Below are 57,215 nucleotides of genomic sequence, written 5' to 3'. Positions count from 1 at the left end.
TCGGAACGCCGTGCCAGCCGGTCACGCAACCGGGTGCGCCGCGAGAGCCGCCCCACCACCGAGCGCACCTCGCGCCGGCGGTAGGCGGCGATCAGCATGATCAGAGCCGCGGCGGCCAGGATCGGGATGACGATGGCGAGGACGATCACGGCACGTGCCTCAGAAGTCGAAGAAGAGCCCGTCTTGCCACGGGAAGATGAAGTTGAAGCCCGGACCCCTGAAGAACGAGCCGATCATGACCAGCACGGCCCAGAACATGAGGTGCACGGTCATCAGTGAGACGGCGAACTTGCGCTTCTCCGGGGCCTTCTCCTTGTTGCGGTCGATGTAGGGGGCCAGGATCAGCAGGAACAGAGCGATCCCGGGAATGGTCACGCCGGCCACCATGGGGTGGAACATCGTCAGCAGTTCCTGCAGACCCAAGAAGTACCACGGCGCCTTGGAGGGGTTGGGGGTCTCGTTGACGTTCGCCAACTCCAGCAGGGGGGCGTTCACGAAGACCGAGAAGATCAGCAGGAACGCCGTGATGAACAGCGAGGCCACGAACTCCCCCAGCAGGAGGTGCGGCCAGACGTGCACCCGGTCCTGCGGCATGGCCTTGACGTCCTGGATGGACCCCGACTTCACGACGGTCAGCAGGCGCTGGGTATGCCCGCCGGGGCCGGTGGGCAGGCTCGGCGGGGCCGGGGCGACGGGTCCGCCCGGCGCCGCCGGGGCCATGGCGGCCTGCTCGGAAGCCGAGCGTGAGCGATCCAGCAGGTGCGCGGGGATCTTCTCCTCGTCGCCGGCGGCCGCGGTGGACCCAGTCGGATCCGCGGGCGGCGGGCCGGCGTCCGGTGCCGCGGGAGCCTCGGCGGACTCGCCGGAGTCCTCCAAGCGCTCGCGGGCCTCCTTGGCGCGCCGCAGCAGGTGCTCGGGTACCTCGGTCATGGCTCGTCGATTCCTCGCACCGGCCTACAGCGGTCCGGAGATCCCGCCGTCCTTGCGGACCCGCCAGAAGTGGACCGCAAGGAAAATGATCAAAACAAATGGTAACATCAGAACGTGTAGCACATACCACCGCAGCAGTGTGTCCGTCCCGATCTCCACGCCGCTGAGCAGCACGAACCTCACCTGGTCGCCGAACACGGGGGTGAACCCCATCATGTTGGTCCCGACGGTGACGGCCCACAGCGCCAACTGGTCCCAGGGCAGCAGGTAGCCGGTGAACGACAGCAGCAGGGTGAGCGTCAGCAGGATCACGCCGATCACCCAGTTGAACTCGCGGGGCGGCTTGTAGGCGCCGTGGTAGAAGACGCGGGCCATGTGCAGGAACACCGTGAGCACCATGAGGTGAGCGCCCCAGCGGTGGATGTTCCGCACCAGCAGCCCGAAGGCCACCTCGGTCTGCAGGATGTAGATGTCGTCCCAGGCCTGCGCCGCGGTGGGTCGGTAGAAGAACATCAGGAAGATGCCCGTGACGGTCAGGAGGATGAACAGGAAGAAGCTGAGCCCACCCAGGCACAGGGTGTAGCTCACCCGCACGCCGTGGCGCTTCACCTTCACCGGGTGCAGGTGGTACAGGACGCTGTTCATGATGACGTAGGAGCGGTTCCGCGGGCTGTCGGTGTACCCCTTGCGGAAGATCGACCCGGGCCGGAAGATCGACGTCCAGGCCTGCGATCCCTGGACCTGGTCCATGAGGTCGGACGCCTTACCGCCGAGCTGGCTGCCCATGCGGCGAACGTCGTCTGCTGTGGGGAGTCTGGGAGCCAACTCGTTCCGCCCTTCTCGTCGCCGTTCGGTCGCTATGCCAGCCGCATGCCGTAGCCGTAGCCGTAGCTGACCACGCGCTGGTGGGGATCGCCGCCGGGAGGCGCTTCACCGATCTTGCCCATGATGATCACGCCGGTGGGGCAGCGGTCCACGCACAGGGCGCAGCGTGTGCACACGTCATCATCGATCGTGAAGATCACGTGGTCGCTGGGATCCGCGCCCGGTCGCTCGGTGCCGACGGCCATGTCGATGGCGTCGGGTGTGACCATGTGGATGCACTTCCACGGGCAGATGTCCACGCAGCCCTCGCACATGATGCACTCGGACTGGTCGATGTGGATGAACTGCTTGGGCTTGACCGCGGCCGAGAGCCACTCCGAGTCGACCTCGGCGAGGACGTAGTCGTCGCGGAACTCCGGCATCGGGGGATTGGCGTCGTTGGCAGCCATCAGGCCTCAACTCCTTCCCGTACCAGCGGGCGACCGTAGCGGGACGCCGGCTCGGGGACCTCCACGGGCGGGCGGTCCCGGTTCTGCCAGATGGCGTGCAGCGCCACCTGGCCCACCAGCGCGAAGCCGTAGATGACCGTGGCGACGACGTCCCGAGCGACCCGGTACGTGAGATCGAACGGCAGGGCCCAGGGCAGCAGGTTCTGGTCCGGCGCCCACCAGCCGGGCAGCGGGGGACCGACCAGCATGCGGTCGGCGCGCCAGTTCAATTCGCTGTCGGCGAACACCAGCCACCAGTGCGGCACCACGCCGTAGATCCAGAACATCAGGAAGAAGGCCAGGGTGGCGCCGACCATGGCGCCGCCCCAGGTCACGGGTGCTCCGACCGGCCGGCGGCGGGCGTAGGCGAGCAGGCCGGCGATCCCCAGGCAGCCCACGATCCACGAGGACGTGAAGGCCACATTGAAGTACGGCGGATCGGCATCGCCGGTAATGCCCAGCCAGAGGGCGAGCACACCAAACAGCAGCACCGAACTGCCAACCATGGCGCGGTTGAACCTCTTCGCCGCTAGGTCGATCGCCCGGATTTCAGCCACGCTGCTCCCTCTGGTTGACCAAGCGATGTTAGCCACGCCGGCCGCCCGAGCACACACACGAAACAAGTGCGCTCGTGAAAGTGCTCACAAGGAGTCTAGCCTGCTGTGGACATCCCGGCCGTAGCCGCGAGAGCGGCCGCACCGGCCCTCATTTGGCCGACGCTAGGATCACGCCGGCGGCTGCAGCCGCGCGCGGAGGACCATGACCGAAGTACCCGAGTATCTGCTCGAGCGATCGCGCCAGCGACGCTTGGAGTTGACCGGCGAGGCCGGACCCACCGCAGGCTCTCCCCCCGAAGGCGCGGCACCCGCAGCCCCGGCCACGGCCGGCGCGCCCGCGGTGCCCGCTCCGGCGACGTCTCCCCTGCCGGCGATTCCCCCGGCGGCGCCGGCGCCGCCGCCCCCGCCGCCCAAACCCTGGGTGCAGGCGGCCATGGGGCGCAACAAGATCCCCTACTGGGTGATGCCGGTCCTGCTGTTCCTGCCCATCTGGGTGTTCATGTACGTCGGCACCTTGGAGGAGCCCACCCGGGCCGCAACCGGCATCCTGGCCGACGGCGCCGAGGTGTACGCCGCGCAGTGCGCGGTCTGCCACCTCGCCTCGGGTGGCGGCAGCGGGACCGGCCCCCAGTTGAACGACGGTGAAGTGGTACTGACCTTCCCCGACGATCCCGAGAACCTGGGTCTGGCCCAGCACGTCACCTGGGTGGCCATCGCCACCGACGGCACCGGCGAGGGCAATCCGTACGGCTCGCCCGAGCGTGGCCGGGAGGCCGGGTGGTTCGCTGACATGCCCGGCCACTGGGACGAGTTGAGCGGCACGGAGATCCTGGCGGTCGTGCTCTACGAGCGGGTCACCCACGGCGAGAGCGACGTCGCCGCCACCCTGGCGCCGCTCGTGGACGAATTGCTGGCCGCCGGGACCCTGGAACTCCCCGAGCAGTTCGACGAGAACGTGACCGCCGGTGACGTGGCGGAGTTCCTGGCACCACTCCTGGCAGCCGACGACGGGGCCTGACCATCGCCCACCGCCACGATCTGGTCGTCGTCGGCGGCGGACCAGCCGGCGCGGCCACCGCCTACTGGGCGGCACTGCAGGGCCTCGACGTGGTGGTGCTGGAGCGCAAGCAGTTCCCACGTGACAAGACCTGCGGCGACGGCCTGACGCCCCGGGCAGTCAAGCAACTCGTCGACATGGGCCTCGGAGCCGAGATCGAGTCCTACCACCGCTTCGACGGCCTGCGGGCCGTCGCCGGTGGCCACACCCGGGAACTCCCCTGGCCCGAGCATCCGATCTACCCCTCCCACGGCTACGTGGTGCGGCGCAGCACCCTGGACGCCGCGGTGCTGGAGCACGCCCGCAAGGCGGGGGCGCTGGTACAGCACGGGGCCGAGGCCACCGAGCCGCTGCTGGCCGGCAGCCTCTGCCGGGGGGTGCGCGTGCTGGATCGCGCCTCCGGCGAGAGCAGCGACGTGGAGGCCTCCTATCTGGTGGTCGCCGACGGCGCGAACTCCCGGGTGGGGCGAGGGCTGGGCTGCCGGCGCGAGCGCTCCTGGCCCCAGGGAATGGCCATCCGCAGCTATTTCGAGAGTCCCAACGGTGACGATCCGTGGATCGAGAGCGCCCTGGACGTGCGCGACCGCAACGGCGCCACGCTGCCCGGCTACGGCTGGATCTTCCCCCTCGGTGACGGGACGGTGAACGTGGGCATCGGCCTGCTCACCTCCTATCGGGACTGGCGGAACGTGAACACCAGCCACCTGATGGAGGAGTGGGCCTACGCCGCGCCCGACCGCTGGGGGCTCGACCCTGCCGCGCCGCTGGCAGCCCCGGTGGGAGGCCGCCTGCCGATGGCCGGCTCGGTGAACCCCAAGGCGGGCCCGAACTTCCTGATCGTGGGCGACGCGGCCGGCTCGGTGAACCCGTTCAACGGCGAGGGGATCGACTACGCCTACGAGACGGGCCGCCTCGCCGCCGAGCTGGTGGCCGAGGCGGTGATCTGCGACGACGGCCTGGCGCTGTCGCGCTATCCCGAACTCCTCGAGGCCGAGTACGGCGCCTACTTCAAGGTGGCCCGGCTCTTCGCCTACGCCATCGGCCGGCCCCGCCTCATCAGCCGCCTCGTGCAGTTCGGGATGCAGTCGCAGACCCTCATGGAGTGGGCGCTGCGCATCATGGCCAACCTCATGGACTCCGACGACCCCGGCGCCCCGGAGTACATCTACAAGGCCGCAGCCCGCGCCGCCTGGCTCTGGCCCGACTGAGCCGCGTACGGCAGCGGGGGACGCCGGGGAATTGCAACGCTACGCCGGGTTGCTGAGCGCATCTAACGTGATATACTCTGAAATATGATCATAATCGTCATTTGAAGCTCCGCGACCGGACTCGATCCTCGCGTGGAGGTGCGGCGCCTCGCCCCACCTCTATGCAGGAGAGCGCTCGGTCGGGCAGACTGAGGCCGTGAGCACCGCCAGCGCCGTCGCCGTCGCCCTGCCAGCCACCGGGCTGGTCGTCGCCGTCGTCCTGGCGTCGTGGCGCCTCACGTGGCGCGGGCTCAGCGACCGCATGGACGAACAGGGGCGTCGCCTCAACGAGCACGGCAACCGGCTCGACAACCTGGATCGCCGCCTCGACGCCATCGGAAGCCAACAGGGACAGATTCTGCGCGCCCTCGGGCGAATCGAAGGTCGCCTCGGAATCGCCGACGATCCCGCCGAGGTCGCCTGAACAAACCCCCAAAGTATGTCAGGCGAGACCTCGTTCCAGCAGGCGGGCGACGAGTCGGTCGATGCGGCGGCCGAGGTCGGAACCGTGCAGCCAGGCCCGCAGTTCCGAGCGGACCGTGGTGACGGTTGTGGGTCTGCCGGCGGCGGCCCGTTCGGAGAGCAGGGAGAGGTGGAGTTCGGCGGCCTCGGCCTCCGCCCGCTCCCCCAGCTCCGCGAGTTCGACGTGACGGGCATTGGATGCGTCGAACTCCGGGATGGCAAGCCGCCACAGGTGCTTGTGGACGTGGCGGCTCCCGAACTGGCCCTTGGGCATCCATTCGCCGACTGCTTCTTCGACAGTGGGAGCGTTGATCACCGAAGCAAGGAACCGTGCTTCCGGCAATGACTCGCACGGCACACCGAAGAGCGTGCAATCAAGTACAGCGCCGGGAGCGTGCATGACGGCCGCGGTCGGCTTGCCGGATGTGGCATAGACGAGCCGGATCCCGGGTTCTGCCTCCAGATGATGGCGCAGCTTGCCCATGTAGTCGAGTTGCTCCAAGAGGTCAAGCTTGTTCCCGGGTGTCTTGTTCTCCTCCCAGAGCTCGCCGGCGGTCAGCCAGCGTTTCCTCGTGCGAGGGCCGAGGCGCACCGGGTCGATGGCACCGACCGCGTTCTCCGCTTCGCTGCGAGCGAGACGATCCCCCCGGCGCACCGGCAGCACCGCTGAGAGCGGGTCGAGCAGCACGTAAGGGGCCAGCGTCTCTCCCAGATGCACCGGCCACAGGTGATCGCTCTCGATGTGGCCCTCCAAGTCGTCGAGGCGGAGGTCGCTCCAGGGCGCTTTGTCCTTCGAGCCGCGGCGCGGGGAGACCTGCACGATGTCGGGGGCGATCGCGGTGTGAGACTCGGAGACGTTCACGAAGAACAACGCGCGCGGCACGATCGTTGCGCCCTGGCGGGCGCGCTCCGCGTACGGTGAGGCGAACTCGCCGCTTCCGGTGTCGGTGAGCGAGGCGATGCTGCGGTCGAACGGCCCGCCGACCGGGCCGCGCCAGATCGCCGACTCAGCGCGCATGGACCGCGCCTCCTCGGGCGCCACCTTGCGCGCGAACACCACGCACGACGGCACCGGGAAGAAGTCGTTGGGCTCGACCTGCTCGAGATCCCATGGGTGTCTCACCGACAGGTCCGCGCCGACGGCGTGGCTCATCGGCTCGCCTCTCCCCCGCCGTCCACCCGGAGACGACTTCTTCGGGCGGCGCCAACTACCTGTGCGCCAGCGCCGGAACTGGCCCGTCTGCAGGGCGCTGTGGGGCATCACCATCGCGGCGATTCCGCCGTCGCGCAGGTACAAGTCCAGGCAGCGCGTGTAGAACAGCCCGGAGATGTCCTGATGGGGTGCGTAGCGCCCGCCCTCCCAGATGCCGTAGGTCTGCTTGCTCAGGCTCTCCAACTCGGAGCGCACGGTGGCGTCGGTGCGGCTGTAGGTCAGCCAGGGCGGGTTGCCGACGATCACGTCCACCTTGCCGCCCTCGCTGGAGAGCCAGGCAGGGCGCACCAGGTTCCGCGTGTAGTAGGCCCAGATGTGATCCCGCCCCCGCTCGTGGAACTCCATCAGGCGGCCGATTGTGCGCTCCAGGACGCTGCGTTCAGGTCCCGCCGGGATGTCGGCCTCGTCCAAGGCGACTTGTGGATCGAGTCCGGACTCGATGTAGTCGCCGATTCGATACATGACCCCGTCGAACCAGTCGGACTGCTCCACGAGCGCCCGCGGGAACTCCAGCCGGCTCGGTCCGTCGCCGGTCGCCGGGTCGCCCTCGACCTCGATCGTGACGTTCTGGCCCGCGAGCAGGCTTCCCGTCTCGGTCCGCAACTGCAGGGAGTCACCGAGGTAGACGGGAATGGTCACATCCTCTGCGGTGCCGAGTTCGGTGATGGCGTCGCGGGCGGCGATGACCCAGGTGGCCCGGGCCAGATGGACGGCCACAGGATGCACATCCACGCCGGTGACGGCCTGTTGAAGTCCACCCACGATCTGACCGGGTGTCCGACCCGCCGACCGCGCGGCCGTGACATACCTGCGCACCGCTGCGAACAGGAACGTGCCCGAGCCGCAGGAGGGGTCCAGCACCCGCTGGTTGAGCGGATCGGTCACGGCGACCTCCACGATCTCCCGCGCCAACCAGTCCGGCGTGTAGTACTCGCCCAGCCGCTTGCGGTCCGCCGCGGGCACAATCGACTGATACAGGATGCGTGCCACGTCGGACTCCGTGGCCGCCCAGTCGAACTTCGAGACCCTTCCGGCCAGATCGGTCAGCCACCGATCGCCTCCTTCAACCTCGACGGGCCAGGCGAAGAAGTCCGACTCGACGACGCCCCTCAGGCCCGTCTCGGAGAAGAAGGTCTCGCCCGTGAGGAGTCGGGAGACGTCCTTGACCGCCTGTGACTTGACGTCGATCCCGAAGGCGGCCTGCAATGCCATTCCCACGACCGCCGAGAGGTAGGTGTGGCGGATGAACTGCCTGGCGAGGTCCTCCTCCTCGTCCACCACGGTCCCCAGCGCGGCGCTCAGCAGTCTCCGCCAGAGTTCCAACTTCACGACGACCGTCGGACTGTCTCGCGCGGCTTCGTAGAGCCGCTGCAGCTCTGCGAGTTCCATCTCGGCGCGGGGACCCTCGCCGAAGGCCCGTTGAACCTCTTCGTCTGTGGGCGCCAAGCCGCTCGCCTCGAACGCCTGGGACTCGTTGCGCAGCCATTCGTACAGGCGGTACGCCACATCGGCATCGGGGATCTCGAACCCGTACGGGGCCGCTGTCCGCACCTCCTCGATGCCCGACTGGCGGAGGATCCAGTAGCGCCCGTCGGTGAGGACCCCCAGCCGCTCCCGCTCCCCGGCCCGCGCCCGCTCACGAAGGTAGCCGTCCAGTTGGCTCACCCATTTTGGATTTGGGTTGATGCCAGTCCCGATTCGCTTCTTGACCTCGATCACGAAATCACCGGTCTGCAGGTCGATCCGGTCCTGCTCCATCCGAATCTCGTCGCGCGCCGCAAGCCCGGTGGTCACAAGGAAGTCGGCAATGGCCGACCGCACATCCGCCTCCGGCGCCACCTCTTCGTGCCGCCGAAGCATCAGCCGGGCGCTCTCGCGGAGATCCGGGCTATCGGGATCGACGAGCAGGAGGTCAGACATCCACGACTCCCGCGGAGGGCCAGTGGGCGACGAGTCTGCCCAAGCCGAGAATGTCGGCATCGAAGCAGAAGCGGACTATCGCCGGCTTCACGCGGCACGAGTGGCGCTGCGACGGGACAACTCGTACGAGCGCGCCCAGCCCACGTCGAACTCGCCCCACGTCAGGTGAGTGTCGCCTGTCGCGACTTGCCGAATCACGGGCGGATAGGTCCGACTGGCGTCAGGTCGCCCCTTTAGCCACCAGTGCAGTGTGGACCTCGGGACGCGCAGTATGTCGGCGGCGTCGGCCTCGGAATAGACCGGGCGGTCCAGAATCTCAACGCCCACGGCAATATCATGCCCGCTCGCCGGCACCGCCCGCGGCTTCGCCCCCTCGGGGACCGGACAGACGCCTCGGAGACTGCTGAGCGATGCTCCCGACGCCCGACGCTCATTCCGGCACGGCCGGAATCCAGAACCTGGCCGCCCGACCGGCGCTGGCCGTGGATTGCTCGGCACAGTCTTAGGCCGCCGGAACGCCGCCGGCAGCCCCGCCCGGGCTACCGCTGAGCATCGAGACGGAGGGCCGGGCAGCCGGGGGGCCGGGCAGCCCAGGCCGACGGCGGGTCGGGTCGCGATGACTGTGAACTGGCGGCGGTGGTGTGATCGTGGAATCGTGTTCTCCGGGTTGGATCCGCCAAGACATACCTTCGGATCGTGAGCGGGATTGGAGGACGCGAGAGTGACATCCCTGAGCGGGGAAGCGACGCTCATCTCGCCCTACGGCGGCGGGTTGGTCGACCTGATCGTCCCGCCGGAGCAGGCCGCCGAGTTGAAGGCGCGCGCCGGCGGGCTTCCCAGCATCCAACTCTCCGACCGGGCCAGCTGCGATCTCGAGCTGCTCGCCACCGGCGCGTTCTCGCCCCTCGACCGGTTCATGGGAGAGAACGACCACCGGGGCACGGTCGGCGGGATGCGGCTCGGCGACGGCACGCTCTTCCCGATCCCGGTGACGTTGCCAGTGGAGGATCCTTCGTCCATCCGACTCGACGGCGAGCTGGCGCTGCGCGATTCCCACAACGAGCTGCTGGCGGTCATGACGGTGCAGGAGGCCTACGAGTGGGACCTGGACGAGGTGGCCGGGGAGGTGTTCGGCACCCATGACCTGCGGCACCCTCTCGTGTCGGAGATGCACCGCTGGGGGAGGGTCAACATCTCCGGGCCGCTGCGGGTGCTGCAGACCCCGCCGCACCAGGACTTCTCGGCGTTGCGGAAGACCCCGACCGCGACGCGCGCCGCCCTGGCCGGTTACGGCCACGCGAATGTCGTGGCCTTCCAGACCCGGAACCCGCTGCACCGGGCCCACGAGGAGCTCACCAAGCGGGCCGCCGCCGGCGTGGACGGCGTGCTGCTGCTGCACCCGGTGGTGGGGCTCACCAAGCCCGGCGACGTGGACCACTACACGCGGGTCCGCACCTATGAGGCGCTGACCCGCCACTACTACGACCCCGACAGGGTGCTGCTGGCGCTGCTGCCGCTGGCGATGCGGCTCGCCGGTCCCCGCGAGGCGCTGTGGCACGCCATCATCCGGCGCAACTACGGGGCCAACCACCTCATCGTCGGCCGCGACCACGCCAGCCCCGGGCCCGACTCGGAGGGCAAGCCGTTCTACGGCCCCTACGACGCCGGGGAGATCGTCGACCGGCTCAGCGGCGAGACCGGCGTCGCGGCCGTCACCTTCGGTGAGATGGTGTACCTCCCCGACGATGACAGGTACGAAGAGGTCACGGCGGTTCCCGAAGGCACCCGGACGGCCTCGATCTCCGGGACGCAGGTGCGCGAGGAGTACCTGGGCCGGGGGCGGACCCTGCCCGGCTGGTTCAGTCGGCCCGAGGTAGCCGAGATCCTGGCCGAGAGCCATCCCCCCAAGCACCGCCAGGGCGTGTGCGTCTGGTTCACCGGCCTCAGCGGCTCGGGAAAGTCCACGACGGCCGAGGCGCTCACGGACCTGCTCATGGAGCATGGGCGGCAGGTCACCCTGCTGGACGGCGACGTGGTGCGGACGCACCTGTCCAAGGGGCTGGGCTTCTCCAAGGAGGACAGGGACACCAACATCCTGCGGATCGGGTTCGTCGCATCCGAGATCGTCCGTCACGGCGGGATGGCGATCTGCGCCGCCGTGAGCCCCTACAGCGCCACCCGGAACGCGGTGCGCGCCATGGTCGGCGCCGAGCGCTTCGTCGAGGTGTTCGTGGACACGCCCCTGGGCGTCTGCGAAGAGCGCGACTCCAAAGGCATGTACGCCAGGGCGCGCCGCGGCGAGATCACCGGCTTCACGGGCATCGACGACCCGTACGAAGCCCCCGAGAATCCGGAGATCACGCTGGACACCGTGCGGAACTCCGCGCTGGTCAATGCCCGCCTGATCCTGAACCACCTCGCCGGGGAACGGTTCGTGCGATCCCCCGCCGGCGAGGCAGCCCCGCCCGAAGACGCCTGAGCGGACCGGCCGTTCCGCGTACCATCGTGGCGCGGACCGACCGGAGGTACGCCATGGGAAAGCTCGCAATCGGTCTCCTCGCCCTGTTTAGGCGGATCTCGCTCCTGGTGGGGAGACTCCTTGGCAGGACGGAGGAGGAGGATGTGGCCGCCCGGCGCGTCCGGGTGCGGGCGACGGAGCGTCCCCGACCCCGGCTGGTCAAGCTCGCCGGCCTGCCGAAGGCGGCGCAGCGGACGATCGCTCCCGGAGCCAGGAGCGGCTTGTGACTTCGACGGACTATGCGAACCCCTACCGCCCCGTGCCGATCAGGGTCTTCAACCGGATCGGGAACGCGGGCCGGCGCGGCGGACCCTCCGGTCGCCTCGACGTCGATTCGCTCGTCGGCGCCGCACAGCGCAAGACCGAGCTGAGCGACTTCGGCGAGGACGGGCACCGCCGCGCCCTGGACGTGTTGGTCGAGGCGATCAACGACGAAGCCCGGCTGACCGCCACCGGACGGCAGATCCAGAGGACCCGGCTCGGCGCCGCACTGGTGAACCGGTTGCGGATCCAGGAGCTGCTCCGCAGGCATCCCGAGATCCATGAGATCAACCTCGGCAGGATCGTCCTGATCGCCGGACTGCAGCGCTCCGGCACCACCCTGCTGCAGCGCCTGCTGAACTCCCATCCCGACATCCGGGGAATCTCGGGGGCGGAGGTCCTGAACCCGGTGCCGGCCATGGGCGCCCGCGGCGAGAGGGCGCGCGCGCGGCGCGCCCGGCTCGCCGAGCGGGCCTTCGCCTATCTGGCACCCGACTTCAAGGCGATCCATCCCACTGACCACGGCGAACCGGAGGAGGAGGTCCTGCTGATCGATCTGACCTTCATGAGCCAGTCGGGCGAGGCCACCATGTCCGTGCCGAGCTATTCCCGCTGGCTGGAGGGGCAGGACCACACCTGGACCTACGAGTACTTCCGCCGGGTCCTGCAGGTGCTCTGCCGGCAGCGCCCCGGCCGTGCCTGGGTTCTCAAGACCCCCCAACACATGGAACACCTCGACGCGTTCCGAAGCGTGTTCCCCGACGCCACGATCGTCCAGACCCACCGCGATCCGCGCAAGACGGTCGCCTCGTTCTGCAGCCTGGTGGCCCACGCCCGCGGCATTCTCAGCGATCACGTCGATCCGCTCGAGATCGGGGAGCACTGGCTCCGGAAGACCCGACGGATGGTCGACCGGTCGCTGCAGGTCCGGACGGGGCCCGGCGACGGATGTTTCGTCGACGTCTCGTACTACGACCTGACCAGGGATCCGATTGCCCAACTCCGGCGGATCTGCCAGCACGCGGGGATCGGTTTCGACGACGAGGCCGAGCACGCAGCCGCACGCTGCCTGGAGGCGAACCCGCAGAACCGTTTCGGACGGCACATCTACCGGCTGGGGGATTTCGGGCTGAGCGAGCAGGTCGTGGACGAGGCCTTCGCCTCCTACCGGGAGAGGCACGCGATCCCGTTCGAGTAGGCCCCGTTCGAGTCGGGCCGTATCCGGGGCACGGAGAACAGGGGCACCGCATGGGCGAGTTCAACAGACAGTTGGGCGAGATCCTGCGCGCTCTCGGACGCCTCGAAGGCCGCCGCAAGCCGAAGCCCGAGCCTGACCGCCTGCGTCGACCGGATCGACACCGCGCCGGCGCGCACGCGTCTCAATCAGCGGCCAGGTCGGCGGGGAGTTCGGCAGCGGCCTCTGTGGCGGCGGTGATGGTCGCTTCGATGTCGGTGGCGGAGTGGGCCAGGCTGACGAAGACGGCCTCATAGGGGCCGGGTGCCAGCGCCACGCCGCGGCGCAGCATGCCCTGGAAGAACGGGGCGTACAGGCCTCTGGCCACCGAGGCGTTGGCCTCGTCGAAGTTCCGAGGCGTCTCGGCGCCGAAGAACAGGCCCAGCAGGGAACCGACTCGCGGCACCACCGCAGCGACGCCCGCAGCGGCGAAGGCATCCTCCAGCCCGGCGGCAAGTCGCACGGCGGTGGCTTCGAGACGGTCATAGGCCGCCACGTCAAGCGCCGCGAGCGTCGCCAGCCCGGCCGCGGTCGCCAAAGGATTCCCCGAGAGCGTGCCGGCCTGGTAGACGCCGCCGAGGGGGGCGAGATGGCGCATCAGGTCACGGCTGCCGCCGAATGCGCCCACCGGCAGTCCCCCGCCGATGACCTTGCCGAAGCACCACAGGTCGGGCCGCACCCCGTAGAACTCCGTGGCACCGCCGCACCCCAGCCGGAAGCCGGTGATCACCTCGTCGAAGACCAGCAGGGCGCCGGCTCGGTCGCAGGCCGCCCGCAGGCCCTCCAGGAAGCCGGGTGCCGGCGCCACCAAGCCCATGTTGGCCGCCACCGGCTCCACCAGCACCGCCGCGGTGTCCGCGTCGACGTCGGGCACCACGTTGTAGGGCGCCACGACCGTGTCGGCCACCGCCCCCGGTGTGACGCCGTCGCAGCCGCTGAGGCCCTGGTTGGCGACCCCGCTGCCGCCTGCGGCCAGCAGCGAGTCGGAGTGGCCGTGATAGCAGCCGGCGAACTTGATGATCTTGTTTCGGCCCGTGGCGCCGCGGGCAACGCGGACCGCCGACATGGCGGCCTCGGTGCCGCTGGAGGTCAGCCGCAGCATCTCCAGACCCGGCACGCGGGCGCACATCTCGTTCGCCAAGCGCACCTCCGCCTCGGTGGGCGCACCGAAGCTGGTGCCGCCGCCGGCGGCCACGGCGACGGCGGCAATGACGGTGGCCGGGGCGTGGCCCAGGATGCCCGGCCCGTAACTCTGGACGTAGTCGATGTAGCGGTTGCCCTCGACGTCCCAGACGTGGGCTCCCTGCCCGCGGGCGACGAAGTAGGGGGTTCCGCCGACCGAGCCGAACGCCCGCACGGGCGAGTTGACGCCGCCGGGGAGCACGGCGCAGGCGCGCTCGAACAGTTCGTCGTTGGTGGTGCCGGCCATCTCGGTGGTATGTCCGTGCGGCTCACGCACCGAGCGCCTCGGCCATCCCGGCCGCGAAGTAGGTGAGCACGAAGTCGGCGCCGGCGCGCTTGACGGCGGTCAGCTGCTCGAGCGCCACCGCCGGCCCGTCGATCCAACCCCGCTCGGCGGCGGCGGCGATCATGGCGTACTCGCCCGAGACGTGGTAGGCACCGAGCGGCACGTGCACGGCGGCGCGCGTCCGGGCGATCACGTCCAGGTAGGTGACCGCCGGCTTGACCATGACCATGTCGGCGCCCTCGGCCACGTCGGCCAGCACCTCGCTGAGCGCCTCCCGGGCGTTGCGCCAGTCCTGCTGGTAGCCCTTGCGGTCGCCGCTGCGAATCGTCACGTCCACGGCGTCCCGGAAGGGCCCGTACAGCGCCGAGGCGTACTTGGCGGCGTAGGCCAGGATGGCTGCGTCGGCGTGCCCGGCGCCGTCGAGGGCGCTGCGGATCGCCGCAACCTGGCCGTCCATCATGCCGCTGGGCGCGCACACATGGGCGCCGGCGGTGGCCTGGGCCACGGCGGCCTGCTGGTAGATCGCCAGCGTGGCGTCGTTGTCCACCGAGCCGTCGGCGCGGAGGATGCCGCAGTGCCCGTGGTCGGTGTACTCGTCCACGCACAGGTCGGCCATCAGCACCACGTCGTCGCCCACTTCCTCGCGCAGCTCTCGCAGGGCCACCTGCACGATGCCGTCGGGGTTCCAGGCCTCCGACCCCCGGGCGTCCTTGCGGGCCGGCACGCCGAAGAGGATCAGCCCCGGCACGCCCAGGTCGCGCAGCCGCTGCACCTCGGCGCGCAGCGAGGCCACCGTGTGCTGCACCACGCCCGGCAGCGACGGCACCGGCTGTGGCTCGTCGATGCCCTGGCGCACGAACAGCGGCGCAACCAGGTCGTCGACTCGCAGCGCCGTCTCGGCCACGAGCCGCCGCAGCGCGGCGGTGCGGCGCAACCGGCGGGGACGCTGGGCGGGGAACACCACGGAGCCCGAGTCTACGAACGGCGCCCGATGATCAGCCGAGGCCGCAGCGCTGCGGCCGGCGACGGCCGGCTCTAGCCCGTGGCGGCGGCGAGGGCGGCGAGGGCGGCGACCAGACCCTCGATGGTGTGCTCGCCCGCCTCGACGTGCACGGTCAGGTTCCGGCGGCGGGCGGCGGCGGCCGTGACAGGTCCGATGGCCGCCACCGTCCCGGGCACCGGCAGCGGTTCGGGCTGATCGCAGAACGCCTCGACGACCGAGGGCGACGTGAAGATCACGGTGTCGCAGCCAGCCGCGGCCGCGCGCTCGGATGCCGCCAGGACCCGAGGCTCGGCCCGGTAGGCGGCCACGACGTCGACCGACCAGCCCTTGGCCCGCAGCCCGACGGGCACCACGTCGCGTGCCACCTCGGCCCGCACGACGAGCACCCGGCCGGCGCCATCGTGCACGTCTCGGCGTGGGAAGACCTCCACCAGGGCCTCGGCAACGAACTGTTCGGGCAGCAGCGAGACCGTCGCACCCGCTTCGGCGAGTGCCGCGGCGGTTGCGGGGCCGATGGCGGCAACCCGCAGAGTGGGCGGCAGATCCGCACCGGCGAGCGACGCCGCCAAGCGGCCGGCACCGTTCGCCGAGGTGAGCACCAGCCAGTCGTAGGAGGCCAGGCGCCCCACGGCGCCGGCCAGGGCGGCGCCGCCGTCGGACGGGGGCAGCAACTCGATGAGCGGCACGGCGACCGGCTCGGCCCCTGCGGCGCGCAGGACCTCCGCGCTGGCGAGGCCCTGGGCGGCGGGCCGCACCACCAGGATCCGCCGCCCAGCGAGCGGGCGCCGCGGCGAGGTCGTCATCCCTGCCCCGTCAGCAGCTCTGCCAGCAGCAGACCGGCGCGGGCCGCGTCGCCGTCGCTGAGAGCGGCGCGCCGCAGCGGCTCGCCCACCGCCGGCGCCAGCACCCCGCGCATGTGAACCTCGCCGCCGGCGAGCCGGGCGTGCGCACCCGCGGGCACCGTGCAGTCTCCCCCCAGGGCGGCCAGGAAGGCCCGTTCGGCGTCCACGCAACGCCGGGAGGCGGGATCCTCGATCGCTGCCAGCAGGCGGCGCAGCTCGCGGTCCCCGGCGCGGCACTCCACCGCCAGGGCTCCCTGACCCACCTGCGGCACCATCAGGTCCACGTCCAGGGCCTCGAGCACCGGGGGCCGCCGCTCGAGACGCTCCAGCGCCGCCAGGGCCATCACCACGGCGTCGAAGTCCGCTGCTTTGGCCAGGCGGGTGTCGATGTTCCCCCGCAGGTCCGCGAATCGCAGGTCGGGCCGGCGGTCGGCCAGCTGGACACGCCGGCGCGCCGAACCCGTGGCCACCACGGCGCCCTCCCCGAGGTCCGCCAGCCGGGAGCCGACGAGGGCGTCGCGCACCTCGCCTCGCCGCGGGACCGCGGCGAGGCAGAGACCCTCGGGGGTCTGCGATGGCAGGTCTTTGGCCGAATGCACAGCCAAGTCCGCCGTACCGTCCAGGACCGCCGCCTGCAGCGCCCGGACGAAGACGCCCTTGCCGCCGATGTCCGCCAGCGGGGCCATGGCGAGACGGTCTCCCTCGGTCCGGATCGGCACGGCCTCGGTGCCGAGGCCGGGATGTTCCTGCGACAGCATCCGGCCCACGGCCGCGGCCTGCCGGAGGGCCAGCGGGCTCGAGCGGGTGGCAACACGCAGACGCCGCGGCGAGTCCTGCCCCTCCGACCCGGAGGGAAGAGATTCAGATGTCGAAGAGCTCGCGGAGAGCACCGGCCAGTTGCTCGCTCCCACCGTCGGGGGCGGCTTCCTTCAGGCGCACGGTGGGCTCGTGCAGGACCTTGTTGACGATCCCGTGCACCAACGCCTCCACTGCCCGGCGCTGCTCGACGTCGAGGGAGGCGAGGCGGGCGTCGAAGCGTTCGAACTCCGCCTGGGAGATGTCGCAGATGCGCCGCCGGAACTCGCTGATGAGCGGCGCCACGTCGCGCCCGGCCACCTGGTCCCCGTGGCGCTCGGCCTCGGCGTGGACAATCGCCCAGGCTCTGCGGGTCTCGGCCTCCGTGTGACCCCCGTTGGCCGCCGCGAACGACCGCACGTCGGACATGTCGCACAATCTCAGGCCGTCGAGAGCGGCCGCCGCGGGATCCACGTCGCGGGGCACGGCGATGTCCACGACGAGCAGTTCTCGCCCGCCGCGCTCGGCCATCACCTTCTCCAACTCGTCGACGTCCATGACCAGAGAGCTGGCGGCGGTCGAGGTGAACAGCACGTCGGCACCCACGAGTTCGGCCGCGAGCTCGTCGAGGTGGACGGCCCGCGCCCCCAGCATCAGCGCCAACTCCTGGGCCCGCTGCCAGGAACGGCTGGCCAGGACCAACTCGGCGCCGCGTACCGGGGCGATGGCCTTGGCCATGCCACCGCCCATCTCGCCCGCACCCAGCACGGCGATGCGCCGGCCGGCGAAGCCGCCGAGAACCTCCGAGGCCAGGGCCACCGCGGCCTCGGAGACCGACGTGAGCCGGCGCCCCACCTGCGTCTCGGTCCGGATCCGCCGGCCCACCCCGAGGGCCTGCCGGAACAGGGGGCTCAGGTTGCCGCCGGCGGTTCCCGCCGCCTCGGCGGTCTGCCAGGCCCGCTTGACCTGGCCCTGGATCTCGGCCTCACCCAGAACCACCGAGTCCAGCCCGCTCACCACGGCGTAGAGGTGGCGCACGGCGTCGGTGCCGTACAGCGAGTACACCGAGCTGCTCATCTCCGTGGCCGCCGCGGAGGCCTGATCGGCGAGGTGGTCGTAGATGTGCTCGTACGCCGAGTGGAACTTCTCCGCCCAGGCGTACACCTCCAACCGGTTGCACGTCGACAGCACGACCGTCTCGTCGACGTTCGGCAACTCGTCGAGCCGGCCGAGGGTCTTGGGGAGGTTCGCGTGCGGTGCGCTGATGCGCTCCAGCAACTCCAGCGGAGCGGTGCGATGATTCAGACCGATGGCGAGGACGGACACGCCGTCAATCTAGCGACAGGTTCAGGAGACCCTCCCCGGCTCCAGCAGGTCCTCGAGAACACCGGGCACGTGGCGGCGCTGGTAGAAGCTGAGCACCTGCAGTTCGACCGCCAGGTCCACGTTGCGCACGCTGACACCGTCGGCGGTGTTCACGACCACCGGCGCGAAGTTGAGGATCGAGCCGATGCCGGCGGTCACCATGCGGTCCACCACATCCTGCGCGGCCGCGGCCGGCGTGGCCACGATGCCGATGGCGATGCGGTTCTCCGAGGCGATCACCTCGAGTTCGTCGACGTGCCGCACCGGCACACCTGCGATCTTGCGGCCGACCTTCGCCGGATCGGCGTCCACCAGCGCCCGCACGGGGAAGCCCCTCTCCAGGAAGCCGCCGTAGTTGGCCAGCGCCGAACCCAGGTTGCCCAGGCCGGCGATCAACACGGGCCAGTCGTGCGTCAGCCCCAACTCCCTGCTCACCTCGTAGAGCAGATGCTCGACGTTGTACCCCACGCCGCGAATGCCGAAGGAGCCCAGGTAGGAGAGATCCTTGCGCACCTTGGCGGCGTTCACGCCGGCAAGAGTCGCCAGGCGGGTCGAGGACACGGTGGTGGTCCGGGTGGACAGCAACTCCAGCAGGACCCTGCGGTAGACCGGCAGCCGGGCCACGGCGGCCGCCGGGATCGAGTTGTAGCCGTCGGCTCCCGGACCACCCGCGCGCATTGGCGAGAGGCTAGTGAGATTTCTCTAATTCACAAAGTGTCGGCGGTTGCTCAGCGCGCCAGGAAGAAGATCTGCAGGACGCCGGCCACCAGCACGGCCACGAGCAGGACGGCGATCACGATGCTGGTTCCATGTCTCATGCGCGGCCTCCACCGCCGACGCCCAGGCGCACCGTCACGGTACCGGCTCCGCCGGCGCCAGCGGAGTCCTCGAGGTGGCGCAGCGTGACCGCCGAGCCCGGCTGGAGGGAGAGTTCGGCGGCGCAGTCGCGACGATCCTGCGCCAGGGAGACGAGCCCGTAGGAGTCCACCACCAAGCCGATCTCGCCGCTCCCGATGGTGGCATAGGTCTCGGCCTGCCGCACCGTGCGCCTGTCGTCTCCCGTCAGCAGCAGCAGCGAGTCGCCCAGGTGTGCCAGATCCTGCGGGTCCACGTTCAGCTGGGCGTTGCCGTAGTGGTCCACCCACAGGACCTCCGCCTCGACGCGGTCGGGATGCACGGCGGCGTTGGCGACGATGCCCGGCACCAGCCCCGCGGGATCGACCTCCGGGCCCAACTCGGTGAGCGGCACGCCGAGGGCCAGGTGCCCGGCGGCCGGTCCCAAGATGTCGCGGCCGTCGAAGGTGTTGGCCTCCCCGGTGAGCCTGTACCGCTCGTTGCGCAACTCCACGACGCGTGTGGCACCGCCCACGAGTCCGACGGCCGGCGCCAGCAACCCGTTGTCGGGTCCCACCAGGATCGACGAGCCCCCGCCCACCTCCACGGCGATGGGTCGGCGCCTGGTGCCGACGGTGGGATCGACCACTGCCAGCACGACGCCCGGATTCAGATACTGCGCCGCCCGCGCCAGGGTGAGGCCCCCACCGCGGATGTCGTACCGATCCACGCCGTGGGTGATGTCGACGATCCGGACCTCGGGCGCGATCGAGAAGATGACCGACTTGACGACGCCGACGAACTCGTCGGTCAGCCCATAGTCGGACAGGAACGAGACCGTGCGGTAGCGCAGGGTGTCAGACGGCTCGGGTGTACCGGTCCGCCAGGTAGGCGTCCACGTCCGCCTCGTCGATCCGGTAGGACTTGCCGAACCGGACGGCCGGAAGATCGCCGGCCTTGATGAGCCGATACACCGTCATCGTCGAGACGCGCATCAACTCCGCCACCTCTGCCACGGTCATGAACCGGGGCCTCTCTTGTACCTTGTCCATGTCTCCCCCTACTCCGCGGCATACACAGTACGCAGGCGCAACACGACGAACAAGTCGAACTCGCTCCGCTCGTGCCACAGTCGTCCCACCGCAGGCAGGTCCGCGGGACGGGGTCGCTCAGGAGCCGCCCAACTCCAACGAGCGCCGGGTGGCGGCCGCCACCGCGGCGGCCAGCGCCTCCCGGACTCCCTCGTGCTCGAGAACCCGGATTCCCTCCGCGGTCGTGCCCCCGGGTGAGGTGACGTCCGCCCGCAACGCCGCCGGGGGACGATCGGCTCGCACGAGCAACTCCCCGGCGCCACGGATGGTCGCCCGCACCAGGCTGTCGGCCACCTCGGGAGCCAGTCCCTCGGCCACGCCGGCGGCGATCAGCGCCTCGGCCACCAGGAACACGTACGCCGGCCCCGAGCCTGACAGCCCGGTGACCGCGTCGAGCTGCTGCTCGGAGGTGACCTCCACCGCGCCCACGCTGCTGAGCACGTCGACCGCCCAGCCGACGTCGTCGGCGGTGGCGGAGCTGCCGGGGGCCACCGCCGAGACGCCCGCGCCCACGAGTGCGGGCGTGTTGGGCATGGCGCGGACCACCCGTGTCCCGGCGCCCAGCCGGCGCTCCAGGGAGGCCGTCCGCACCCCGGCGGCGATCGACAGCACGCGGGGAGGGCCCAGCGCGGCGAGGGCGCCAGCGGCCGCTTCGATGTCGTTGGGCTTGACGGCCAGAACGGCGTCGACACCCGCCTGGGGGGCGTCGCTCACCAGCGTCTGCGGGAAGCGGCCCGACAGTTCGCGGCGGCGCTCCGCCAGCGTCTCGGTGACCGCCAACTCCTCGGGCGGCGCCCAGCCCTGCGCGATGAGGCCGCCGAGGAGCGCCTCGCCCATCTTGCCCCCGCCGATGAATTGCAGCCGGAAGCCCACGCCCGCACCCTAGCCCGACCGCCGGGCCGCTCCGGCCGCCGAGGGGCGCCGGACCGGCCGCTTCCCCGATTGAGCCGGCCCGGACGCCCCTGGTGTGGTGGCAGAACTGAAATATACTGAAATAGTCACTTATTGTCAATAGCTTTTGTGTCGTAACATGCTAATCCGTGCTACCCCTCAAGGGCACCGGGCGGTCGCTCTCAGCCGCGGAACCGGCTGGCGCAGCCGATGCGCATCGCCGGACGGAAGTGTCGCTCGGTGGCCTCGTAGAGGGTGCCCAGGATGCGGTCGAGTTCGTCGTCGTCGACGGAGCCGGCGCTGATCTCGCCGAGCAGGAACACGGCGTCCTCCGCACCGATGGCGAAACGGGCGCCGCGCAGCTTGAGGTTGTGCCGCAGGCAGTACTCGTAGAGCCGGGCCGGGTTCTCCTCCGGCGCCGGGACGAAGTAGGTCTCGAAGTGCAACGAACGCTGCTGCAACGTCAGCCAGATGGAGAAGACGGACTTCTCCTCGCCCAGCAGCCGGATGTACCAGCGCCGCAGCGGCGGCTCGGCGCGCTCCACCGAGGCGACGGAGTCGTCGGCGGCCACCTGGCGGGCGGCCCAGGCGTCTATCCGTCGTTCGATCTCGTCGAGTTCGGCAGGCGTCGCCGGCCGGCGGATCATCAGGCCAGGCACTCCACGAGCCGGCGCTGCCGCAGCCGGTCGTAGCAACCTGCCAGCAGCCCCGCAGTGGCATCCCATGAGTAGCCCCTGGCCACGGCGGCGGCCTCGAGCGCCATCGTGGCGGCCGTGAGACGGTCCTCCAGGATCTCCTCGGTCCGCTGCGCCCACGACAGCGGGTCGCGGTCGGCCACGAGGTAGCCCGTGCTGCCGTGGCGGACGAGCGTCTTCAGGCCCCCGACCTCCGCCGCCACCACGGGAGCGCCGCAGGCCGCCGCCTCCAGGGCCACCAGCCCGAACGTCTCGCTCCGGCTCGGCACCAGGACCACGTCGGCGGCCCGGTAGTAGGTGGCGAGGCGGTGGTGCGGCTGAGGGGAAACGAAGCGCACCCGGTCGGCGAGACCGGCCGCGGCGACCAGGCGGCGGACCCGTGCCAGCTCGGCGCGCCCCTGGCGGCCGCTCGGGCCCCCGACGACGAGCAGCCGGGCACGCCCCAGCCGACCGTGGAGACGGCTCAGCGTCGCCACCGCCAGATCGAGTCCCTTCAGAGGCTGCACCCGACCCACGAACAGCAGCACGGGCTCGCTGCCGAGACCCAGGGCCGCCCGGGCGCCCTCGGGGTCGCCGGGCGAGAAGAGTGCGTGCTCCACACCCGGCGCCACGATCTGCACCCGGTCAGCGGGCGCCCCGTAGAGGCGCACGAGATGATCCATCTCCACCGGCCCGGCGGCGCAGACGACGTCCGAACAGGCCACCACGACCTCCTCGGCGCGGGCGCGGCCCGGGGACTCCGCCTCGCCGAGGCCCTGCTTCACCCTGTCGAGCGTGTGGAACGTCGTCACGAGCGGTCGGTCGAGGGCATGCTTGACGCGGTGGCCGGCCACCCCGGAGAGCCAGTAGTGCGCGTGGATGGCGTCGACGCCGCCGGTCCGCCGCAGATCGGCGAGGACACCCGCGGTGAAGGCGTCGAGCGTGCCCTCCAGTGACTCCTTCGGCAGGTCGGCGGGCCCGGCCGGGACGTGCACCACCCGCACGCCGGGCTCCACACCGATCTCCGGTGGCAGGTCGTCGCGGTAGCGGCGCACGTACACCGAGCACTCCAGCCCGCGATGTGCCAACGCCGCCGAGAGCTCGCGCACGTAGACGTTCATGCCACCGCTGTCGCCGGAACCCGGCTGCACCAGCGGTGAGGTGTGCAGCGAGATGACCGCCACGCGGCCGGTGCGACCGTCGCCGCCGGACACAGGCGGCAGCGCGGCGATCTCGTCGCCGGCGGCGACGGCTTCAGCAAGGTCGGCGGGCTCTCCGTTGCGCCAGATCCGGCAGGCCCGCAATTGCTCCTCGAACGCCGGACCGAAGCGCGCCGCGGCGGCGTCGAGCACCTCGGCGACCGTGTCACCGCCGATTTCGGCGGCGCTGACACCGGCGGCCTGGCGCACGGCGGCGAAGAGGCGCAAGGTGGCCACACCATGAGCGTAGAACTGGGCGCTGCCGGTGGCACCGTCGGCAGCCGGCCGGCGGCGGTCCGGCGGCGGTATCGTCGCCGGCTGTGGTCCGACTCCTGCTGCTGCGACACGCCGAGAGCGAATGGAACGCCCAGGGGCGTTGGCAGGGTCAGGCGGACACGCCCCTGACCGAGCGCGGCAGGCGCCACGCCGCCCAAGCCGGGCCGGTGCTGGCGAGCTTCGAGGTGCTGGTGTGCTCCGACCTCTGCCGCGCCCGCCAGTCGGCCGAGATCATCGCCGCGGGCGCCGGGATCGACGTGATCGACATCGAGCCGCGCCTGCGCGAGCGCAATGCGGGACCGTGGCAGGGACTCACCCGGCGCGAGATCGAACGGGGCTGGCCGGGATATCTCGGCAGCGGCCGCCGGCCGACCCGCTACGAATCCGACGAGCAACTCGTGGCGCGGGCGGATGCCGCCCTCGGTGACATCGCCCGGCAGGCGGAACGCAGAGACACGCCCGAGGTGCTGGTCATCACCCACGGCGGAGTCATCAGCAGCCTGACCGTGCGGGCGGGCCTCACCATGGTCCCGATGCCCAACCTCTCCGGGCGCTGGGTGACCGTCGAGAACGGCACGGTGAGCGTCGGCGAGCCGGTCACCGTCGGCGACGCCGAGCAGCACAGCTCCCAAGCCGTCGAGGCCGGCAACGAGGCGCGGAGCGCCTGAGCGGACCGGAGCGGCCGGCCGGTCCGGGGGGGATCGGGGACGACGGCGCCGGGACACGCCGCGTCGCCGCGCTCAACTGCGATAATCGGAACGCCCCCGTAGCCAAGCCCGGCAAGGCATCGGACTTTTAATCCGCAGATCGTGGGTTCGAATCCCACCGGGGGCACCGCACCGGCAGAGCCCCTCCGGGGTGCGCCGAGTCCCGAGTGGGCCGCCGTAATCTGGCATTGTGGCACTCTTGCGAGCACGGCGCAGCGCGGCGATGGTCGTCGTCGCCCTGATCGTTCCGGTCGTTCTGGCCGCCGCCTGCACGATCAGCTCGGAGTCTCCCGACGCCGCCGCCCTGGGAGGCCGTTCCGGTCCGGCGAGCGGGACGACCACGACCGCGACCAGCGTCGACGGCGCGGCGCCCCCGAGCGCGACCGAGCCGCAGCAGGATCTCCCCTCCGACAATGGCGCCGAGGCTGCCGAGACACCCTCGGGCGAAGGCCCCGCCCTGGACGTCGGCGAGGACGAGACCCCGGGTGAGATCGCCACCGAGCCGCCGACGGTGACGACCGCCGCCGCCGAAGTGGCCGCGGCGGAGCAGCCGGCGGGCACCGAACAGGGCGGCGAGGGGGCCGGGAGCGCCGCCACAACGGGCGAGGGCGGATCCGCTGACTCCGGGGACGGCGACTCGGGCGCGGACGTCGAGACCCCGGCGACGACCACCGGAACGCCCACCGCCGGAACGCCCACCGCCGGAACGCCCACCGCCGCCGAAGGAGCCTTCGATGAGCGCTCCAAGGTCTCGACGGTCGGCATCGGCGCGGTCTACTTCGGGATGTCGCCCGAGGAAGCCGCCGAGCGGGTCGGCACCGTCTGGGCGGGCATACCGGCGGGTGGGTCCGACTGCTACGTGATGACGCCGGCCAACGGGCCGCCCGGCGTGGCGTTGTGGGTGTATCACGGCACCGTCGAACGCGTCGATGTGGACACGCCCCTGCTGCGGACGCAGTCCGGCCTCGGCGTGGGCACGCATCTGGGCGAATTGCGCTCGCTCCTCGGTGAGAAGCTCGTCGTCGAGGAGCACCCGTACCTGGCCGGTTGGATCCTGGCCACGTTCGTCCCGACCGATCCCAACGACGCCGCCTTCCGCATCGCCTTCGACATCTCCGGCGGGGAGGTCATCCGCTTCCGGGCGGGGCGCACGGAGATCGTGGCGCTGGAAGCCTGTGCGTAGAGCGCCGCGTCAGGCGACCGCAGGCGGCCGCATCAGCCTCAGCCTGCCGGCCGAGCCGGCCTCACTGGCCCTCGCCTCGACCGCGGCGACCGGACTCCTGCACCACCGCGCCGGCGGTGCCGCCCTCGGAGCTCACCTGTCGTCGGTCGTGACCGACCTCGCCGCCGCCGGCCTGGCTCGGGCGCGGACCCGGGACCGGCTCCGGATCCATTTCGACGTCGGGACGATGACGGTGATCGTCACTGTGGAGATCCGGCGTCCCGGACGCTGGCAAGCCGCCGGGCACTTCCTGGAGACTCGAACGGTGAGCCTGGATACCGACGGAGCCCGAAGCCGCCGCGGGGCCGACCGGCGCTGAGCCCCCTCAGCGTCCGGTCGAACCGAATCCCCCGCTGCCCCGCGCCGACGGGGGCAACTCGTCCACCTTGACCAGCGCGGCGGTCGCCACCGGCTGGATCACGAGTTGGGCGATGCGCTCGCCCCGGCGCACCGTGAACGTCTCAGTTGAATCGGTGTTCACGAGCAGCACCTTCAACTCGCCCCGGTAGCCGCTGTCGATGAGGCCCGGCGTGTTGAGGCAGGTCACGCCGTGATCCCGCGCCAAGCCGCTGCGCGGCTGGACGAATCCCGCGAAACCTTCGGGGATCGCCACGGCCAGGCCCGTCGGGACCAGTGCCCGCCCGCCGCCGGCGGGCAACTCGGCATCCGCAGCGGCCCGCAGATCCAGTCCGGCGTCTCCGGGCCGTGCATAGGCGGGCAGGGGCAGGTCGGCGTCGAGGCGCTGCACGGAGATTGTGACCGTCATGTCATCGGGGCGCTGCAGAGGGACCGTCACAGCCATGGCGGGACGATACGACCGCCGGACAGCGCTGTCTCTCGCCTGCCCGGTTTCCGAGGGGGATCCAGAGGTTCTTCAGAGTCGTCCCCCAGCGCCGATGGCGCTGTCCCCAGCTTGATCCCAGTCCGTCCGCCGAGCCGGGCCCGGCCGCGATCCCGAGCGGCGCGTCCCGATTCGGGGCCCACTCACCTCGCTAGCATCCGGCCCGTGCTCGTGTGGATCGATCTGGAGATGACCGGCCTGGACGCCGACCGCGACCACGTCCTGGAAATCGCCACGGTCATCACCGACGATGACCTCAACCCCGCCGGTGACGGGCTGCAGCTGGTGATCCATCAACCCCCCGAGGTGCTGGGACTGATGGGCGACGTCGTCAGCAAGATGCACCACGAAAGCGGCCTGACCGACGAGGTGCGCCTCTCGACCCTGAGCCTCGCCGAGGCCCAGAAGCAGACCGTGGAATTCATCCGCGAGCACATCCCCGAGCCCGGGAAGATCCCGCTCTGCGGGAACTCCATCGGCATGGACCGGCGATTCCTGAACCGCTGGCTGCCGGACATCGAGAATCTGCTGCACTACCACGTCGTCGATGTCTCGTCCCTCCAGGAGCTGGCGCAACGCTGGTATCCCGAAGCCGCCGAGAAGCGGCCCCGGAAGCGCAAGGGGCACCGGGCGCTCGACGACATCCTCGAGAGCATCGAGGAGTTGCGCTACTGGCGGAGCACCGTCTTCGCGCCGGCCCAAGCATCGGAATAACCGCGGTTCGAGTACCTCCCAGCGGCGATAGGTTGACCCGGTGAGCGACGCGGCGCCGGACGAGCAGCCACCGCCACGACCGCCTCGCCAGGAGCGGGAACCCGCCCGAGCCGAGATCACCGAGATCGCACCCGGGGTGCTGCGCTCCCAGTTGCCGGTGAACCTGCCCGGCATCGGTCACGTCAACTGCTACCTGCTCGAGGACGAGCGGGGCGTGGCCGTCGTGGACCCCGGCCTGCCCAGCCCGGCCTCCTTCGCGGCGCTCGAGCAGCGTCTCGGGGCCGCCGGCTACTCCATGGAGAACGTGCACACCGCCGTCATCACTCACTCGCACTTCGATCACTTCGGCGGGGCCGAGCGCCTACGGGCCCTCGCCGGCGCGGAGATCCTGACCCACGAGTCGTTCCGGCCCGTCTGGGAGTCGACCGAGGTCGCCGAGCCTCCCGAACTGACCACCGCCGAGGGCGACGGCGACGAACCGCAACGGCCGCCCTGGCTGGCGCTGCAGCGAAACCCGTGGGGCACCCGGCGCGAGGCGCTTCCGGAGAAGGAGTTGCGCACCTGGCTGGAGATCGCCGAGAACGACCCCCGCTGGTTCGCCACCCCGCGCCCCACACGCACCGTGGTCGACGCCCAGGTGATCCGTCTCGCCCGCCGCGAGTGGCTCTGTCTCCACACTCCCGGTCACACCGAGGACCACCTCTGCCTCTTCGACCCCGAACATGGCGTCCTGCTGTCGGGCGATCACGTCCTGCCGACAATCACCCCCCACATCAGCGGACTCAGCCCCTTTCCCGATCCCCTCAATCGCTTCTTCGAGTCGCTGCGGCGCATGGGCACCATCGAGGGCGTGCGGGTGGTTCTGCCGGCGCACGGGCACCCGTTCGACGACCTCGGCGGCAGGGCGAAGGCGATCCGGCACCACCACGAGCACCGACTGAACGTGATCCGCAACGCCGCCGGTGAACTCGGCACGGGCACCGTACCGGAGTACATGAAACGGCTCTTCTCCGAACGCTCGTGGGGCAACATGGCCGAGAGCGAGACGTTCGCCCACCTCGAACACCTCCGCGTCCTCGGCGATCTGACCGCCACCCAGCGCGACGGTCAGACGGTCTTCTCCCCGGCCTAGGCGTGAAACCCGACTCCAGGGTCCGCCGGACGTGCCGCACGCGGGGTGCGTTGGCGATGCTCGCCCTGCTGCTGGCGGTGTCGTGCGGGAGCGGCGCGGCCGAGACGGTGAGCCCACCGCCGGCCGGCGAGGTCGCCACGACGGCCGCCGCCCCGGAAACCGGCGAGCCGACCCCGGCGGGGGATCACCGGCCGGTTCCCGAGGTGCGCTTCGACTATTTCGACGGGTCCGAGGGCACACTCGCCGATCTCGCCGGCAAGCCGGCGGTGATCAACTTCTGGGCCTCGTGGTGCCCGCCCTGCATCACCGAGATGCCGGCCTTCGAGGCTGTGCACGTCGAGCTGGCGCCCCAGGTGGCGCTCCTGGGCTTCAACGTGGGTGACGAGCCGGGCGCGGCGCGGGAACTGGCGGAAAGAACCGGCGTGACCTACGCGCTGGCGGAGGACCCGGATTCGGGGATCTTCCAGGCCTTCGGGGGGTTCGGCATGCCGACCACGGTGCTGGTGGATGCAGAGGGCATGATTGTGCACATGATCAGTTCACGCCTGCGGGCACAGGACCTGCGGGCGCTCATCGCCGAGCACCTGGGCGTATGAGCGGCGGCGCCCGGAGAGCAGCGCCCGTGAGAGCAGGGCCGTGAACACCGTCAGCCTCACGACCTTGGCGAGCCTGGCCCTCTCGGCGGGGTTCATCTCCGCCTTCAACCCGTGCGGCTTCGCGATGATGCCCGCCTACCTCTCGTATTTCCTGGGCATCGAGGGCGACAAGCGGCTGAGTCCTGCCCAGAGCATCTTCCGGGGGCTCGGCGTGGGGCTGACTCTCTGTGCCGGCTTCATGGCGGTGTTCGCCGCCATCGGCGCCCTGGCCTCGACGGTGCTGAGCCGCAGCGCCATCGAGAGCCGGGTGGCGTGGGTGACCTTCGTGCTGGGGATCGTCATGGGCATCCTCGGGCTGGCGATGCTGCGGGGGTTCGAACCCAAGTTCCGGCTGCCGCGGCTGCAGCGCGGGGGCGAGAGCCGCCGCCTCAGCTCGATCTTCCTGTTCGGGGTGTCCTACGCCATCGTGTCGCTGGGGTGCACCATGCCGGTGTTCTTCGGGACCGTCGTCAGTGCCTTCTCCAGCAGGGACTTCTTCGACGGGCTGCTGGTGTTCCTCGCCTACGGCGGCGGGCTGTGCGCCGTGATCATGGTGTTGACGCTGGCGATGGCGGTCGCCCGGACCGAGGTGATCGCCAAGATGCGGCGCATCCTCCCCCACGTGAACCGCATCTCGGGAGGCTTTCTCGTCGTGGTCGGAGGCTTCCTGACTCTCTACGGGTGGTGGGAGGTGCAGGTGCTCAGCGGCAATCTGATGACCAACGTCCTCGTCGACCTCTCGCTGGACGCTCAGACCGCACTGAGTTCCTGGGCGGCGGCGGCCGCACCGGCCCGCCTCGCTGTGGCGGCGGGCTACATCGTGGTCGGGATCGTGCTGGTGGCGCTGCGGCCGAGCATGCAGCCGCTGGGTGCGCGCATCGCCCTGGCGGCCTTCGGGGTGCTCTGGCTGGCCGTCGAGGGTGCGTACTACCGCTTCGACCTGTTCGTGCTGCCGATCGTGCGGACCATCGCCGACATCCCCGAGCGCATGGCCAACTGGTCCGACCCGTTGCGCTGGGCCGTGCTGTTCGAGATCCTGGCGGCCGTCGTCGTCGCCGCCATCGTCTGGCTCCGGCTTCGGCGGCGGCTGCGCGCCGTGCCGGACATGGGTGCCTGAGGGGCGTTCAGCCGTCAGGCGCCGCCCGGCGCAGCACACACCACGTCGCCCAGAGCGCCTCGCTGGCGATCCCCTGCCAGCGACCGGGCAGGGCCGCCGCCACCTCCTCGGCAGGGAGATGGATGGGTGTGCGCACCCCGAGCGTGTTGAACCAGAGAACGGCCCCGTCGGGCCGCAGCACGCGGTCCACCTCGGAGGGGAACAGCAGCATGTTGATCAACGCCACGACGTCGACGGAGTCGTCGGGCAGCGGCAGCGAGGCCCCGTCCGCCCGCACGCGAGGGGCCAGATCGGGAGGTGCCAGCGCCAGCATGCCCGCCGAGATGTCCACGGCGACGGTGGCCCGGAAGTGCGCCGCGAGGTGCACCGTCCCGAACCCGGTGCCCGAGCCCACCTCCAGGCACAGCGCCGACGGCTCGAGGAGGCCGCGCTCGCAGGCGTCGGGGAGGCCCACGAACTCCTCGGGCCGCAGGCGGTTGGACCAGTCGGGCGCCAACTCGTCGAACCGCTCGATTATCTCGGCCGCCGCGGCGGGCGTCCAGGAGGCCTCGTCGCCAGCCACCGATCGGGTCATGGCCCGCACAGGATGATCCGAACCGTCGAGATCGGGCAGATTCTCCGGGGCCGCGATCAGCGGCGGCAGGCGTCGGATCGTGTCCCGCTCGCCGTCCCGTTGCATCTGGCTGCGGCGGGCCGCTAGCCGGCGACGATCCGGGCGACCGTCGCCCGCGTCACCGGATCACCTCCAGCCCGCGCATGTACGGGCGCAGCGGCGGGGGCACCTCGATGGATCCGTCGGGCCGGCGCCACGTCTCGGTGAGCGCGGCCCAAACCCGCGGCACCGCCAGGGCTGAGCCGTTCAGGGTGTGCACGAGCCGGGTCCCGCGGGTGCCGTCGGGGCGATAGCGGACATTGGCGCGCCGGGCCTGGTAGTCGCTGAACCAGGAGACCGACGAGCACTCCAACCAGCGGTCGCTGCCCGGCGAGTAGACCTCGATGTCGAAGGTCCGGGCGGCCGCGCCCCCCAGATCACCGGTGCAGATGTCCACGATCCTGTAGGCCAGGGAGAGATCCGCGACCGCGCCCTCGGCCCGATCGAGCAGCTCGTTGTGCATCTCCGGGGCCTGCTCCGGGGTGGCGTAGGCCAGGATCTCGACCTTGTCGAACTCGTGCACGCGCAACAGGCCCCGGGTGTCGCGGCCCGCCGCCCCGGCCTCGCGCCGGAAGCAGGAGGTGTGGGCCATGAGGCGCATCGGGAGGTCGGACTCGGCGAGCACCTCGTCACGGCACAGCGACGTGAGCGGCACTTCGGCGGTCGGGATCGCCCACAGGTCATCGCGTTCCAGGTGGTAGGCATCGTCGGCGAAGCGCGGCAGGTGGCCGGTGCTGGTCATTGTCTCGGTGTGGACGAGCGTGGGCGGCCGCACCTCCTCGTACAGATCGGCGTTGCGGTCCAGGGCGAACTGCACCAGGGCGCGGGCGAGCATCGCGCCCTCCCGCCGGAACATGGAGAACATCGCCCCGGACAGCTTGGTGGCACGCTCCACATCCAGGAGACCCATCTCGGCTGTGAAGTTCCAGTGGGGGACGCGCTGGTGGGGGCCGTAGCGGTCGGGGGTGAAGTTCTCGACCCGCAGCACCGGGTTGTCCTCGGCCCCGGCGCCGACGGGACAGTCCTCGGCGGGGAGGTTCGCCATCCGCATCAGCAGGTCCTCGAGGCGCCCGCCCAGCTCGTCGGCCTGCGCCGCCAACGCCTTGGTCTCGTCGCCGAGCATGCGGCTGCGCTCGATGGACTCGACGGCCTCGTCGCGGCGGCCTTCCCGGTGCAGCTTCCCGATCTCGGCGGAGAGTTCCTTCACCTCGTGGCGCAACTCGTCGCGACGCGCCAGCAGGTGACGCCGCCGCACGTCGAGGTCGAGCGCCTCAACCAGCGGCGCGGTTTCGTCGCCCCGGGAGATGACGGCGGCGCGCACCCGCTCCATCTCATGTCGCAGCAAGCGGACGTCGAGCACCACAAAACCGTACCGGCGCGTCGCCCGGAGCCGTCAGCAAGTGCGGCGACGACGTGCTGCCGCCGCGGCGGCGCTGCGGCTTGATTCTCCTACAGGCCGGCCGCCCGCACCGGGGCGGGGTCGCGCCGGTAGTGCTCGCGGTAGCGCTTGACGAGCCAGCGATTGATCTGCTGCAGGGTCGCCTCCTGCCACGAGTACGGGCCCCGCGGCGCGAAGCGTGAACGAAGCCCCACCTGGACCATGGTGTCGGCGTGGATGTCGGCACCGTTGAAGTTGTCCACGTCGGCCTTGGCCTGGGCGAAACGGACGTCGAACATCGGCATCTCGACGACCTTGTGGTGGAAGAGGTAGCCGATCTGGATGGAGATGCCGTTGGCGCCCCTGGGGAAGACGGTGAAGTACGCCACCTGATCGGGCACGATCGCCAGCGCCAGCGTCGGGGGCACCAGCGCGAAGTTCCAGTGCCAACGATCCTCCTCGGACAGGTGCGGGAACACCGGGAACAGCGGCTCCCGCGTCAGATTGAACGAGGCGTCCTGCTTGAGGGTGCGGTTCGAACGCGAGATGTGGTTGTCACGTTCGGGGTCGAAGGGCACGAACGTGGCGTCGCTGCAGGGCATCACGTCGCCGATGCCGCTGTGCAGGCGGTTGTTGTGGTAGCCGTCCACGAAGTTCTCCAGCATGACCTTCCAGTTCCACGGCAGGTCGTCGAAGTGGCCGCCGTCCACCCAGATGGTCTCGGTGAGGCGGTAGTTGCGGAGGATGCCGTCGAGGCCGCCGAGCGTGGGGACCAGCGGCAGGGCCTCGCCGTTGAAGGTGACGAAGATGAACCCGTTCCAGAACTCGGTCTTGAGCTGCGGGAGCCCCAGGCATGACTTGTCGAAGTCGGCGCGCTGCTCCATCGCCGGCGCGCCGAGCAGCCGGCCGTCGAGGCCGTAGACCCAGAAGTGGTACGGGCAGCGGAAGTTGGATCCGTTGCCCGAGCCCTCGGCGACGACCATGCCCCGGTGGCGGCAGACGGCCGACAGGACGCGCACCTCGTTGTCGGCGCCGCGCACCGCCACGAGCGGATCGTCGAACAACTGCACACAGAAGTAGTCGCCGGCGTTGGGGATCTGACCCTCGTGGCCGACGCACACCCAGTCCTGATCGAAGATCGCCCGGCGCTCGAAGGCCAGGAACTCCTCCGACGTGTAACAGGCGGGCGGCAGAGTGATCGCCTCGTTGACATCGGTCGTCGATGCCTCGAGCGCCGCCAGGAAGCCGTCCTCAGAACTCACGGCCAACCTCCTCTCCGTCAGTTGCGGGCCTCGCTGGGCGGCTCACCGGCCCGCTCGAAGGCCTCGACAACCTGCGAGTAGGTGAGCATGTCGGCGGCGGCCCGGGCGGGCACGGGTGCCTCGCCGTCCTCGCTGGAGATCGGCGTGCCGTCGGCGGTGGCGCGGTCGGCTGCGCGCTGGCGGGCCGACCAGCGGAAGAACACGCCGGCGATGATCGCCCACAGGTACAGGCCGCCCGCGATCTTCATGATGAGCCCCGCCATCTGCTGGTCGTTGGCCACCGACACCCCCCACAACCGCAGCGGTGTGTCGTAGGCCTCGTAGATGGGGGTCTGGGCGAAGGTCAGGAACCCAGCCGGGACCGTGGGCAGCACCGACATGGCGAACAGGTAGAACATCTTCGGCAGCGGCTGCAGGCGCAATTCGGGAAATGGCCCGCACACCGGCAACCACATGGCGATCGCCGTCACGAACAACGCCAGGTGTGCCGTGTAGTGGAAGACGCCGTTGGTTGCGCTGGTGTTCACCACCCAGGGAATGTGCGTGATCGCCACGACCACGTTGAACGTGATGCCGACGGTGATCGGGCGCAGCAGGCGCCGTGCCAGCGGTCGGGAGGGTTCGACGACGCGCCGTGCGATCCACTCGGGGGTGGCGAGCAGCAGCAGCGGCGGCACCACCAGGGTGATCAGCAGGTGTTGCACCATGTGCACCGAGTACAGGTACTGCTCGGAGATGTCGTGCATGGGCCAGCCGCTGGCGAACCAGAGCACACCCACCGCCGCCAGGTAGCAGCCCTTGCGGCGACGCTCGATGACCTCGCCGGCCGCCGGCGCCAGCACCCGTGCCACGTAGCCCCCGACGGCGAGCGCCACCAGGACGATCACCCACACCTCGGGGTGCGGTGTCCAGCCCCACAGGTCGTAGTCGATGAACTCCCGCATCGCCCACCCCCGGACGCCGGGCTCAGGCTCCCCAGATCCGGAACGCGGTCAACATGACCAGATAGACCCCCAGGGCCAGCACGATGCCCGCTACGAAGATCCTCTTGAACAGCACCGAATCGAATTTCAGGTGCATGAACCAGGCCACCACGTAGATGAACTTGAGGACCATCAGCACGATCAGGATCACGTAGATCGCCGCGTCGCCGAGGTTGTGCACCGACTCGAAGTAGGTGAAGACCTCGAGCGCGGTGAGGCCGCCGAGAATCAGGGCGATCTTGACGTACTGCCGGTCCGAGGGGTGCTCGTGGCCCTCGCCGTGGTCGTCGTGGGCGGCCTCGGCCACGTCGTGCGGCACGGCCTCCTCGGCGGGCGGCGCCGGCTGTGTCTGGCTCATGGAGCGGCGCCTCCCCTACTGCGGGAAAAGGTAGATGATCGTGAAGATGAGGATCCACACGATGTCGACGAAGTGCCAGTACAGGCCGATGAGCTCGACGGTCTCGGCGTTCCGGGGGCTCAGGCGGCCGCGCAGGCTGGCCACCAGCGCCGACATCAGCATCACGATGCCGATGGTGACGTGGGCGCCGTGGAACCCGGTCAGGGTGTAGAAGGCCGACCCGAAGATGTTCGTGGTGTAGCCCAGTCCGAGGTTGTAGAAGACGGTGAACTCGTAGACCTGCCCGGCGATGAACGTGCCGCCGAGCAGCGCCGTGGCCACGATCCACACCCGGAAGCCCCGCTCCTCGCCCCGCGTCAGGGCCGACAGCGCCAGCACCATGGTCAGCGAGCTCATCAGCAGCACGAACGAGCTGACCGACGTGAACGGGATGTCGAAGACGTCGTTCGGGCCGATCTCGCCGGCCGGCAGCCGGGACTTGGCGAACATGTAGACGGAGATGAGGGCGCCGAACAGCAGGCACTCCGACCCCAGGAACAGCCACATCGCCACCTTGTTGTGGGACATGCCCGTGGTCGTGGGCGGGTGCGCGGGTGCCTCGTGGCCGCCCGCGGCCGGGGCGGTCACGGCCGCTTCGGGATCGGCGACATCGGTCACGATTGCTCCTCCGTCGCCTGCGCGGACGGACCGCCGGCGACTCCCGCTCCGGCCAGCTGGCGCGTGCCGTCACCGCCGTCGGGTCCACCCTCACCGTTCGTGGACGTCCCGCCGCCGGAGGCACCGTTGTCGGGGTCGTCGGAGGGGTCGGCGTCGTGGTGGTCGTCGTGCGCGTGGGCCTCGGGATCGTCGGGCGGCTCGAACACCCAGGCGTACAGGCCGCCCAGGATCAACAGCGCGCCCACGCCGGTGATCCAGAGGTTGTAGATGAGCCCGTAGGCCACCAGGGGCAGCCCGAGGGCGACCACCACCGGCCAGTACGAGGGCGAGGGCAGGTGCACGTCGGTGGCGCTGCCGTCGTGCGCCACGTCCTCGGCCCGGGCGATGCGCGTCACCTGGCCGTCGTCGCCGATGCGCCACTTGCGGTGCCAGAACTCGTCCTGGCGCGTGACGGTGATGTCGCGGTCGAAGTTGTGGACGGGCGTCGGCGAGGCGGTCATCCACTCCAGGCCGCGCGCGTCCCACGGATCGGGACCCACCGGCGGCGCGCCGCGGGCGCGGCGGCGGCTGACGCCGATGTTCCAGAAGAACAGCAGAAGGCCCACGGCGACGACGAACGAACCCACGGTGGCGAACATGTTCCACAGGTTGAATCCGGAGTCGGCGGCATAGCTGTGGATGCGGCGCGACATGCCCTGCAGACCCAGTATGTGCATCGGCCCGAACGTGAGGTTGAAGCCGATGAGCAGAACCCAGAAGCCGATCTTGCCGAGCTTCTCGTCGAGTTTGTGTCCGAACATCTTCGGCCACCAGAAGTAGATGCCCGAGAGCATGCCCATGAGGGATCCCCCGAATATCACGTAGTGGAAGTGGGCGACGATGTAGTAGGTGTCGGTCTGCTGGGTGTCCGCGGGCGCGATGGCGTGGGTCACCCCCGACAGGCCGCCGATGGTGAACATCGCAACCGCGCCGACGGAGTACAGCATCGCCGTGGTCAACCGCACCCGGCCGCCCCACATGGTCGCCAACCAGTTGAGGATCTTCACCCCTGTGGGCACGGCGATGAACATGGTGGAGAGCGAGAAGGCCGCCACCGAGACCGGCCCCATGCCGGAGGTGAACATGTGGTGGGCCCACACCCCCCAGCCCATGAAGCCGATGGCGATCCCCGAGAAGACCATGAACGGGTAGCCGAAGATGGGCTTGCGGCTGAAGACGGGGATGACCTCGGACATGATGCCGAAGGCGGGCAGGATGAGGATGTACACCTCGGGATGCCCGAAGATCCAGAAGAGGTGCTGCCACAGCAGCGGGTCGGCACCGGCCGCCACGTTGAAGAAGTTGGCGTCGAACAGCCGGTCGAAGCTCAGCAGGAACAGAGCGACGGTGATCACCGGGATGGCGAACAGCAGCAGGAACTGCACGACGAGCAGCATCCAGGAGAGCACCGGCATCCGGAACAGGGTCATGCCGGGGGCGCGCATGTTGAGCACCGTCGTGATGAGGTTGATGGCGCTGACCAGCGAGGCGATGCCGGCGATCTGCAGACCCAGGGCGTAGAAGTCCATGCCGTTGCTCGGCGAGTAGACGAGGCCGCTGTTGGGCGCGTAGCCGAACCAGCCGCCGTCGGGGGCGCCGCCGAGGAACCACGAGGTGTTCAGGAAGATGCCGCCGGCCAGGAAGGCCCACAGGCTGAAGGCGTTGAGCCGGGGGAAGGCCACGTCCCGGGCGCCGATCTGCAGCGGCAGCAGGTAGTTGGCGAAGGCGGCGGCCATCGGCATGATCACCAGGAACACCATCGTGACGCCGTGCATGGTGAAGACCTGGTTGTAGGCGTCCTCGCTGAGCACGTTGCCCCCGGGAACGGCCAGCTGCAGCCGGATAAGCAGCGCCTCGATGCCGCCGATCACCAGGAACAGCAGCGCCGCGGCGCCGTACATGATGCCGATGCGCTTGTGATCGACGGTGAAGAGCCAGCTCTGCCAGCCTGTGTCACCCCTCGGCCGCGAGAACACCCCGAGCGACGTCGAGGGCCGCACCATCTGCTCGCCTGCGGTGAGTTGCAGCGGGGGTTCGGAGGTGGTGGTCATGGGGTTGCCGGGGTCTCTCCGGGTTTCTGGGTCTCGGTACCGTCTCGGGTGTTCTCTGGTTCCGCTCTCTGCTGTCTAGCGCAGGGTCATCAGATATTCGACCAACGCGTCGATGTCGCCCTCGGTGAGGCCCGGGAAAGCGGTCATGCCGCGGGCGCCGTCGGCGTCGTTGGCCTTCCGCTCGGGGGCGTTGCGGATCCAGGCTTCGAGGTCGCCTCGGTTCAGGTCGCCCCGCTCAGCCACCTCGAGGTAGGGGATGTACTTGGCTCGGTTCTCGTAGAGGTCGAAGATGGAGCCCGCGAACGTGGTGCGGCTCGCCAGGTGGGTCAGATTGGGGGCCGCGCCCGCCACGAGTGCCGAGGTGATGGGCTCGGAGTCGAAGTCGCCGGTGCCGGCGTAGTCGGCCGTACCGTCGAGGCGACCGTCGAGGTTCACGTCGGTCACACCGTTGACGACGTGACAGTTGGCACAGTTCGCCAGGAAGACCTCCTGGCCCTCGTAACCGGGATCGGTGGGTTCCAGGGGCGCGGCGTCCACCAGTTGGCCCTGCACCCACTCCTCCCACTCGGCGGGCTCCAGCACGACGGCGTACATGCGCATGTAGGCGTGCGAGAGCCCGCAGAACTCGGTGCACTGGCCCATGTAGCGGCCCGGCTCGTCGGCCTCGATCACCCACGGATGGGTACGGCCCGGGACGGCGTCGCGCTTGCCGTTCAGCCGCGGGATCCAGAACGAGTGGATCACGTCCCGCGAGGTGATCTCCAGGGGCACCTGCTGGCGCACCGGCATCACCAACTCGTTCGCGGTCACGATGTCCGGCGCCGTGGAGGTGTCGCCGTCCAGGTGGTACTGGAACTCCCACCACCACTGCTGGCCCACGACGGTGACCCGGAGATCGTCCTCAGCGGCGGACACCTCGTTCAACTCGACGAGGGAGATGAGCGCGAACACCGAGATGACCGCCAGCAGGATCGTGGGGATGATGGTCCAGGCCAGCTCCAGCCGGAGATTGCCGTGAACCTGCTCGGGATACTCGTCGTCCCCGTAGAGGTCGTCGCCGTCACCCTCGCCGCCCGTGGCCGCCGCAGACGAGTCCCGGCGTCGCGCCCGGTACTTGAGGACCAGGTAGATGACGGCACCCTGCACCAGGAAGAAGACGACGACGGCGACCCCGAGGACGGGGAAGAACAGGTCGTTGATCTCCCGCGCGTCCGGGCCGGCCTCCGTGAGGGTGTCCAGCGGGTGCTCGTCGGCGCATGCGGTCAGCGCCAGCGCCACCGCCGGCGCGATCAGCGCCAGCCGGAGGCGCCGCCAGAGAGGCCTCCCGAAACGGCCGGCGGCGTGCTCGTCCATTACTCGTCGCCCTCGTGGATCTCGCCGGCCTCGTCGGTGCCGTGCTCGCCCGCGTGGCCGTGATCGTAGGGGCCGACCGCGGTCGCCACGATGCCGGCGGCCACGATCGCCACGGCGGCGAAGGCCAGCACGGTGGTGATGACCGAGCGGGCGATGTGGGGCCGGGCGGCGAACAGCATTGCCGCCAGCAGGATCACCGCGGAGACCCCGGCAGCGATCCAGACGGCGCTGAACTCGCTCACGGCCAGCAGGACGCGCGAGCCGCCGACCACCAGGATGGCCACACCGGCGGCGCCCAGCACCGGGATCTCGATGGGATGCATGAGCCCGTTGCGCAGTGCCCGATTCGCCGCCGCGTCGCCAGTGGCCCGATCCGCCCAGGCGGTGACCATCCACTCGAACGCCACGACGCCGGCCAGGATGAGCCCGATCACGAAGATGGCTGCGTGGGTGACGAGTCCGATCACGACCACGGCCGCCGCGAAGGCCAGCAGCGGCGGCCAGTAGGAGGGATGGGCCGGCGCCTCGCTCGGCGGCGTCTCGCCGGTCGGGGCAAGCTCGCCCACGGACTCGGCGTCGGCGTCGCGGAACGCCACGAGCATGCAGCCCAGGCCGGCGCCGACCAGGGCGGCGAAGACCAGCACGATGAAACCTGTGTGTTCCCCGACGCCGCCTTGCCATCCCAGGCTGATGACACCCTTCCAGGCGTCACGATCCACCACGCCCAGGTAGTCCGCGCCGGCGGGATCACCGGTTGCGATCCCGTAGATGATGGCGCCCACGGCGGCGAGGGCGCCGAACCCGAAGAAGAGCTTGAAACCCGGAGTCAGCACGTCAGCAACCTCGCTGCGGGCGCAGCCGGTGGACCGAGGGTGCGGGGATGGGGCTCATCACTTCGTCACGAAGAGTCCGACCCAGATGACCAGGTACACGAACACCATGACGTGCCAGAGCATGGCCGCCGCCGACATGCCGTCGAGGTGGACGCTGGGCGCCGGCGCGGTGAGGGCCCGCACCGCCATGACGAACAGGTAGCCGAGGGCCACGACGACCAGGGCGAGATGACTGCCCGAGATCGTGTAGATGAGCGGTGCCGCCAGGCTGCCCCCGTCGATCGCCAGCCCCATCTGGCGGTACTGGAAGGCGGTCTGGTTGATCACCGCCACGCCGAAGACGGCCGTGACGACCAGGGCGATGAGGGTGTGGCGCCGGTCGTCCCGCTTGGTGGCGTGCACCACCCACTGCATGGTGACGACGCTCAGCAGCAGCGTCCAGGCCATCACCGTCGGCGCGGTCAGCTCGACCCGGGCCCCGGAGGGGATCCACGACTCGCCGGGGTTCGCCCGCAGGAAATCGGCCCGCTCGGAGAAGTAGACGCCCAGCAGGCCACCGAAGTACATCAACACGGCCGCCGCGGCGAAACCCGTGCCCACCTGCAGGGTCCGGCGGCGCGGGGCGATCGCCGGTGCCACCATCTCGGTCGCCGGAGCGGCCTGCTCGCTCACGGGGCACCTCTCTCGCCTGTCGACGGCGCCGGCGCGTCCCAGAGAGGATGCGCCGAACGCACCGGAGCCGCCGGCTCGTCACCGAAGTTGTCCGGCGGGGGCGGCGAGGCGGCGAACCATTCCATCGTGTGCCCGCCCCAGGGGTCGGGAACCGTGGAGGCGCCCCGGGCGAGCGAGGCGGCGCCGCGCAGGGTGACGATCAGCACGATCGCCATAGCCAACAGGACCCCGATCACGCCGATGACGGCGAGGATGGCCGCAGCCTCCGCACCCCCCGAGGTGAAGCTCGCGCTGGGGCGTTCGGGTTGGCCCAGGAAGCCGGCGACGAGGCCCATCAGGCCCGTCAACAGGCCGGCCGCGCCCAGGATCGCCGCCGCGCCGAAGCCGGCGGCGTGCGAGGCCCGGCGCCCGAAGATCTTGGGGCTCCAGTAGAAGAGCCCGGCCACGGCACCGAGCACGGCCGCCATCGCCACGAGGTCCAGCAGCCCCGCGCCGGCCATGGTCCCCCGCAGATCGTCCAGGGGCGCCAGGGCACGGTCCAGATCACCCTGCCAGGACTCGTTGTGCCGAGCGAAGCTCCGCAGGAACCCGACCGCCCCGCCGAGCACCCGGATGAATCCCACGATCGCCGCGAAGACCAGCACGCCCAGCGCCGACATCGCCACGGCGAGGTGCCCGCTGGGCCGGGGCAGGCGGCGGGCGCCGCGCCCCAGGTCGGCCCAGCCTCCCAGCAGCGCCACGACCACCAGCGCCACGACGATGCCGCTGACCACGTAGAGCGGCGTCGTCTGGGCCGTCGGGCTGAAGAATCGTTGCAGGTCGGCACCGAAACTGAACACTCCGGCCAGACCGACGAGCGAGAGCATGACGCCCCAGCGCCGCTGCGGCATGCCGAAGGCCACCGGCAGGATCTCCCCCACGACACCGACCACGGGGATTGCGAACACGAACACCTGGGGCTGGTCGAACACCCAGGAGACCTGCTCGTACAGGTTCTGCCCGGCCCCGAAGCGCACCGCGCTCGGACCCCGCAGGTCGATCCACATGATGACCAGGTTGGCCAGCAGCACGGGCAGGCTCAGGAGCCACACGGCACCCGCCACGAACACCGACCAGGAGAACAACGGCATGCGTTCCAGGCTCATGCCGGCCGGCCGCTGGGTGCACATGGTGGTGAGCAGCACTCCCGTGGCGCCCAGCAGCGACAGCACCACCAGGGCGAAGGAGAGCAGGGAGAGCTCCACGGCCCGCTGCTCGCCACCGGCGGCAAGGCCCCCGTCGATCGCCCAGGAGGCGATGAGGATGCCGGCCCCGGTGAGCCAGCCCCAGAAGGCGGCCGCGGCCGCCCGCGGGAAGGCCACACCCCGGGCGCCGATCTGCAGTGGGACCACGTGCGTGGCGAGACCGATCCACAACGGCATGACGAACAGGAAGACCAGACCGACCCGGTAGAGCGTGAAGAACTGCCGGAACGATTCGATGCCCGCGAAGACCTCGAGACCCGGCAGGTTGGCGCGCTCGATGTGCAACAGCAGCCCGCACACCAGCACGAAGGTGCCGAGCAGCAGCGACGCCAGGATCCACATCCGCCCCAGCGTCTTGTGGTCGCTGCTGGACAGGATCCCCGCAAGTCCCCGCGGGGTCGGCGAGCCTGCCGGCGTGGCCGAGGCGTGCTCGTCCGTGGCGGCAGCGTGAGTCTCGGTCGCGGTCATACGAATTCGGTAACGAGGTGCGAGTTGTCCGTTCGGTATGACCGCTCGGCGAAGTCCGCTCGACCGGCGGCCAGGGGGGCTGATCCAGCCTGGAACTGTAACGCGAGTCCGCGGGCCGCCCGCACCGCAGCAGATCGGTCCCGGATCATGCCGCCCGGTGACACCATTGGCGCCATCAGACGAACCGATCCAGAGCCATGGCCCCGAACAGCAACACGATGTAGGTGATGGACCAGTTGAACAGGCGCATCGCCACCTGCGGTGTGCCATGGCGAAGCAACCGGACACCCAGGGCGATGAAGATCACGCCGGTCACCAGGGCGGTCGCAAGGTAGAGGGTCCCCAACTCGGCCACGAACCCGAAAGCGACGCTCGTGGCCCAGAGGACCACGGTGTAGGCGATGATGCGCAGGGCCACGGTCCGGATGGAGCGGACCGCCGGCAGCATCGGCACCCCGACCTGCGCGTAGTCATCGCGGTAGCGCACCGCCAGCGCCCAGAAGTGGGGTGGCGTCCAGTAGAAGATCACCGCGAACAGCAGCAGCGGCGCCCAGTCCAGCCGGCCCGTCACGGCCGTCCAGCCCACGAGCACGGGGACCGCGCCGGCGGCTCCGCCGATGACGATGTTGCGCTCGGACCGCCGCTTCAGCCAGAGGCTGTACACGAAGACGTAGAACAGCGTGGCACTCACCGCCAGGACCGCGCTGAGCAGGTTCACCATCAGCCAGAGCCAGACGAACGCCGCCACCTCCAGGGTGACCGCGAACGCCAGGGCGCTGCGCGGGCTTATCTCGCCGGTGACGAGGGGCCGGTCCCGGGTGCGCTGCATGATGCTGTCGATGTCGCGGTCGATGACCATGTTGAGCGCGTTGGCGCCGCCGGCGGCGAGGGCCCCGCCGGCGATGACCGCCCCGATCAACCACACCGGGGGCAGGCCTCGCTGCGCAACGATCATGGTGGGAACCGTCGTCACGAGCAGCAGCTCGATGATGCGCGGTTTGGTCAGCGCCACGTAGGACGCGATCGTGGCCCGGGCTTTCGTCGCAGGCATCGGCGCAAGCGTACGAGACCCGCGTGTCCAATACTCCACTCGCGACGCTGATGGAGCGGCGAGGGGCACTGCGGCCGGCTCCTAGGCTGAGCGCCGATGGCGCTGCGGAGGAACGGAATCAGCCCGGCCGGCTACCGCCGTATCACTCTGCTGGCCCTGCTGGCCCTGATCTTCATCATCATCACCGGTGGCGCGGTGCGCCTCACCGGCTCCGGACTGGGCTGCTCGGACTGGCCCACCTGCGAGGAGAACCAGTTCGTCCCCGACCTGGAGTACCACGCCCTGGTGGAGTTCGTGAACAGGGCCATTACCGGCGTGGTGTCGCTGGCCGTGGCGCTCGCCGTGCTCGGTGCGCTGCTGCGGCGACCCAGGCGGCAGGACCTCGTCGGACTGGCGTTCGGGCTCGTGGCGGGGGTTGCCGGCCAGGTGGTCCTCGGGGGCCTGGTCGTGTGGTACCACCTCTCCCCGTGGTTGGTCATCGCCCACTTCCTGCTGTCGATGGTGCTGGTGGCCAACGCCGTCGTGTTGCACCACCGCGCCGGTCTGCCCGACGGGGCTCCGAGGGGGGCGGGCGCGCCGGCGCGGGCGGCGGGCCACCTGACGCGCCTGCTGGTGGTCCTGGCGGTCCTGGCCATCGTGAGCGGCACGTTGCTGACCGGAGCCGGCCCGCATGGTGGTGACGCCGATGTCGAGCGGCTGCAGTACGACATCCCGTCCCTGGCCCGCCTGCACGGCGGGGCCATGGTGCTGTGCGCCGCGGTGGCGCTGTTGCTCTGGGCCGGTGCCGAGCGCGGCTCGTTCCGGCTCCGGCGCCGGGGCCACCGGGCGACGCCGCACGCCCCCGCCGCCCGCTTGGTGGTACTGGTGATCGGCGCGCAGGCCGCGGTCGGCTACCTGCAGTACTTCACCGGTGTGCCCGTGCTCCTCGTCGGCGTCCATATCGCCGGCGCGGCCGCCCTTTGGACCGCCGTCCTGCGGCTTCACCTGGCCGTGCACGAGGCGCCCGCCCGGTAGGCTGCCCCGGTTGCCCCCATCGTCCAGCGGCCTAGGACGCCGCCCTTTCAAGGCGGTAACACGGGTTCGAATCCCGTTGGGGGTGCCGCTGTCCGGCTCCGCCGCATCAGCGCTCCGCGCCGCGTCGGAGCCGCTGCGGATAGGATTCGGTCCTGCTGGTCCTGTAGTGCAGCTTGGAGTGCACGCCGCCCTGTCAAGGCGGAGGTCGCGGGTTCAAATCCCGTCAGGACCGCCCCGGTCGGGTAGCTCAGTCGGCAGAGCGTCCGCCTGAAAAGCGGAAGGTCCCCGGATCGATGCCGGGCCCGACCACGCGGTCGATCCCCGTCACCCGGGCCCGGTCGGCGACGGTCTGCTCCGGGTACACCTGGGCGCCTCCGGGGGACCTGGGCGCCTCCGGGGGACCTGGGCGCCTCCGGGGGACCTGGGCGCCTCCGGGGGACCTAGGCGCCTCCGGGGGACTCGTAGGCGAAGCCGAGTTCCGGCGCGGTCACCAGCGCCCGGAAGACCAGCCCTTCGGCGGCCGCAGCCGCCGCGCACGTGCCGCCCCTGTCGACGATCGCCAGGATCATCTGCGGCTCGGCGCCCAGAGCGCGGACCACCCGCGCCGCCTCCAGCGGCGAGCGGCCCCTGGTGACGGTGTCCTCAACGATGAGAACCCGGTCCTCCGCCTCCAGCGCGCCCGCCAGACGGCCTTCCACACCATGGTCCTTGGCCTCCTTGCGGATGCTGAAAGCACGGAGCGGCCGTCCCCGGACGGCGGCGACGCCCGCCACGCCGAACGCGATCGGATCCGCGCCGGCGGCCAAGCCGCCGATGGCGTCGATGCCGGGCGGCATCACATCCAGCACCGCGTCGGCGACCAGCAGGATCCCCTCCGCCCGGCAGGCGGTCTGCTTGGCGTCGCAGAACCAGTTGCTGCGGCGCCCGGATTTCAAGACAAAGTCACCCGTACGGATCGAGTGTTTCAACAGGTGCTGCTTCAACAGGTCTACGGATGATCGTTTCACAGTGCCAATTTACCGTAGAGCCAATCTACCGTAGACAAGTCCACAAGACCAGCAGTTCAATAGTTGCGCACCGCCGGTGGGAACAACTCGCGATGCAAGGCACCCCGACGGAAAACTTGTCAATCTCCTGGAGTCGCTTGACTCGCTCGGACAGAATCTGGTTAGACTTCGGTGATCTGAATTAGTCTGTCTATTCGTGGTGAGCCATCACCGAAAGGAGCAGTCGACATGAGCGAGAGCGACGCAAGCAGCGAGCGGAAAGCCCGCGAGGTCACCCCTGAGCACAAGGCGGCGATGATCCAAGGGCGAACCGAGACCCGTGTTGTACGCCAGTACCTCGAGGCACTCGAAGTGAGACAATCCGGCGGCAGGCGCCGCTCCAAAGAATCGCTCCAGAAGAAGCTGGCGGCTGTGGAACAGGACTTGGAATCAGCAGGCGCCGTGGGGCGCCTGCACCTCGTTCAGGAGAGAATCAATCTGCAGAAGGCAATCGACGCCGCTGAACAGAGCGTTGACATCGACGAACTCGAGAACGGTTTCATCGATGTAGCGGCTTCATACAGCGAGCGCAAGGGCATCTCGTATCAGGCTTGGCGAGAGGTCGGTGTCTCCGCAAAGGTCCTTCAGGCTGCGGGCATTCGCTGACGGTTCACCACTGACAGCCGGTGCCCGCCGTTACAGGAGCGGCTCCGGAGCAACTTCTCCAGCCAGGGGATAGCGGTCCAACAAGTCGGCTGCCGCCTTGACGAAGTCAGCCACTTGCGCTTCGGCCCGGCCGGGTTCACTGGCCTCGTTCAGGACTGCTTCCACGCCTTCTATTGTCAAGGGGAAGTCGTCGTCCTGGCCCAAAGCGGCCGCGAGATCGTACGCCTGACCGGTTCGCTGTGCAGCCACAGCAGCTGCACTGTGGCGCTGCAGTACCGAATGGACATGGGAGCGCTCAGCTCCTGCATCGGCCGCGGCAACGAGAAGAGCTGCACTCGCCAAGAGCGGTGCTCGGCCGCGCAACTCCTCGACGGCCACGGCCGGGAAGGGCTCCAGTTCTTGCATCACCGTGAGGAACGTCTCCAGGAGCCCGTCGATCGCGAAGAACGCGTCGGGCAACACGATCCTGCGTACGACCGAGCAACTGACGTCACCTTCGTTCCACTGAACCCCCGCCAGGTCGGCAACCATGGTGACGTGCCCGCGCAACACCGTCGCGAGGCCATTGATGCGTTCGCAGGAACGAGCATTGGTCTTGTGGGGCATGGCGGACGATCCGACTTGTCCGGCACCGAACCCTTCGGTGATGAGTTCCTGCCCGGCCATGAGGCGGATCGTCGTCGCCAGGTTGGCCGGCCCGTTGCCGAGCCTGAACAGGCTCGAGACGACGTCGAAGTCCAGCGACCGGGGATACACCTGCCCCACCGCACCAAGTGTGCGGTCGAACCCGAGCCGGGCGGCGACGGCCGCTTCCAGCGCCTCCACCTTCGAGGGGTCGCCGGCGAACAGCCCCAGTAGGCCCGCCTGCGTGCCGACGGCACCCTTCAACCCGCGCAACGGGTAGTCCTCGACCAGCGTCTCGAGGCGGCGGATCGCCTCGATCAACTCCTCGCCCGCGGCGGCGAAGCGGCGGCCGAAGGTTGTGACCTGCGCTGGAACGTTGTGCGTACGCGCCACCACGGGCGTTGCGGCCAACTCGCCGGCCCGCCGCGCCACGGCATCGGCGGCGGCGACCGCCTTGGTCAGCACGAGACGCATCGCATCGCGGATCTGCGTCTGCTCGACGTTCTCGGTGACGTCGCGGGAGGTGAGACCCCAGTGGAGGTACTCGCAACCTGCCAGCGCGCAGAACTCCTCCAGCCGGGCCATCACGTCGTGCCGCAACCGGCGCTCCCGGCGGGCGATGGAATCCAGGTCGATGTCCTCGACGACGGCCCGGTACGCGGCTGGCGCGTCCCCGGGAACCTCCAGCCCCAACTCGATCTGCCCTTCGAGGACGGCCACCCAGAACTCCCGTTCCCGGCGGACCTTCTCGCGCGGCGACCAGATGGCGCGCATCGCCGCGCCGGCGTAACGCTCGGCCAGCAGGTTCGGGATGGTCACGACGACGGCGACTTCAGGCGGACGAGCTGCCGCCGACGCGGGCCGACACCGACGAGCGTGATCGGCACACCTGCCCGCTCCTCCACGAAGCGAAGGTAGCCGCCGGCGGCGGCGGGAAGATCCCCCGGCGCCGTGACCTCGGCCAGGGAGGTGCGCCAGCCCGGCAACTCCTCGAGCACCGGAGAGGCCCGGTGCACGTCGGACTGGTGGTACGGCATGTCCTCGGTGCGCCGGCCGCCGATGTCGTAGCCCACGCACACCTTCACGACCGCCAGCGAGTCGAGGACGTCCAGCTTGGTGATCGCGATCTCCGAGAGCGAGTTCAGCCGCACCGCATGGCGGAGCATCACCAGGTCGAGCCAACCCACGCGCCGGCGGCGGCCCGTGTTGGTGCCGAACTCGGCTCCGTCGGCCACGAGCCGGTCCGCCACCTCGCCGTGGGTCTCCGCGGGGAACGGGCCCGACCCGACCCTGGTCGTGTACGCCTTGGTGATCCCGATGACCCGTTCGATGTGCCGCGGCCCCACGCCGGCGCCCACGCAGGCTCCCCCGGCAACCGGATTCGAGGACGTGACGAAGGGATACGTCCCGTGGTCCAGGTCCAGGAACGTGGCCTGGGCCCCTTCGAAGAGAACCTGGCGGCCTGCTTCGAGCGCCTCGTGAACCGTCGTCACCGTGTCGGTGACGTACGGCTCCAGCGCGGGGCGGATCTCCTGAAGGTACTTGTCGGCGAGCACCTCGGAGTCGTAGCCCAGCCGGTTGTAGACCTTCGCCAGCAACGGATTCTTCTCCCGCAGGACTGCCTCCAGCTTCTTGCGGAAGATGCCGGCGTCGAAGAGGTCCTGCAGGCGCAGGCCGATGCGGGTCGCCTTGTCGGCGTAGGCCGGTCCGATGCCACGCTTGGTCGTGCCCAACCTGTTGGACCCCAGGCGGCGCTCACTGAGGACGTCGAGCTGCTGGTGGTAGGGAAGGATGAGGTGGGCGTTGCCGGACACCTGCAGCCGCCGGGTGCTGATGCCACGCGCTTCGAGCATGGCCAACTCGTCGACGAGCACGAACGGGTCGACGACGACACCGTTGCCGATGACCGGCGTGATGTGCTCGTAGAGCACGCCCGACGGCACCAACTGCAGGGCGAAGGACTCCTCGCCGACCACGATGGTGTGCCCGGCGTTGTGCCCCCCCTGGTAGCGCACGACCATCTCCATCTCGGCCGCGAGCAGGTCCGTGAGCTTCCCCTTGCCCTCGTCGCCCCACTGGGTGCCAACCACCACGGTTGCTCCCACAACGCCCTCCCTCGTGAGCGAACGGCCCGGACCAGCCTACGGTCGCGACCCGTTGGCGCGCTGCGCCAGCGTGAGCGAGAAGTCGCCGGCACCGTCCAGCCACTGGGCCAGGACCGTGAAGCCGGCCGCCGTCAACTCCTCGAGGACCTGGGCGGGTCGGAACTTGGCGGAGACCTCGGTGCGCATGGCCTCGCCGTCGGCGAAGGCGGCGCGCAGGGCGAGGCGTCGCACGTGCACGACCTGCGCGCCCTCGGACCGCAGCCACATCTCGACCCGCTGGGTCTCGTCGTCGTAGGTGGCCACATGCCTGAACCGCAGGGGCTCGAAGTCGGCGTCCAGACGCCGGTTGATGACGCGCAGCACGTTGCGGTTGAACGCCGCCGTGACCCCGGCGGCGTCGTCGTAGGCGGCGAGCAGGCGACTGCGTTCCTTGACCAGATCGGCACCGAGTAGGAACGTCTCGCCCGCCGAGGACATGGCGGCGATCTCGGCGAGGAACTTCCGGCGCTCGGGTCCGGAGAAGTTGCCGATGGTGCTACCCAGCAGGGCCACCAGCCGCCGTCCCTCGCTGGGTACCGACCGCAGGTCCGCACCGAACTCGCCCACCACGCCGTGGGTGGCCACGCCGGGATAGGCCTCGGCTGCGCGGGCGGCCGTGGCACGGAGGGCCGTCTCGTTCACGTCGAAGGGAACGAACGCCTCGAGGGTGCCGGCGGCGGCCATGGCGTCGAGCAGCAGGCGGGTCTTGTCGGAGAAGCCCGAGCCCAATTCGACGAGCGTTCCGGCGCCCGAGAGCGTGGCGATCTCCGGAGCGACGCGTCGCAGGATCTCGTGCTCGCGGCGCGTCAGGTAGTACTCGGCGAGCCGGGTGATCTCCCCGAACAGCCGGGAGCCCTCGTCGTCGTAGAACCACTTGGGGGGAAGATCCTTCGGCATCGATCCGAGCCCCGCGGACACGTCGGCCGCCAGCGCCCGGTCCCGGGCGGCCTCGTCGGTGCAGACGCTGATCGTGTAGCCGCGGTTCCCGGCGCCGGCCGCGACGAACGCGTCGGAGCGTGCTCCCGAGACCACGGTGGTGACGGGTCAGCGGCTGTCCCGGGCCAGGCGCAGGCCCGAGAAGTGCCAGCGCGTGCCCGGAGCGAAGAAGTTGCGGTAGCTGGCGCGGACGTGACCGGCGGGGGTGACGCAGCAACCGCCCCGCAGCACCATCTGGTTGACCATGAACTTGCCGTTGTACTCGCCCACAGCACCCGCCGCGGGCGCGAACCCGGGATAGGGGCTGTAGGCGCTGGCGGTCCACTCCCAGACGTCGCCGAACAGCTGCGTGAGGCCGTCGCCGGCGGCGGGACGGGGGTGAAGCGCGCCCGAGAACAGGAAGTTCGCGTCATCGCTGTCCGGTCGCGCGGCAGCACTGCCCGCGGCGGCCTCCCATTCGGCCTCGGTGGGCAGGCGGGCGCCGGCCCAGTGAGCGAAGGCGTCGGCCTCGTAGTACGAGATGTGGCAGACCGGGTCGTCGGGGTGCACCTCCCGCGGGCCGGCCAGGGTGAACACGTGCCAGGAGCCAGCGCTGAAGCCGTCGCCGGTCCGGCTCCAGTAAAGCGGTGCGGACCAGTCCGAGGACTGCGCCGTCGCCCACCCGTCGGACAGCCAGAGGGTGGGAGTCCGGTAGCCGCCGTCGGCCATGAACGCCAGCCAGTCGCCGCAGGTGACCAGACGGCTGGACAACTCGTACGGCCTGAGCAGGACCTCGTGCCGCGGACCCTCGTTGTCGAAGGCGAAGGAACCGCCGTCGTGTCCGATCGCCCGGCGTCCACCCTCGAACCCGACCCAGCCGGGTCCCGACCCGGCAACCGTCGAGGACGGCGGCGGGGCGGGACGGTAGGCGGGCTGGGCGGGATTGCAGCTCAGGACGTGCTTGATGTCCATGAGCAGGAGTTCCTGGTGCTGCTGCTCGTGGTTCAGGCCCAAGGTCGCGAGGTCCTCGACGGGCTCGGGGGGCTCGCCGGTCAGCAGGCGAACCATCGCCCCGTCGACCCACCTCCGGTAGTCGGCAACCTCGGCGGCGGAGGGCCGGGAGATGATCCCCCGCTGCGGGCGGGGGTGCCGGGGGCCCGCCGCCTCGTAGTAGGAGTTGAAGAGGTAGTGGTAGAGAGGGTCCGCCTCGCCGTAGCCCTCGAGGTGAGGCTTCAGCAGGAACGTCTCGAAGAACCAGGTGGTGTGGGCGCGGTGCCACTTGGTGGGACTCACGTCGGCCATCGTCTGGATGCACTGGTCCTCCGGCGACAGCGGCGCCGCCAACTGCTCGGTGAGGCCCCGTACGGCCGTGTAGCGCTCGGCCAGGGTGCCGACCGGCGACATCAAGACGGCATTCCCAGGTGCTCGCGTGGCGGCGGGCCCTTGGTGGCCTCGTCGAATTCCTCCAGGGCACGGCGCTGGGCCGCGTTGAGCTTCTTGGGCACCACGACCTCCACCGTAACGAGCAGGTCACCGGTTCGGTGGTCGGTCGTCACGCCGCGGCCGCGCACGCGCAGGGTCCGCCCGGACGGGGTGCCCGCCGGCAGGCGCAGCGTCACCGGGTCACCCTCGAAGGTCGGAACCGCGATGCGCGCCCCGGCGGCGGCCTCGCTGAAGCTGACGGGAACGGTCAGGGTGAGATGGTCGCCGTCTCGCCCGAACAGCGGGTGGTCGCCGACACGCACGATCACGTAGAGATCCCCCGGCGGGCCGCCGTCGGCACCTGCGCCGCCCTTGCCCCGCAGCCGTATCCGCTGGCCGTCGTCGACGCCTGCGGGGATCCGCACCTTCGTCTTCCGGCGGTCGGACCGCTCACCCAGGGAGACCTCCCTGGTCACCCCGTTCACCGCCTCGGAGAACGAGAGGGAGAGCTGTGCCTGGTGGTCCGGTCCCCGCTGCGGCCGGTTGCCGCCCGGCGCGCCGCCGAACGGCCCGGCACCGCCGCCGAACAGGTTCGCCAGCAGGTCATTCAGCCCGTCGGCGCCCGAGAACTGGAAGGAGTGCGTTCCCCCCGGACCCGTGGCGGCGAACGGATTCCCGCCGGCGGCGAGGCGGCGGATCTCGTCGTACTGCGCACGCTTGTCGGCGTCGCCGACCACGTCGTAGGCGGCCGAGACCTGCTTGAAGCGCTCCTCGGCGCGGGCATCGTCGGGGTTCCGATCCGGATGCAGCCGGCGAGCGAGCGAGCGGTAGGCCTTGGTGATCTCATCCTGGGGTGCGTCCGGCGCCACCTCCAGAACGCGGTAGTAGTCCTTCTGAAGCCACTCCTGGCGTATGTCGTTCACTGGCTTACGTTCACTGGCTCACCCGCCTCAGGACTCGTGCGGGCGGGCGGTCATCCCCGGACGCCGACCACCGCAGGACGCAGCACCCGCCCGCTCCAGGCGTAGCCGGTGCGGAGCACCTCGGTCACGATCGGGTCGCCGGGGCTCTCGGCGGTGGTGTGCAGTGCCGCTTCGTGATAGTTCGGATCGAACGGTTGGCCGGCAGGTGAGATCACTTCCAGACCTCCCTCGGCGAGCGCGTCCAGGAGCGCGCTGTGCAGCGGGCCCACCAACTCGCTGTCGTGGGCGGCGCCGGCCTCGGAGGCGTCCAGAACAGCCAGCAGCCGGGCCGCCAGATCGGCGGCGCCGCGTTCGGCCGCCTGGGCCTGCCGCTCGCCGGCCCGGCGGCGGAAGTTGGCGAACTCCGCCTTGAGGCGGGTGAGGGAGTCGAGGTAACCGGCGCACCGCCCACAGGCCGGACCGTCGAGCGTGTCCCCGGCCGGTGCCGGGGAATCCTCCCCGGCTGCCTCCGCCGCCGACCTGTCCGGTGGCGTCGCCTCCTCCGGCTCGGTGCCTGCCGTGGGCTCCGACTCGAGGGGTTCGGTGGCGCCGGGCGCCGGGTCTTGCTCGGTCCCAGCCGTCACGAGTCCTCCTCGTCGAGGATCTCGGCGTCGATCACGTCGTCGCCAGCCGGCGCATCGCCGCCGGCAGCGCCGGCAGCGTCGCCCTCGGCGTCGGGGCTCTGCGTGGCCCGGGCGTACATCGCCGACACGAAGCTCTCGACGGCTTGCTGGAGGTCGTCGGCGGCTGAGGTCACGGCAGCCGCGTCGTCCCCCTCGAGGGCGGTGCGGGTGGCCTCCATCTTGGCGCGCAGGTCCGCTGCCCCCTCGGCGTCGGCCTCGGCCGCATCCTCGTCGAGCAACTTCTCGGCGCGGTACACCAGGGAGTCCGCCATGTTGCGGGTCTCGGCGGCCTCCCGGCGGCGCCGATCCTCCTCCGCGTGCGCCTCCGCGTCGCGCACCATCTTGTCGATCTCGTCGTCATCCAGGGACGACTGGCCGGTGATGGTTATGGACTGCTCGTTGCCGGTGGCCTTGTCGCGGGCCGACACGTGCACGATGCCGTTGGCGTCGATGTCGAAGGTGACCTCGATCTGCGGCACCCCCTGCGGCGCGGGCGGGATGTCCACCAACTGGAACTTGCCGAGCGTCTTGTTGAACTCGGCCATCTCGCGCTCGCCCTGCAGCACGTGGATCTCCACCGACGGCTGGTTGTGGGCGGCCGTTGTGAAGACCTCCGACCGCTTCGTGGGGATGGTGGTGTTGCGGTCGATGAGGCGGGTCATGATCCCGCCCTTGGTCTCGATCCCCAGCGAGAGCGGTGTCACGTCGAGCAGCAGCACGTCGGTGACGTCGCCCTTCAGGACGCCGGCCTGGATGGTGGCTCCGACCGCCACGACCTCATCGGGGTTCACCCCCTTGTGCGGGGTCTTGCCGGTCATCTCCGTGACGAGGGCGGCGACGGCGGGCATGCGCGTGGACCCCCCGACCAGGATGACGTGGTCGACCTCGTCGGCGGTCAGCCCGGCGTCGGCGAGAGCCCGCTCGAACGGCCGGCGACAGCGGTCCAGGAGACGGGACGTCATGGACTCGAAGGCGGCCCTCGTGAGGGCGTAGTCCAGGTGCAGCGGGCCCGAGGAGGTGGCGGTGATGAAGGGGAGATTGATCTGCGCCTCCTGCTTCTGGGAGAGCTCGATCTTGGCCTTCTCGGCAGCCTCCTTGAGGCGCTGCAGGGCCATCGGGTCACCGCTGAGGTCAACGCCGTGGTCTCCCTTGAAGCGGTCGGCGATCCACTCGATGACCGCCTCGTCCCAGTCGTCGCCGCCCAGCTTGGTGTCACCGCTGGTGGACTTCACCTCGAAGACGCCGTCGCCGATCTCCAGCACCGACACGTCGAAGGTGCCGCCGCCCAGGTCGAAGACCAGCACGGTCTCGTCCGCGTGCTTCTTCTCGAGCCCGTAGGCGAGGGCCGCGGCGGTCGGCTCGTTGATGATGCGCAGCACCTCGAGACCGGCGACCTGGCCCGCCTCCTTGGTGGCGGTGCGCTGGGCGTCGTCGAAGTAGGCGGGCACCGTGACGACCGCCTCGGTCACGTCCTCGCCGAGGTACGACTCGGCGTCCCGCTTGAGCTTCATCAGGATGCGCGCCGAGATCTCCTGCGGCATGTACTTCTTGCCGTCGACCTCGGTGACGGGGATCGTCTCGCCCATGTGACGCTTCACCGAGCGGATCGTGCGGTCGGCGTTGGTGATGGCCTGCCGCTTGGCGACCTCGCCGACGAGCACCTCGCCGCCGGTGGCGAACGCCACGATCGACGGCGTGGTGCGCGCCCCCTCGGCGTTGGCGATGACGGTGGGGTCACCGCCCTCCATGACGCTCACCACCGAGTTGGTCGTGCCCAGGTCGATGCCGACTGCCTTGCCCATGCTGCGTTACCTCTCCGAAGTGCTTTCGACGGTCCTCGCGCCGGACCGGCGAAACCTGACATGTCTCGCGGCGCGTTCTGCCTCGTCCCGAAGCAGGCTACCGAGGCCCGGTTCGCCTGCCGTTCGCCTGAAGGGCGCCCACCGGCGGACCGGACAACAGATTCAACAACCGCAGCGGCCAAAATCTTCCCGCCACTGCTGAGCAAACGGAATGGTCCGCCGTCTCGCTGCAGATCGGGCGGTGGGCGACCGGGTGGGGATGCCGGTCGGGAGCACTCGGTAGGGTCATCGGCGGTGGACGGCTGGGCGCCGTCCCGCGAGAGTCGCCTTCCGGACGGGCCCGATGACCGCCAACCTGATCCTGCTCCGCCACGGGCAGAGCACCTGGAACCTCCAGAACCGCTTCACCGGCTGGTACGACAGCCCCCTGTCGCCGCAGGGTCGCGAGGAGGCCGTGGCCGCCGGGCGGGCGCTGGCAGCAGCCGGGATCCGCCCCGACGTGGCCCATACCTCGTTGCAGACCAGAGCCATCGACACCTGCACTCTGGCGCTGGTCGAGGTGGGTTGCGGGGACATCGGTGTGCGGCGGCACTGGCGCCTCAACGAGCGGCACTACGGCGACCTGACCGGACTCGACAAGGCCGAGACAGCGGCCCGTCACGGCGCCGAGCAGGTCAGGCTGTGGCGCCGCAGTTTCGCCACCGCGCCGCCGCCGATCCGGCCCGACAACCCGTGGAACCCCGCCACCGATCCCCGTTACACGGACCTTGCGGCCGGCGAGATGCCCCGGTGCGAGTCGTTGGCCGACGTGCTCGCCCGCCTGCTGCCCTACTGGGAGGGGCCGCTGGGAGCCGACCTGCGAGCCTACCGCTGCGTGCTGGTGGCCGCCCACGGCAACAGCCTGCGGGCGCTGGTCAAGCACCTCGAGAACGTCCCCGACGCCGGCATCGCCGGCGTGGAGATCCCCACCGGGATCCCGATCGCCTACGACATCGGATCCGACATGCGTCCCGCCCGGCATGCGGACTTGACCGAGCGTTTTGTGACTATCCGCTGACCTGCGGCTACGATGCGCGGGTCGTTTTCGCCGGGTGGGCGGGAGCGGCGCGCATTCCACCGGAGCGCCCGATGCGGCCCCGACGAACAGATGGGAGACAATATGCGCGGGAGTATTGGAGTTCGAAAGCGCTGGCTGCTGGCGCTGTTGGGGATAATGCTGGTCGCAGCTTCGTGTGCTGCCGACGATGGCGCCTCCGACACCGCTGCCAGTGCGATGGCCGAGGCGCAGAGCGCCCAGTCCGATGCCGAGGTCGCACTGGCCGACGCGCAGGCCGCCGCCGCCAAGGCGCGGGAGGCGCAGGCCGCAGCCGACACGGCAACCGCCGCCGCGGCGCTGGCGCAGGCCACCGCTGAGGGCAACCAGGCGGCCGTGGCACAGGCCGAGGCCGACCTGGCCGCCGCCCAGGCCGCGGCCGACCAAGCGCGCTCGGATGCCGCAGCCGCACAGGCCGAGGCCGACCAAGCGCGCGGGGCCGCCGAGGCCGCCGCCGCGGCCGCCGCCGAGGCCGAGGCCGCGGCGACCGCGCCGGAACCGATGGCAGAGGAGGAACTCATCCTCACCGTCGGCGTGCCCGGCGACATCCAGACGCTGGACCCGTGCTGCACCAACTTCATCCGCGGCCACGAGGCCCAGCTGATCGTGTCCGACACGCCGGTCATCCACCCGATCGTGGAGCAGGACGGCGCCCTGGTCGCCGTGGCCGACCAGGTGGAGCCGGTCTACTTCGAGTCCTGGGAGGAGCACGCCGACGGGGTCACCTACACCATCAAGGTCCGCGAGGGCGTCACGTTCGACGACGGCACGGAGGTGACTGCCGAGACGGTGCGCTTCTGGGTGGACCGGAACCTCAACACGCCCGGCGGCGGCGCCTGGCTGCTCACCAACATCGCCTTCATCGACGAGCCGCCCGAGGTGATCGACCGCTACACCCTGCAGTTCACGGCCAACGCGCCGAGCCCGATGGTGATGCAGCAGTTCTACATGACCTCCTCGGTGCCGGTGGATCCGAAGGTGGTCGAGAAGTACGCGACCGAGGACGACCCCTGGGCGATCGAGCACTTCCAATCCAACGTCGAGAACCCCAGCGGCCCGTACCGGATCGCCAGCTGGCTGCCCGACCAGGAGGTCGTGTTCGAGAAGCGCGAGAACTACTGGGGCCGGGAGCGGGCCTACGACAAGATCATCTGGAAGATCATCCCGTCCAACGCCGAGCGTGTGCAGTTGCTGAGCGCCGGCGTCATCGACGTGGCCATCGGCCTCGGCACCGAGGACTTCGCCGCCCTCCAGGGAGTGGACGGCGTGGTCGTGCAGCGCTTCCCGTCCAAGAACCAGGCGTACCTGGGCATGGGCAACTCCATCGCCCCGTTCGACGACGTGCTGGTGCGCCAGGCGGTGTCCTACGCCGTGGACTACGAGGACATCATCACCAACGTCTACAAGAACGAGGCCCAGCGGCTCCGGGGCGCCCTGCCCAACGGCTCGGCGTTCTCGATCGGCGACCAGATCGGTTACGACCGTGACGTGGACCGTGCTCGGGAACTGCTGGCCGAGAGCGGCTACGACGGTTCCCCGGTGAGCCTGTCCATCGACGCCGGCAAGGGCGAGCACGAGCTGATCGCCGTGCGCGTCCAGTCGCACCTGGCCGAGATCGGCATGGACGTGGAGATCGAGGTGCTGACCGCCGCCGTGTTCGCCGAGCGCAAGGCCGGCAAGCAGTTGCAGTTCTTCGTGGACGAGGCCCTGGCCTGGATCGACGATCCCAACTACCTGCTGTCGCTGCTCCTGGAGTCGGGCGTCTTCGGCAACTACACCGACTACAACAACGCGCGGGTCGACGAGATCATCCGCGACGGTTGGGCCGAGAAGGACCCGGCAGTCCGGCGCGGCATGTTCGAGGAGGCGCAGCGCATCATCTCCGAGGACGCTCCGTGGGTGTTCCTGGCGCAGCCGGACTACAAGATCGCCCTGCGCGACAACGTCGGGGGCTACGCGCTGTACCCGAACGAGATCCCGCGGCTGGCGGATCTGTATCCACTGGACCAGTAACCCCGCGGCGCGGGCCTGAGCCTGCGCCCCGTTGAACGAGCGAGCGGAGCCCCGCCGGCAATCACGTCGGCGGGGTTCCGCCTTTCTTGACCGGATCGCGCTGACGACGCGGCCGCTGAACCGCGCGCCGACCGGCGCTAACATCTGCCCGCCGGTTCGTCCGGCGATTCGTTCAATCACCGGGCGCCGGAGCGGCGCCGCTCACACGAGGGGGAGAACTCATGCGTGAACTCGCACGAATCCGCGGCCGCTGGTTGGTGGCGCTGCTGGGGGTGATGCTCATCGCAGCCTCCTGCGCCGCCGACGACGGCGCTGCCGACGCGGCCGCCGCCGCCATGAGCGAGGCCGGCGCCGCGCAGGCCGACGCCGGCGTGGCTCTGGCCGACGCGCAGGCCGCCGCCGCCAAGGCGCGGGAGGCGCAGGCCGCAGCCG

General features: G+C 70.2%; 56 protein-coding genes, 4 tRNA genes and 1 pseudogene (1 of these 61 running past the window's edge). 22 read left to right on the top strand and 39 right to left on the bottom strand.

Annotation, left to right across the window (positions count from 1 at the left end; genetic code table 11):
* From OXG55_17740 to OXG55_17720, 5 genes are all read right to left on the bottom strand, one after another.
* Positions 1-149 carry the 5' portion of a Rieske 2Fe-2S domain-containing protein gene (locus tag OXG55_17740; GenBank protein MCY4105076.1) on the bottom strand. 712 nt of this gene lie to the left of the window's left edge, so only the first 149 of its 861 coding nucleotides appear in the window; it begins with the start codon at positions 147-149; its stop codon lies beyond the left edge, outside the window.
* 10 nt (positions 150-159) lie between these two features.
* Complete coding sequence (locus tag OXG55_17735) at positions 160-930, bottom strand: menaquinol-cytochrome c reductase cytochrome b subunit (GenBank protein MCY4105075.1); 771 nt, start codon at positions 928-930, stop codon at positions 160-162.
* Between the two features lie 24 nt (positions 931-954).
* Positions 955-1,680: a selenite/tellurite reduction operon b-type cytochrome ExtP gene (extP, locus tag OXG55_17730; protein ID MCY4105074.1), complete on the bottom strand. Its 726-nt coding sequence runs from the start codon at positions 1,678-1,680 to the stop codon at positions 955-957.
* Positions 1,681-1,787: 107 nt separating this feature from the next.
* Complete coding sequence (locus tag OXG55_17725; GenBank protein ID MCY4105073.1) at positions 1,788-2,204, bottom strand: 4Fe-4S dicluster domain-containing protein; 417 nt, start codon at positions 2,202-2,204, stop codon at positions 1,788-1,790.
* Positions 2,204-2,800, bottom strand: a complete 597-nt coding sequence (locus tag OXG55_17720) for a hypothetical protein (protein ID MCY4105072.1) — start codon at positions 2,798-2,800, stop codon at positions 2,204-2,206. The genes OXG55_17725 and OXG55_17720 overlap by 1 nt, the downstream gene beginning before the upstream one ends.
* A gap of 202 nt (positions 2,801-3,002) precedes the next feature.
* Between OXG55_17720 and OXG55_17715 the strand changes: the two genes are divergently transcribed.
* The 3 genes from OXG55_17715 to OXG55_17705 all read left to right on the top strand — a co-directional run bounded on the left by OXG55_17715 (position 3,003) and on the right by OXG55_17705 (position 5,528).
* The gene (locus OXG55_17715) at positions 3,003-3,818 is read left to right on the top strand and encodes a hypothetical protein (protein MCY4105071.1); all 816 of its coding nucleotides are present in this window, start codon (positions 3,003-3,005) and stop codon (positions 3,816-3,818) included.
* A 20-nt stretch (positions 3,819-3,838) separates the two neighbouring features.
* Positions 3,839-5,065: a geranylgeranyl reductase family protein gene (locus tag OXG55_17710; protein ID MCY4105070.1), complete on the top strand. Its 1,227-nt coding sequence runs from the start codon at positions 3,839-3,841 to the stop codon at positions 5,063-5,065.
* A 196-nt stretch (positions 5,066-5,261) separates the two neighbouring features.
* Positions 5,262-5,528: a hypothetical protein gene (locus OXG55_17705; protein MCY4105069.1), complete on the top strand. Its 267-nt coding sequence runs from the start codon at positions 5,262-5,264 to the stop codon at positions 5,526-5,528.
* A gap of 18 nt (positions 5,529-5,546) precedes the next feature.
* On the opposite strand, the gene OXG55_17700 is transcribed toward OXG55_17705, so the two are convergent.
* A complete protein-coding gene (locus tag OXG55_17700; GenBank protein ID MCY4105068.1) occupies positions 5,547-8,699 on the bottom strand; it encodes an N-6 DNA methylase in 3,153 nt (1,050 codons plus the stop codon).
* A gap of 721 nt (positions 8,700-9,420) precedes the next feature.
* On the opposite strand from OXG55_17700, the gene OXG55_17695 reads away from it, so the two are divergent.
* Genes OXG55_17695 through OXG55_17685 form a run of 3 tightly spaced genes read left to right on the top strand, consistent with a single transcriptional unit; the run spans position 9,421 to position 12,676 of the window.
* A complete protein-coding gene (locus OXG55_17695; protein ID MCY4105067.1) occupies positions 9,421-11,178 on the top strand; it encodes a bifunctional sulfate adenylyltransferase/adenylylsulfate kinase in 1,758 nt (585 codons plus the stop codon).
* A gap of 53 nt (positions 11,179-11,231) precedes the next feature.
* On the top strand, positions 11,232-11,444 hold the full coding sequence (locus OXG55_17690; protein MCY4105066.1) for a hypothetical protein: 213 nt from the start codon (positions 11,232-11,234) through the stop codon (positions 11,442-11,444).
* Positions 11,441-12,676 carry a sulfotransferase gene (locus tag OXG55_17685; protein MCY4105065.1) on the top strand — a complete coding sequence of 412 codons (1,236 nt, stop codon included), beginning with the start codon at positions 11,441-11,443 and terminating at the stop codon, positions 12,674-12,676. Before OXG55_17690 ends, OXG55_17685 begins: the two co-directional genes overlap by 4 nt.
* Positions 12,677-12,857: 181 nt before the next feature.
* On the opposite strand, the gene OXG55_17680 is transcribed toward OXG55_17685, so the two are convergent.
* The 12 genes and pseudogenes from OXG55_17680 to OXG55_17625 all read right to left on the bottom strand — a co-directional run bounded on the left by OXG55_17680 (position 12,858) and on the right by OXG55_17625 (position 23,111).
* Positions 12,858-14,141: a glutamate-1-semialdehyde 2,1-aminomutase gene (locus tag OXG55_17680; protein MCY4105064.1), complete on the bottom strand. Its 1,284-nt coding sequence runs from the start codon at positions 14,139-14,141 to the stop codon at positions 12,858-12,860.
* 22 nt (positions 14,142-14,163) lie between these two features.
* Complete coding sequence (gene hemB, locus OXG55_17675) at positions 14,164-15,144, bottom strand: porphobilinogen synthase (GenBank protein ID MCY4105063.1); 981 nt, start codon at positions 15,142-15,144, stop codon at positions 14,164-14,166.
* A 71-nt stretch (positions 15,145-15,215) separates the two neighbouring features.
* Positions 15,216-15,986 carry a uroporphyrinogen-III synthase gene (locus OXG55_17670; GenBank protein MCY4105062.1) on the bottom strand — a complete coding sequence of 257 codons (771 nt, stop codon included), beginning with the start codon at positions 15,984-15,986 and terminating at the stop codon, positions 15,216-15,218.
* Positions 15,983-16,915: a hydroxymethylbilane synthase gene (gene hemC / locus OXG55_17665; protein ID MCY4105061.1), complete on the bottom strand. Its 933-nt coding sequence runs from the start codon at positions 16,913-16,915 to the stop codon at positions 15,983-15,985. The genes OXG55_17670 and hemC overlap by 4 nt, the downstream gene beginning before the upstream one ends.
* Positions 16,887-18,146 (bottom strand): glutamyl-tRNA reductase, encoded by a 1,260-nt coding sequence (gene hemA / locus OXG55_17660; protein ID MCY4105060.1) that lies wholly within the window; start codon positions 18,144-18,146, stop codon positions 16,887-16,889. Before hemA ends, hemC begins: the two co-directional genes overlap by 29 nt.
* A 21-nt stretch (positions 18,147-18,167) precedes the next feature.
* Positions 18,168-18,863, bottom strand: coding sequence for a redox-sensing transcriptional repressor Rex (locus OXG55_17655; GenBank protein ID MCY4105059.1), 696 nt, complete (start codon positions 18,861-18,863; stop codon positions 18,168-18,170).
* 136 nt (positions 18,864-18,999) lie between these two features.
* On the bottom strand, positions 19,000-19,848 hold the full coding sequence (locus OXG55_17650; GenBank protein MCY4105058.1) for an SAM-dependent chlorinase/fluorinase: 849 nt from the start codon (positions 19,846-19,848) through the stop codon (positions 19,000-19,002).
* A gap of 28 nt (positions 19,849-19,876) precedes the next feature.
* Positions 19,877-20,071, bottom strand: a complete 195-nt coding sequence (locus tag OXG55_17645; GenBank protein MCY4105057.1) for a helix-turn-helix domain-containing protein — start codon at positions 20,069-20,071, stop codon at positions 19,877-19,879.
* A gap of 117 nt (positions 20,072-20,188) precedes the next feature.
* Entirely contained in the window at positions 20,189-20,983 is a 795-nt protein-coding gene (proC, locus tag OXG55_17640; protein ID MCY4105056.1) for a pyrroline-5-carboxylate reductase, read from the bottom strand.
* A gap of 200 nt (positions 20,984-21,183) precedes the next feature.
* Positions 21,184-21,648 (bottom strand): YbjN domain-containing protein, encoded by a 465-nt coding sequence (locus OXG55_17635; GenBank protein MCY4105055.1) that lies wholly within the window; start codon positions 21,646-21,648, stop codon positions 21,184-21,186.
* On the bottom strand, positions 21,648-22,796 hold the full coding sequence (locus tag OXG55_17630) for a glycosyltransferase (protein MCY4105054.1): 1,149 nt from the start codon (positions 22,794-22,796) through the stop codon (positions 21,648-21,650). The genes OXG55_17635 and OXG55_17630 overlap by 1 nt, the downstream gene beginning before the upstream one ends.
* An 81-nt stretch (positions 22,797-22,877) precedes the next feature.
* A pseudogene (locus OXG55_17625) lies at positions 22,878-23,111 on the bottom strand (MoaD/ThiS family protein).
* Between the two features lie 83 nt (positions 23,112-23,194).
* Between OXG55_17625 and OXG55_17620 the strand changes: the two are divergent.
* The 4 genes from OXG55_17620 to OXG55_17605 all read left to right on the top strand — a co-directional run bounded on the left by OXG55_17620 (position 23,195) and on the right by OXG55_17605 (position 25,398).
* Positions 23,195-23,818: a histidine phosphatase family protein gene (locus tag OXG55_17620; protein MCY4105053.1), complete on the top strand. Its 624-nt coding sequence runs from the start codon at positions 23,195-23,197 to the stop codon at positions 23,816-23,818.
* 92 nt (positions 23,819-23,910) lie between these two features.
* Positions 23,911-23,984: transfer RNA gene (locus OXG55_17615), tRNA-Lys, on the top strand.
* 63 nt (positions 23,985-24,047) lie between these two features.
* The gene (locus OXG55_17610) at positions 24,048-25,040 is read left to right on the top strand and encodes a hypothetical protein (protein MCY4105052.1); all 993 of its coding nucleotides are present in this window, start codon (positions 24,048-24,050) and stop codon (positions 25,038-25,040) included.
* Positions 25,033-25,398, top strand: coding sequence for a hypothetical protein (locus OXG55_17605; protein MCY4105051.1), 366 nt, complete (start codon positions 25,033-25,035; stop codon positions 25,396-25,398). Before OXG55_17610 ends, OXG55_17605 begins: the two co-directional genes overlap by 8 nt.
* 6 nt (positions 25,399-25,404) lie before the next feature.
* Here the strand turns inward: OXG55_17605 and dut are convergent, their stop codons facing one another.
* Positions 25,405-25,881: a dUTP diphosphatase gene (gene dut / locus OXG55_17600; protein MCY4105050.1), complete on the bottom strand. Its 477-nt coding sequence runs from the start codon at positions 25,879-25,881 to the stop codon at positions 25,405-25,407.
* Between the two features lie 204 nt (positions 25,882-26,085).
* On the opposite strand from dut, the gene orn reads away from it, so the two are divergent.
* From orn to OXG55_17580, 4 genes are read left to right on the top strand one after another with little or no spacing between them, the layout of a single operon-like run.
* Positions 26,086-26,634 carry an oligoribonuclease gene (gene orn, locus OXG55_17595; GenBank protein MCY4105049.1) on the top strand — a complete coding sequence of 183 codons (549 nt, stop codon included), beginning with the start codon at positions 26,086-26,088 and terminating at the stop codon, positions 26,632-26,634.
* A gap of 40 nt (positions 26,635-26,674) precedes the next feature.
* Positions 26,675-27,766 (top strand): MBL fold metallo-hydrolase, encoded by a 1,092-nt coding sequence (locus tag OXG55_17590; GenBank protein ID MCY4105048.1) that lies wholly within the window; start codon positions 26,675-26,677, stop codon positions 27,764-27,766.
* A gap of 56 nt (positions 27,767-27,822) precedes the next feature.
* A complete protein-coding gene (locus tag OXG55_17585; GenBank protein MCY4105047.1) occupies positions 27,823-28,362 on the top strand; it encodes a TlpA disulfide reductase family protein in 540 nt (179 codons plus the stop codon).
* 40 nt (positions 28,363-28,402) lie between these two features.
* Positions 28,403-29,518 carry a cytochrome c biogenesis CcdA family protein gene (locus tag OXG55_17580; protein ID MCY4105046.1) on the top strand — a complete coding sequence of 372 codons (1,116 nt, stop codon included), beginning with the start codon at positions 28,403-28,405 and terminating at the stop codon, positions 29,516-29,518.
* 7 nt (positions 29,519-29,525) lie between these two features.
* On the opposite strand, the gene OXG55_17575 is transcribed toward OXG55_17580, so the two are convergent.
* From OXG55_17575 to OXG55_17520, 12 genes are all read right to left on the bottom strand, one after another.
* The gene (locus OXG55_17575) at positions 29,526-30,197 is read right to left on the bottom strand and encodes a class I SAM-dependent methyltransferase (protein MCY4105045.1); all 672 of its coding nucleotides are present in this window, start codon (positions 30,195-30,197) and stop codon (positions 29,526-29,528) included.
* 52 nt (positions 30,198-30,249) lie between these two features.
* Entirely contained in the window at positions 30,250-31,530 is a 1,281-nt protein-coding gene (serS, locus tag OXG55_17570; GenBank protein ID MCY4105044.1) for a serine--tRNA ligase, read from the bottom strand.
* 89 nt (positions 31,531-31,619) lie between these two features.
* A complete protein-coding gene (locus tag OXG55_17565) occupies positions 31,620-32,810 on the bottom strand; it encodes an aromatic ring-hydroxylating dioxygenase subunit alpha (GenBank protein MCY4105043.1) in 1,191 nt (396 codons plus the stop codon).
* 17 nt (positions 32,811-32,827) lie between these two features.
* Entirely contained in the window at positions 32,828-33,754 is a 927-nt protein-coding gene (locus tag OXG55_17560) for a cytochrome c oxidase assembly protein (protein MCY4105042.1), read from the bottom strand.
* Positions 33,755-33,776: 22 nt separating this feature from the next.
* Positions 33,777-34,151 carry a cytochrome C oxidase subunit IV family protein gene (locus tag OXG55_17555; protein MCY4105041.1) on the bottom strand — a complete coding sequence of 125 codons (375 nt, stop codon included), beginning with the start codon at positions 34,149-34,151 and terminating at the stop codon, positions 33,777-33,779.
* A gap of 15 nt (positions 34,152-34,166) precedes the next feature.
* On the bottom strand, positions 34,167-34,808 hold the full coding sequence (locus OXG55_17550; GenBank protein MCY4105040.1) for a heme-copper oxidase subunit III: 642 nt from the start codon (positions 34,806-34,808) through the stop codon (positions 34,167-34,169).
* Positions 34,805-36,898, bottom strand: a complete 2,094-nt coding sequence (ctaD, locus tag OXG55_17545) for a cytochrome c oxidase subunit I (protein MCY4105039.1) — start codon at positions 36,896-36,898, stop codon at positions 34,805-34,807. Before ctaD ends, OXG55_17550 begins: the two co-directional genes overlap by 4 nt.
* A 75-nt stretch (positions 36,899-36,973) precedes the next feature.
* A complete protein-coding gene (coxB, locus tag OXG55_17540) occupies positions 36,974-38,251 on the bottom strand; it encodes a cytochrome c oxidase subunit II (GenBank protein ID MCY4105038.1) in 1,278 nt (425 codons plus the stop codon).
* Positions 38,251-39,084: a hypothetical protein gene (locus tag OXG55_17535; GenBank protein MCY4105037.1), complete on the bottom strand. Its 834-nt coding sequence runs from the start codon at positions 39,082-39,084 to the stop codon at positions 38,251-38,253. The genes coxB and OXG55_17535 overlap by 1 nt, the downstream gene beginning before the upstream one ends.
* A gap of 57 nt (positions 39,085-39,141) precedes the next feature.
* Positions 39,142-39,756, bottom strand: a complete 615-nt coding sequence (locus tag OXG55_17530; protein ID MCY4105036.1) for a cytochrome c oxidase subunit 3 — start codon at positions 39,754-39,756, stop codon at positions 39,142-39,144.
* Positions 39,753-41,468 carry a cbb3-type cytochrome c oxidase subunit I gene (locus tag OXG55_17525; GenBank protein ID MCY4105035.1) on the bottom strand — a complete coding sequence of 572 codons (1,716 nt, stop codon included), beginning with the start codon at positions 41,466-41,468 and terminating at the stop codon, positions 39,753-39,755. The genes OXG55_17530 and OXG55_17525 overlap by 4 nt, the downstream gene beginning before the upstream one ends.
* Positions 41,469-41,643: 175 nt before the next feature.
* Positions 41,644-42,519 (bottom strand): heme o synthase, encoded by an 876-nt coding sequence (locus OXG55_17520; GenBank protein MCY4105034.1) that lies wholly within the window; start codon positions 42,517-42,519, stop codon positions 41,644-41,646.
* Between the two features lie 96 nt (positions 42,520-42,615).
* Between OXG55_17520 and OXG55_17515 the strand changes: the two genes are divergently transcribed.
* From OXG55_17515 to OXG55_17500, 4 genes are all read left to right on the top strand, one after another.
* Positions 42,616-43,533, top strand: coding sequence for a COX15/CtaA family protein (locus tag OXG55_17515; GenBank protein ID MCY4105033.1), 918 nt, complete (start codon positions 42,616-42,618; stop codon positions 43,531-43,533).
* Between the two features lie 12 nt (positions 43,534-43,545).
* Positions 43,546-43,618 (top strand) — tRNA-Glu (locus tag OXG55_17510).
* 72 nt (positions 43,619-43,690) lie between these two features.
* Positions 43,691-43,765: transfer RNA gene (locus OXG55_17505), tRNA-Asp, on the top strand.
* 4 nt (positions 43,766-43,769) lie between these two features.
* A tRNA-Phe gene (locus tag OXG55_17500) sits at positions 43,770-43,842 on the top strand.
* 131 nt (positions 43,843-43,973) lie between these two features.
* On the opposite strand, the gene pyrE is transcribed toward OXG55_17500, so the two are convergent.
* Positions 43,974-44,540, bottom strand: a complete 567-nt coding sequence (gene pyrE, locus OXG55_17495; GenBank protein ID MCY4105032.1) for an orotate phosphoribosyltransferase — start codon at positions 44,538-44,540, stop codon at positions 43,974-43,976.
* 228 nt (positions 44,541-44,768) lie between these two features.
* On the opposite strand from pyrE, the gene OXG55_17490 reads away from it, so the two are divergent.
* Positions 44,769-45,185 (top strand): hypothetical protein, encoded by a 417-nt coding sequence (locus OXG55_17490; protein MCY4105031.1) that lies wholly within the window; start codon positions 44,769-44,771, stop codon positions 45,183-45,185.
* Positions 45,186-45,215: 30 nt separating this feature from the next.
* On the opposite strand, the gene purB is transcribed toward OXG55_17490, so the two are convergent.
* The 7 genes from purB to dnaK are packed head-to-tail and all read right to left on the bottom strand — an operon-like array spanning position 45,216 to position 53,677.
* Entirely contained in the window at positions 45,216-46,628 is a 1,413-nt protein-coding gene (purB, locus tag OXG55_17485) for an adenylosuccinate lyase (protein MCY4105030.1), read from the bottom strand.
* On the bottom strand, positions 46,625-47,914 hold the full coding sequence (locus OXG55_17480; protein MCY4105029.1) for an adenylosuccinate synthase: 1,290 nt from the start codon (positions 47,912-47,914) through the stop codon (positions 46,625-46,627). Before OXG55_17480 ends, purB begins: the two co-directional genes overlap by 4 nt.
* 36 nt (positions 47,915-47,950) lie before the next feature.
* Positions 47,951-48,985, bottom strand: coding sequence for an L-histidine N(alpha)-methyltransferase (egtD, locus tag OXG55_17475; protein MCY4105028.1), 1,035 nt, complete (start codon positions 48,983-48,985; stop codon positions 47,951-47,953).
* Positions 48,986-48,997: 12 nt separating this feature from the next.
* Complete coding sequence (gene egtB, locus OXG55_17470) at positions 48,998-50,272, bottom strand: ergothioneine biosynthesis protein EgtB (GenBank protein MCY4105027.1); 1,275 nt, start codon at positions 50,270-50,272, stop codon at positions 48,998-49,000.
* A complete protein-coding gene (locus tag OXG55_17465; protein ID MCY4105026.1) occupies positions 50,272-51,213 on the bottom strand; it encodes a DnaJ domain-containing protein in 942 nt (313 codons plus the stop codon). The genes egtB and OXG55_17465 overlap by 1 nt, the downstream gene beginning before the upstream one ends.
* Before the next feature lie 50 nt (positions 51,214-51,263).
* Positions 51,264-51,836 (bottom strand): nucleotide exchange factor GrpE, encoded by a 573-nt coding sequence (grpE, locus tag OXG55_17460; GenBank protein ID MCY4105025.1) that lies wholly within the window; start codon positions 51,834-51,836, stop codon positions 51,264-51,266.
* Positions 51,833-53,677 (bottom strand): molecular chaperone DnaK, encoded by a 1,845-nt coding sequence (dnaK, locus tag OXG55_17455; protein MCY4105024.1) that lies wholly within the window; start codon positions 53,675-53,677, stop codon positions 51,833-51,835. The genes grpE and dnaK overlap by 4 nt, the downstream gene beginning before the upstream one ends.
* 343 nt (positions 53,678-54,020) lie before the next feature.
* Between dnaK and OXG55_17450 the strand changes: the two genes are divergently transcribed.
* The 3 genes from OXG55_17450 to OXG55_17440 all read left to right on the top strand — a co-directional run.
* A complete protein-coding gene (locus OXG55_17450; protein ID MCY4105023.1) occupies positions 54,021-54,734 on the top strand; it encodes a 2,3-bisphosphoglycerate-dependent phosphoglycerate mutase in 714 nt (237 codons plus the stop codon).
* Between the two features lie 102 nt (positions 54,735-54,836).
* Positions 54,837-56,783, top strand: coding sequence for an ABC transporter substrate-binding protein (locus OXG55_17445; GenBank protein MCY4105022.1), 1,947 nt, complete (start codon positions 54,837-54,839; stop codon positions 56,781-56,783).
* A 221-nt stretch (positions 56,784-57,004) separates the two neighbouring features.
* On the top strand, positions 57,005-57,215 hold a 211-nt coding region (locus OXG55_17440; GenBank protein MCY4105021.1), incomplete at its 3' end, for a hypothetical protein.

The organism is bacterium, from assembly GCA_026708055.1.
Taxonomy (GTDB): Bacteria; Actinomycetota; Acidimicrobiia; order Acidimicrobiales; family CATQHL01; genus VXNF01.
This window is presented reverse-complemented; position numbering and strand designations above follow the sequence as displayed.

Coding starts and splice junctions, on each gene's coding strand:
- OXG55_17735 (MCY4105075.1), bottom strand. CDS start 930: ATGACCGAGGTACCCGAGCACCTGCTGCGGCGCGCCAAGGAGGCCCGC.
- extP (MCY4105074.1), bottom strand. CDS start 1,680: ATGGACCAGGTCCAGGGATCGCAGGCCTGGACGTCGATCTTCCGGCCC.
- OXG55_17725 (MCY4105073.1), bottom strand. CDS start 2,204: ATGGCTGCCAACGACGCCAATCCCCCGATGCCGGAGTTCCGCGACGAC.
- OXG55_17715 (MCY4105071.1), top strand. CDS start 3,003: ATGACCGAAGTACCCGAGTATCTGCTCGAGCGATCGCGCCAGCGACGC.
- OXG55_17700 (MCY4105068.1), bottom strand. CDS start 8,699: ATGTCTGACCTCCTGCTCGTCGATCCCGATAGCCCGGATCTCCGCGAG.
- OXG55_17690 (MCY4105066.1), top strand. CDS start 11,232: ATGGGAAAGCTCGCAATCGGTCTCCTCGCCCTGTTTAGGCGGATCTCG.
- OXG55_17680 (MCY4105064.1), bottom strand. CDS start 14,141: ATGGCCGGCACCACCAACGACGAACTGTTCGAGCGCGCCTGCGCCGTG.
- OXG55_17670 (MCY4105062.1), bottom strand. CDS start 15,986: ATGACGACCTCGCCGCGGCGCCCGCTCGCTGGGCGGCGGATCCTGGTG.
- OXG55_17655 (MCY4105059.1), bottom strand. CDS start 18,863: ATGCGCGCGGGTGGTCCGGGAGCCGACGGCTACAACTCGATCCCGGCG.
- OXG55_17645 (MCY4105057.1), bottom strand. CDS start 20,071: ATGGACAAGGTACAAGAGAGGCCCCGGTTCATGACCGTGGCAGAGGTG.
- OXG55_17635 (MCY4105055.1), bottom strand. CDS start 21,648: ATGATCCGCCGGCCGGCGACGCCTGCCGAACTCGACGAGATCGAACGA.
- OXG55_17630 (MCY4105054.1), bottom strand. CDS start 22,796: ATGAACGTCTACGTGCGCGAGCTCTCGGCGGCGTTGGCACATCGCGGG.
- dut (MCY4105050.1), bottom strand. CDS start 25,881: ATGGCTGTGACGGTCCCTCTGCAGCGCCCCGATGACATGACGGTCACA.
- OXG55_17585 (MCY4105047.1), top strand. CDS start 27,823: ATGCTCGCCCTGCTGCTGGCGGTGTCGTGCGGGAGCGGCGCGGCCGAG.
- OXG55_17575 (MCY4105045.1), bottom strand. CDS start 30,197: ATGCAACGGGACGGCGAGCGGGACACGATCCGACGCCTGCCGCCGCTG.
- OXG55_17560 (MCY4105042.1), bottom strand. CDS start 33,754: ATGCGGGAGTTCATCGACTACGACCTGTGGGGCTGGACACCGCACCCC.
- OXG55_17555 (MCY4105041.1), bottom strand. CDS start 34,151: ATGAGCCAGACACAGCCGGCGCCGCCCGCCGAGGAGGCCGTGCCGCAC.
- ctaD (MCY4105039.1), bottom strand. CDS start 36,898: ATGACCACCACCTCCGAACCCCCGCTGCAACTCACCGCAGGCGAGCAG.
- coxB (MCY4105038.1), bottom strand. CDS start 38,251: ATGGACGAGCACGCCGCCGGCCGTTTCGGGAGGCCTCTCTGGCGGCGC.
- OXG55_17525 (MCY4105035.1), bottom strand. CDS start 41,468: ATGACCGCGACCGAGACTCACGCTGCCGCCACGGACGAGCACGCCTCG.
- OXG55_17520 (MCY4105034.1), bottom strand. CDS start 42,519: ATGCCTGCGACGAAAGCCCGGGCCACGATCGCGTCCTACGTGGCGCTG.
- OXG55_17515 (MCY4105033.1), top strand. CDS start 42,616: ATGGCGCTGCGGAGGAACGGAATCAGCCCGGCCGGCTACCGCCGTATC.
- OXG55_17490 (MCY4105031.1), top strand. CDS start 44,769: ATGAGCGAGAGCGACGCAAGCAGCGAGCGGAAAGCCCGCGAGGTCACC.
- egtB (MCY4105027.1), bottom strand. CDS start 50,272: ATGTCGCCGGTCGGCACCCTGGCCGAGCGCTACACGGCCGTACGGGGC.
- dnaK (MCY4105024.1), bottom strand. CDS start 53,677: ATGGGCAAGGCAGTCGGCATCGACCTGGGCACGACCAACTCGGTGGTG.
- OXG55_17450 (MCY4105023.1), top strand. CDS start 54,021: ATGACCGCCAACCTGATCCTGCTCCGCCACGGGCAGAGCACCTGGAAC.
- OXG55_17445 (MCY4105022.1), top strand. CDS start 54,837: ATGCGCGGGAGTATTGGAGTTCGAAAGCGCTGGCTGCTGGCGCTGTTG.